The organism is Streptomyces sp. 3MP-14, from assembly GCF_006334905.2.
In the GTDB taxonomy this organism is placed as follows: Bacteria; Actinomycetota; Actinomycetes; order Streptomycetales; family Streptomycetaceae; genus Streptomyces; species Streptomyces triticirhizae.
Genome location: NZ_VDLZ02000005.1, coordinates 1 through 57,671 on the forward strand (window position 1 = coordinate 1; position 57,671 = coordinate 57,671).

Annotated in this window: 39 protein-coding genes, 1 tRNA gene and 1 rRNA gene (1 of these 41 running past the window's edge); 28 read left to right on the forward strand and 13 right to left on the reverse strand. The window is 73.0% G+C overall.

Going from position 1 to position 57,671, the window contains the following annotated elements; genetic code table 11:
* The first annotated feature begins 162 nt into the window (after positions 1 to 162).
* Together rrf and FH609_RS08950 are read left to right on the forward strand one after the other, a co-directional pair.
* Positions 163 to 279: ribosomal RNA gene (gene rrf, locus FH609_RS08945) — 5S ribosomal RNA — on the forward strand.
* Between the two features lie 5 nt (positions 280 to 284).
* A tRNA-Thr gene (locus tag FH609_RS08950) sits at positions 285 to 357 on the forward strand.
* A 74-nt stretch (positions 358 to 431) separates the two neighbouring features.
* On the opposite strand, the gene FH609_RS08955 is transcribed toward FH609_RS08950, so the two are convergent.
* On the reverse strand, positions 432 to 3,041 hold the full coding sequence (locus tag FH609_RS08955) for a SpoIIE family protein phosphatase (RefSeq protein WP_226961516.1): 2,610 nt from the start codon (positions 3,039 to 3,041) through the stop codon (positions 432 to 434).
* 359 nt (positions 3,042 to 3,400) lie between these two features.
* Here FH609_RS08955 and FH609_RS08960 point away from each other — a divergent pair, with 359 nt between their 5' ends.
* From FH609_RS08960 to FH609_RS08995, 8 genes are all read left to right on the forward strand, one after another.
* Entirely contained in the window at positions 3,401 to 8,872 is a 5,472-nt protein-coding gene (locus FH609_RS08960; protein ID WP_193317846.1) for a HAMP domain-containing protein, read from the forward strand.
* 382 nt (positions 8,873 to 9,254) lie between these two features.
* Complete coding sequence (locus tag FH609_RS08965) at positions 9,255 to 9,932, forward strand: two-component system response regulator (RefSeq protein ID WP_139667000.1); 678 nt, start codon at positions 9,255 to 9,257, stop codon at positions 9,930 to 9,932.
* Between the two features lie 90 nt (positions 9,933 to 10,022).
* Positions 10,023 to 12,815, forward strand: a complete 2,793-nt coding sequence (locus tag FH609_RS08970) for a DNA translocase FtsK (RefSeq protein ID WP_139666999.1) — start codon at positions 10,023 to 10,025, stop codon at positions 12,813 to 12,815.
* Between the two features lie 174 nt (positions 12,816 to 12,989).
* The gene (locus tag FH609_RS08975; RefSeq protein ID WP_226961517.1) at positions 12,990 to 13,805 is read left to right on the forward strand and encodes a helix-turn-helix domain-containing protein; all 816 of its coding nucleotides are present in this window, start codon (positions 12,990 to 12,992) and stop codon (positions 13,803 to 13,805) included.
* Between the two features lie 52 nt (positions 13,806 to 13,857).
* The gene (rimO, locus tag FH609_RS08980; RefSeq protein WP_139666997.1) at positions 13,858 to 15,369 is read left to right on the forward strand and encodes a 30S ribosomal protein S12 methylthiotransferase RimO; all 1,512 of its coding nucleotides are present in this window, start codon (positions 13,858 to 13,860) and stop codon (positions 15,367 to 15,369) included.
* Complete coding sequence (gene pgsA / locus FH609_RS08985; RefSeq protein ID WP_139666996.1) at positions 15,366 to 16,004, forward strand: CDP-diacylglycerol--glycerol-3-phosphate 3-phosphatidyltransferase; 639 nt, start codon at positions 15,366 to 15,368, stop codon at positions 16,002 to 16,004. Before rimO ends, pgsA begins: the two co-directional genes overlap by 4 nt.
* Positions 15,994 to 16,554, forward strand: coding sequence for a CinA family protein (locus FH609_RS08990; protein ID WP_139666995.1), 561 nt, complete (start codon positions 15,994 to 15,996; stop codon positions 16,552 to 16,554). The genes pgsA and FH609_RS08990 overlap by 11 nt, the downstream gene beginning before the upstream one ends.
* 95 nt (positions 16,555 to 16,649) lie before the next feature.
* Complete coding sequence (locus FH609_RS08995) at positions 16,650 to 17,027, forward strand: helix-turn-helix domain-containing protein (protein WP_122399792.1); 378 nt, start codon at positions 16,650 to 16,652, stop codon at positions 17,025 to 17,027.
* A 103-nt stretch (positions 17,028 to 17,130) separates the two neighbouring features.
* Here the strand turns inward: FH609_RS08995 and FH609_RS09000 are convergent, their stop codons facing one another.
* Positions 17,131 to 21,837, reverse strand: a complete 4,707-nt coding sequence (locus tag FH609_RS09000) for an ATP-dependent helicase (RefSeq protein ID WP_139666994.1) — start codon at positions 21,835 to 21,837, stop codon at positions 17,131 to 17,133.
* A 48-nt stretch (positions 21,838 to 21,885) separates the two neighbouring features.
* Here FH609_RS09000 and FH609_RS09005 point away from each other — a divergent pair, with 48 nt between their 5' ends.
* From FH609_RS09005 to FH609_RS09035, 7 genes are all read left to right on the forward strand, one after another.
* Positions 21,886 to 22,722, forward strand: coding sequence for a helix-turn-helix transcriptional regulator (locus tag FH609_RS09005; protein WP_139666993.1), 837 nt, complete (start codon positions 21,886 to 21,888; stop codon positions 22,720 to 22,722).
* A gap of 108 nt (positions 22,723 to 22,830) precedes the next feature.
* Complete coding sequence (locus FH609_RS09010; protein WP_139666992.1) at positions 22,831 to 23,619, forward strand: AzlC family ABC transporter permease; 789 nt, start codon at positions 22,831 to 22,833, stop codon at positions 23,617 to 23,619.
* Positions 23,616 to 23,927, forward strand: coding sequence for an AzlD domain-containing protein (locus tag FH609_RS09015; RefSeq protein WP_139666991.1), 312 nt, complete (start codon positions 23,616 to 23,618; stop codon positions 23,925 to 23,927). The genes FH609_RS09010 and FH609_RS09015 overlap by 4 nt, the downstream gene beginning before the upstream one ends.
* 56 nt (positions 23,928 to 23,983) lie before the next feature.
* The gene (locus FH609_RS09020; protein WP_139666990.1) at positions 23,984 to 24,178 is read left to right on the forward strand and encodes a DUF3046 domain-containing protein; all 195 of its coding nucleotides are present in this window, start codon (positions 23,984 to 23,986) and stop codon (positions 24,176 to 24,178) included.
* Between the two features lie 195 nt (positions 24,179 to 24,373).
* Entirely contained in the window at positions 24,374 to 25,552 is a 1,179-nt protein-coding gene (gene recA / locus FH609_RS09025; RefSeq protein WP_139666989.1) for a recombinase RecA, read from the forward strand.
* A 3-nt stretch (positions 25,553 to 25,555) separates the two neighbouring features.
* Positions 25,556 to 26,230: a recombination regulator RecX gene (gene recX / locus FH609_RS09030; RefSeq protein ID WP_139666988.1), complete on the forward strand. Its 675-nt coding sequence runs from the start codon at positions 25,556 to 25,558 to the stop codon at positions 26,228 to 26,230.
* 78 nt (positions 26,231 to 26,308) lie between these two features.
* Positions 26,309 to 27,265 (forward strand): aminoglycoside phosphotransferase family protein, encoded by a 957-nt coding sequence (locus FH609_RS09035; RefSeq protein ID WP_139666987.1) that lies wholly within the window; start codon positions 26,309 to 26,311, stop codon positions 27,263 to 27,265.
* 140 nt (positions 27,266 to 27,405) lie between these two features.
* Here the strand turns inward: FH609_RS09035 and FH609_RS09040 are convergent, their stop codons facing one another.
* From FH609_RS09040 to FH609_RS09065, 6 genes are all read right to left on the reverse strand, one after another.
* Positions 27,406 to 29,901 carry an Hsp70 family protein gene (locus FH609_RS09040; RefSeq protein WP_139666986.1) on the reverse strand — a complete coding sequence of 832 codons (2,496 nt, stop codon included), beginning with the start codon at positions 29,899 to 29,901 and terminating at the stop codon, positions 27,406 to 27,408.
* 361 nt (positions 29,902 to 30,262) lie between these two features.
* On the reverse strand, positions 30,263 to 31,834 hold the full coding sequence (locus FH609_RS09045; protein ID WP_139666985.1) for an FAD-dependent monooxygenase: 1,572 nt from the start codon (positions 31,832 to 31,834) through the stop codon (positions 30,263 to 30,265).
* Between the two features lie 69 nt (positions 31,835 to 31,903).
* The gene (locus tag FH609_RS09050) at positions 31,904 to 32,965 is read right to left on the reverse strand and encodes an amino acid ABC transporter permease (RefSeq protein WP_139666984.1); all 1,062 of its coding nucleotides are present in this window, start codon (positions 32,963 to 32,965) and stop codon (positions 31,904 to 31,906) included.
* Positions 32,962 to 33,633 (reverse strand): amino acid ABC transporter permease, encoded by a 672-nt coding sequence (locus FH609_RS09055; RefSeq protein ID WP_139666983.1) that lies wholly within the window; start codon positions 33,631 to 33,633, stop codon positions 32,962 to 32,964. The genes FH609_RS09050 and FH609_RS09055 overlap by 4 nt, the downstream gene beginning before the upstream one ends.
* A 93-nt stretch (positions 33,634 to 33,726) precedes the next feature.
* Positions 33,727 to 34,539, reverse strand: coding sequence for a glutamate ABC transporter substrate-binding protein (locus tag FH609_RS09060; RefSeq protein ID WP_139666982.1), 813 nt, complete (start codon positions 34,537 to 34,539; stop codon positions 33,727 to 33,729).
* Positions 34,540 to 34,637: 98 nt separating this feature from the next.
* Positions 34,638 to 35,423: an amino acid ABC transporter ATP-binding protein gene (locus FH609_RS09065; RefSeq protein WP_139666981.1), complete on the reverse strand. Its 786-nt coding sequence runs from the start codon at positions 35,421 to 35,423 to the stop codon at positions 34,638 to 34,640.
* A gap of 273 nt (positions 35,424 to 35,696) precedes the next feature.
* Here FH609_RS09065 and FH609_RS09070 point away from each other — a divergent pair, with 273 nt between their 5' ends.
* Positions 35,697 to 36,386, forward strand: a complete 690-nt coding sequence (locus tag FH609_RS09070; RefSeq protein WP_139666980.1) for a response regulator transcription factor — start codon at positions 35,697 to 35,699, stop codon at positions 36,384 to 36,386.
* Between the two features lie 64 nt (positions 36,387 to 36,450).
* Positions 36,451 to 37,914, forward strand: a complete 1,464-nt coding sequence (locus FH609_RS09075) for a sensor histidine kinase (protein WP_139666979.1) — start codon at positions 36,451 to 36,453, stop codon at positions 37,912 to 37,914.
* Here the strand turns inward: FH609_RS09075 and FH609_RS09080 are convergent.
* Together FH609_RS09080 and FH609_RS09085 are read right to left on the reverse strand one after the other, a co-directional pair.
* Complete coding sequence (locus FH609_RS09080) at positions 37,886 to 40,957, reverse strand: alpha-mannosidase (protein ID WP_139666978.1); 3,072 nt, start codon at positions 40,955 to 40,957, stop codon at positions 37,886 to 37,888. The genes FH609_RS09075 and FH609_RS09080 overlap by 29 nt on opposite strands.
* Before the next feature lie 143 nt (positions 40,958 to 41,100).
* Positions 41,101 to 42,123 carry a TAXI family TRAP transporter solute-binding subunit gene (locus FH609_RS09085; RefSeq protein WP_226961518.1) on the reverse strand — a complete coding sequence of 341 codons (1,023 nt, stop codon included), beginning with the start codon at positions 42,121 to 42,123 and terminating at the stop codon, positions 41,101 to 41,103.
* 77 nt (positions 42,124 to 42,200) lie between these two features.
* Between FH609_RS09085 and miaB the strand changes: the two genes are divergently transcribed.
* From miaB to hflX, 7 genes are all read left to right on the forward strand, one after another.
* The gene (gene miaB / locus FH609_RS09090; RefSeq protein WP_139666977.1) at positions 42,201 to 43,709 is read left to right on the forward strand and encodes a tRNA (N6-isopentenyl adenosine(37)-C2)-methylthiotransferase MiaB; all 1,509 of its coding nucleotides are present in this window, start codon (positions 42,201 to 42,203) and stop codon (positions 43,707 to 43,709) included.
* A 28-nt stretch (positions 43,710 to 43,737) separates the two neighbouring features.
* Positions 43,738 to 44,475, forward strand: coding sequence for a class III extradiol dioxygenase subunit B-like domain-containing protein (locus FH609_RS09095; RefSeq protein WP_139666976.1), 738 nt, complete (start codon positions 43,738 to 43,740; stop codon positions 44,473 to 44,475).
* A 49-nt stretch (positions 44,476 to 44,524) separates the two neighbouring features.
* Entirely contained in the window at positions 44,525 to 45,472 is a 948-nt protein-coding gene (gene miaA, locus FH609_RS09100) for a tRNA (adenosine(37)-N6)-dimethylallyltransferase MiaA (protein WP_139666975.1), read from the forward strand.
* Positions 45,473 to 45,540: 68 nt separating this feature from the next.
* Positions 45,541 to 46,155: a hypothetical protein gene (locus tag FH609_RS09105; RefSeq protein WP_226961519.1), complete on the forward strand. Its 615-nt coding sequence runs from the start codon at positions 45,541 to 45,543 to the stop codon at positions 46,153 to 46,155.
* 36 nt (positions 46,156 to 46,191) lie between these two features.
* On the forward strand, positions 46,192 to 47,088 hold the full coding sequence (dapF, locus tag FH609_RS09110) for a diaminopimelate epimerase (protein ID WP_139666974.1): 897 nt from the start codon (positions 46,192 to 46,194) through the stop codon (positions 47,086 to 47,088).
* A 286-nt stretch (positions 47,089 to 47,374) separates the two neighbouring features.
* Positions 47,375 to 49,489 carry a RelA/SpoT family protein gene (locus FH609_RS09115; protein WP_139666973.1) on the forward strand — a complete coding sequence of 705 codons (2,115 nt, stop codon included), beginning with the start codon at positions 47,375 to 47,377 and terminating at the stop codon, positions 49,487 to 49,489.
* Positions 49,490 to 49,713: 224 nt separating this feature from the next.
* Positions 49,714 to 51,201, forward strand: coding sequence for a GTPase HflX (gene hflX / locus FH609_RS09120; RefSeq protein WP_139666972.1), 1,488 nt, complete (start codon positions 49,714 to 49,716; stop codon positions 51,199 to 51,201).
* Between the two features lie 136 nt (positions 51,202 to 51,337).
* Here hflX and FH609_RS09125 read toward each other — a convergent pair whose 3' ends face one another.
* Positions 51,338 to 51,646: a hypothetical protein gene (locus FH609_RS09125; RefSeq protein ID WP_139666971.1), complete on the reverse strand. Its 309-nt coding sequence runs from the start codon at positions 51,644 to 51,646 to the stop codon at positions 51,338 to 51,340.
* A gap of 150 nt (positions 51,647 to 51,796) precedes the next feature.
* A complete protein-coding gene (locus FH609_RS09130; protein WP_139666970.1) occupies positions 51,797 to 53,260 on the reverse strand; it encodes an MFS transporter in 1,464 nt (487 codons plus the stop codon).
* Positions 53,261 to 53,774: 514 nt separating this feature from the next.
* Here FH609_RS09130 and FH609_RS09135 point away from each other — a divergent pair.
* A complete protein-coding gene (locus FH609_RS09135) occupies positions 53,775 to 55,037 on the forward strand; it encodes a cytochrome P450 (protein ID WP_139666969.1) in 1,263 nt (420 codons plus the stop codon).
* 11 nt (positions 55,038 to 55,048) lie between these two features.
* Complete coding sequence (locus FH609_RS09140; protein WP_139666968.1) at positions 55,049 to 55,285, forward strand: ferredoxin; 237 nt, start codon at positions 55,049 to 55,051, stop codon at positions 55,283 to 55,285.
* A gap of 103 nt (positions 55,286 to 55,388) precedes the next feature.
* On the opposite strand, the gene FH609_RS09145 is transcribed toward FH609_RS09140, so the two are convergent.
* Positions 55,389 to 57,671: the 3' portion of an AAA family ATPase gene (locus tag FH609_RS09145; protein ID WP_139666967.1), read on the reverse strand. It continues 234 nt past the right edge of the window; 2,283 of the gene's 2,517 nt are visible here — the last part of the coding sequence; the start codon falls outside the window, past its right edge — the gene reads right to left on this strand; it ends in the stop codon at positions 55,389 to 55,391.

Consider the following 57,671-nt stretch of genomic DNA (forward strand, 5'->3'; position numbering starts at 1 on the left):
TTGATGGGGTAAGGCTCCCTGTAGACGACAGGGTTGATAGGCCGGAGATGGAAGCCTAGTGATGGGTGGAGTTGACCGGTACTAATAGGCCGAGGGCTTGTCCATAGATGCTCGCGTCCACTGTGAAATTTCTTGATTGATACTCGGGTGCCCTGTTAGGGTTCCGGTGGTCATGGCGGGAAGGAAACGCCCGGTTACATTCCGAACCCGGAAGCTAAGCTTTCCAGCGCCGATGGTACTGCATGGGGGACCGTGTGGGAGAGTAGGACACCGCCGGACATAACGCCCCAATAGCTCAGTCGGCAGAGCGTCTCCATGGTAAGGAGAAGGTCAACGGTTCGATTCCGTTTTGGGGCTCATAAAACAACCCTCGTCGAAAGACGGGGGTTGTTTTTTTGGCCGGACCCTTTCGGGTCCGGCCGTCTTTCTGCCTACTCCGGGATGCGCAGGGTCAGGATGGCCATGTCGTCCGACGGGGCGTCAGAGGCGAAGCGCTCGACGGCGCGTAGCACCCGTGCGGCCACCGCGCCGGCGGTCAGGCCGGTGCAGTTGCTGAGGACGTCGGCCAGGCCGTCGTCCCCCAACATCCGGGTGCCCTCCCGGCGTTCGGTCACCCCGTCGGTGACGCACAGCAGCACGTCGCCCGGGTCCAGGGTGGCCGTCTGCTCGAACAGCTCCAGGTCGTCCATCACGCCCAGCAGGGGCTGGGGGCTGGCCGCCGACTCGACGGTGCCGTCGGGGAGGAGGCGCATCGGGAGGGGATGGCCGGCGCAGACCATCTTCAGCAGGGCACCGCCCGAGGGCTGGGGCCACAACTCCCCGTAGAGCAGGGTGAGAAAGCGGGCCCGTGGGCCCTCCTCCAGGATCGCCGCGTTCAGCCGCTCCAGCACCGCGGGGCCGCCGAGGCCCTCCCGGGCCAGCAGGCGGAGCGCGTGCCGGGCGAGACCCGTCACGGCGGCGGCCTCCGGGCCCGTGCCGCAGACATCGCCGATGGCGAAGCCGTACACGCCCTCGCGGATCGGGAAGACGTCGTAGAAGTCGCCGCCGACCTCGTTGCCCTCGCCGGCCGCGCGGTAGATGACCTCGACCTCCACGCCGTCGATGGCGGGCAACTCCGGGGGCAGCAGGCTGCGTTGCAAGGACTGGCTGATAGCCGTGCGCTCGCTGTAGAGCCGGGCGTTGTCCAGGGCGAGCGCGGCCCGGCGGGAGAGGTCCTCGGCGAGTTCGAGGATGTCCTGGCGGAACCGTTCGTCGGTGGGCTTCCCCAGGGCGAGGAGGCCGATCACTCGGTTCCTCGCGACCAGCGGCAGGACCACGGTCTCGCCGCCCACGGCGGACGCGGTGGCCAGGCTGGTGCCCGGCGTCTCCGATGGCGGGCGCCCGCCCAGCGCGAGGCTGCGCAGGGAGGTGCGCAGCGCGGTGTTGCGCGCCGCGTCGGAGGGCGCGTTCCAGGGGCGCACGCCCAGCGTGAGATCCGGCGCGGGCGGCTCGACGCGCTCCAACAGGGCCTTGATCCCGTCGATGCGTTCCTCGTCCTCGTGCAGCACGTAGGAGAGGGTGGGCTCGGAGCCCGGCTCGGGGATCGTGTAGACGGCGCACCAGGTGGCCAGCGTGGGCACGGTCATCTGGGCCATCAGCGCGAGCGTCTGGTTGCGGTCCAGGGTGCCGGCGAGCAGCTCGGACGCCTCGACGAGAAAGGCCAGCGAGCCCCTGCGGAGGCGTTCCAGCTCGGTGAGGCGGGCGGACTCCACGGCCAGCGCGATCCGGTCGGCGGCGAACTGGAGGCGAAGCGCCTCCTCGTTGCTGTACCGGCCGGCGGTCTCCGAGGCGACGCCGAGGGAGCCGGTGAGGCGGCCCTCGACCTTCAGCGGCACGGTGACCACCGCGTGCATCCCGGTGCCGGAGAGCAGCGGGACGGCTCCGGGGGTGGTGGCCAGGTCCTCGTGGACCGAGGGCATCCGGGCCGATCCGTAACGGCCGCTGCCGGTCTCGACGGGGACGCGGGCGAAGCGCTGGCGGGCGGAGGGCAGCCCGGTGGTGGCGCGGACCTCAAGCTCGGTCTCGTCGTCCGTGGCGAGCAGCAGGAACGCGGCGTCGCCGTCGAGCATGTCGCGGGCGCGTTCCACGGTGCGCTGGAGCAGCCCGTCGAGGTCGTCGGGCGGCGGGGAGCCGATGAGGGCGTCCAGGGAGTCGCCGGAGCGGTCGCGCGGGTCGTGGGCGCCGCCGCCGTGGGCCGGCAGCCGGGCGGGGCTCTGGAGGATGGCGCGCTCGGAGTCGCGGACGATCAGGCAGACCGTGGACGGTTCGCCGTTGGCGTCGCGGACGCGCAGGTGGCAGGCGTAGACGGGCACGGTGCGGCCCTGGGAGTCGCGGACGCCGTAACTGCCCTCCCAGCGGGAGAGGAGCAGGGCCTCGGCGATGCCGGTGCCGGTGCCGGGGGTCTGGGGCCAGGCGGCGAGGTCGGCGAGCGGCTTGCCCACGACCTGCTCGGCCGCGTAGCCGAAGAGCTGCTGGGCGTCATCGTTCCAGCTGGTGATGGCGTCGGTGCGGTCGACCTCGACGACGGCGACGCGGACCCGGGCGTCGGTGACCGGCAGGGACTCGGCCGGCAGGACGGGGCCTGCGGTGCGGGTGCCGACGGGCACGGTCTGCTGGTCGAGGCGGAACCAGACGCACTTGTCGGTGGTGGTGTAGTCGACGCCCCAGCGGCTGGCGAGCGCGGCGCAGAGCATCAGGCCCCGGCCGCCCTCGCTGTTGAGGTCGACGCGGCCCCGGGTGACCTCGGCGAGCGGGAGTTCGCGTTCCGGGTGGCGGTCGACGACCTCGACGCGGACGCCCCGTTCGTCGCGCAGACACCGCACCTCGGCCGAGGTGCCGGCGTGCACCACGGCGTTGGTGACCAGCTCGCTGGTGAGGACGACGGCGTCCTCGATCAGCTCGGCCAGGCCCCATCCCTGGAGGGTGTCGCGGACGAAACCCCGCGCGGTCGCGACCGAGCGTCCAACCGGCTCGAAGGTGGCCGCTGCGCGCGCGGTGATCACGTCACTCCCCCAATGGTCGTTCTCGGCACGATGCGGTGCCGTGGGCTGCTCGGGTGCCCAGGTTACTGACGTCCGGCGGCTTGGCGGACGGTGCATCCTCGAATTCCCCCTGACCGGGAAATCGGTCGTGTGCGATGCTGCCGAACTGTTATCGCCCGGTCCTTCCGGAGTGAAACACTGGGAGGGCTCGATGTGAGGTGCCGGGCGAATTGATCGACCCCCGTGGGAGGGACACAGTGGTGTCTGACGGAGCAGTGTCGCGAGGTCAGCGGCGAGGCCGGGCGGTGAAGCCCCGGCCGGGTGCCACCGTCGAGGTGGACGCCGCCGCGCTGAACCGGCTGCTCTCGGCCCTGGAGTCCATGCGGGACGGTCACCTGCGGAAACGGCTGACGGTCACCGGCGAGGGGCCGATGGCGGAGATCGCCGCCGTGTACAACGAGGTTGCCGAGCGTGGTCTCCAGCTCACCGGCCAGCTGGCGCGGGTGCGTCGGGTGGTGGGTCGGGAGGGGAAGCTCTCGGAGCGGATGGAGACCGGGCTCTGCGAGGGGGCGTGGGGCAAGGCGATCGACGACGCCAACGACCTGGTGGAGGACCTGGTGCGCCCGGTGTCCGAGGTGGGCCGGGTGTTGACGGCGGTGGCCGAGGGCGATCTGCGGCAGCGGATGGACCTGCGGGCGCAGTCGGACTCGGGGGTCGGCCGGCCGCTGCGGGGCGAGTTCCTGAAGGTGGGGCGGACGGTCAACGGGCTGGTGGACCAGCTGTCGGGGTTCACGGACGAGGTGACGCGGGTCGCCAGCGAGGTGGGCACCGAGGGCAAGCTGGGTGGTCAGGCACGGGTGCCGGGGGTCTCGGGGACCTGGAAGGACCTGACGGACTCCGTCAACACCATGGCGAGCCGGTTGACGGCGCAGGTGCGGGACATCTCGATGGTGACCAAGGCGGTGGCCGACGGTGACCTGGGGCGCAAGGTCACGGTGCATGTGGCCGGCGAGATGCAGGAGTTGAAGAACACCGTCAACACGATGGTGGACCAGCTGTCCTCGTTCCAGTCCGAGGTGACGCGGGTGGCCCGCGAGGTGGGCACCGAGGGGCAGTTGGGCGGTCAGGCGCGGGTGGACGGGGTCTCGGGGGTCTGGAAGGACCTGACGGACTCGGTGAACCTGATGGCGGGGAACCTCACGGACCAGGTGCGGGAGATCGCCCGGGTGACCACGGCGGTGGCGGAGGGGGACCTCTCGCAGCGGGTGATGGTGAACGCGCGGGGCGAGGTGGCCCAGCTGGCGGAGACCATCAACGGGATGACGGAGACGCTGCGCGGCTTCGCCGACGAGGTGACGACGGCGGCCGTGCAGATCGGCACGCAGGGGATGTTGGGGAGCCAGGCGAAGGTGCCGGGCGTCTCGGGGCGTTGGAAGGAGTTGACCGACTCGGTCAACATGGCGTTCCGGAATCTGACGGATCAGGTGCGGGACATCGCGCAGGTGACGACGGCGGTGGCCAACGGCGACCTGTCGCAGCAGGTGACGGTTGATGTCTCCGGCGAGATGCTGGAGTTGAAGAACACCGTGAACACGATGGTGGACCAGCTGTCGTCGTTCCAGTCGCAGGTCACCCGGGTGGCGCGGGAGATCGGCGACGAGGGCGCGCTGGGCGGGCAGGCATCGGTGTTGGGGGTGGCGGGTGCCTGGAAGGACCTGACGGACTCGGTCAACACGGCGTTCCGCAACCTCACCGGGCAGGTGCGGAACATCGCGCAGGTGACGACGGCGGTGGCCAACGGCGACCTGTCGCAGAAGGTGACGGTTGATGTCTCCGGCGAGATGCTGGAGTTGAAGAACACCGTGAACCGGATGGTGGACCAGCTGTCCTCGTTCGCGGAGCAGGTGACGCGGGTCTCGACCGAGGTGGGGATCGAGGGGCGGCTGGGGGGCCAGGCCCAGGTGGACGGGGTGTCGGGGACCTGGAAGGACCTGACCAACTCCGTTAACCAGATGGCCGACAACCTGACGGATCAGGTGCGGAACATCGCGCAGGTGACCACGGCGGTGGCCAGGGGTGATCTGTCGCAGAAGATCGAGGTGGACGCGCGCGGCGAGATCCTCGAACTCAAGAACACCGTGAACCGGATGGTGGACCAGCTCTCGCTCTTCGCCGACCAGGTGACCCGGGTGGCCAGGGACGTGGGCACCGAGGGGCGGCTCGGCGGGCAGGCGCAGGTTCCGGGTGTGGCCGGGGTCTGGCGGGATCTGACCGACTCGGTCAATGGCATGGCGTCGAACCTGACCGACCAGGTGCGGAACATCGCCGGCGTTGCCACGGCGGTGGCCAGGGGCGACCTGTCGCAGAAGATCACCGTGGACGCCCAGGGCGAGATCCTGGAGTTGAAGGACACGTTGAACACGATGGTGGACCAGCTGTCGTCCTTCGCGGAGCAGGTGACGCGGGTGGCCGTCGAGGTGGGCACCGAGGGGCGGTTGGGCGGCCAGGCGCGGGTGGACGGCGTCTCGGGCACGTGGAAGGACCTGACCCAGTCCGTCAACAGCATGGCGAACAACCTGACCTCGCAGGTGCGGAACATCGCCGAGGTGACCACGGCGGTCGCCAGGGGTGATCTGACCAAGAAGATCACGGTGGACGCGCGGGGCGAGATCCTGGAGCTGGTGACCACGGTGAACACCATGGTCGACCAGCTGTCGTCGTTCGCCGAGCAGGTCACCCGGGTGGCGCGCGAGGTGGGCACCGAGGGGCAGTTGGGCGGCCAGGCGCAGGTGCGCGGGGTGTCGGGGACGTGGAAGGACCTGACGAACAACGTGAACCTGATGGCCAGGAACCTGACCAGCCAGGTGCGCAACATCTCGGAGGTCGCCACGGCGGTGGCCAACGGCGACCTGTCGAAGAAGGTCACGGTGCAGGCCAGCGGCGAGGTGGCGCAGCTCGCCGACACGGTCAACCGGATGGTGACCACGCTGTCGTCGTTCGCCGCCGAGGTGACGCGGGTGGCGCGCGAGGTCGGGACCGAGGGGCGGCTGGGCGGTCAGGCGCAGGTGCCGGGCGTCTCGGGGACCTGGCGGGACCTGACGGAGTCGGTCAACTCGATGGCCTCCAACCTCACCGGGCAGGTGCGCAACATCACCCAGGTGACGACGGCCATCGCCAAGGGCGATCTGACGAAGAAGATCGACATCGACGCCCGGGGCGAGATCCTGGAGCTGAAGGACACCCTCAACACGATGGTGGACCAGCTGTCGCTCTTCGCGGAGCAGGTCACCAAGGTGGCCCGCGAGGTGGGCACGGAGGGGCAGCTGGGCGGCCAGGCGCGGGTGCCGGGGGTGGCGGGCACCTGGAAGGACCTGACCGACTCGGTGAACGAGATGGCGGGGAACCTGACCCGTCAGGTGCGCGGCATCGCGCGGGTCGCGACGTTCGTGACCAGGGGCGACCACAGCGTGCGGATCGACACCGACGCGGCCGGCGAGATCCTGGTGGTGCAGGAGAACGTCAACACCATGATCAGCAACCTGCGGGAGGCCACGCTGGCCAACAAGGAGCAGGACTGGTTGAAGAGCAACCTGGCGCGGATCTCGGCGCTGATGCAGGGGCGGCGGGATCTGAAGGACGTGGCGCGGCTGATCATGAGCGAGCTGGCGCCGGCGGTGACGGCGCAGCACGGCGCGTTCTTCCTGGCGGTGCCGGCCGACGGGGACCGGGACGTGGTCGCGGGTCCCGGCGAGGGCGGCGACTACGAGCTGCGGATGATCGGTTCCTACGGGTACGCGGCGGGCAGCCAGGCGATGTCGTTCGGGCCGGGGGAGTCGTTGATCGGCACGGCGGCCGAGGAACGGCGGCCCATCGAGGTGGGGCCGACGCCGCCCGGCTATCTGAAGATCTCCTCGGGGCTCGGCGAGGCGCCACCGGTGAACGCGATCGTGCTGCCGGTGCTCTTCGAGAGCCGGGTGCTGGGCGTGCTGGAGCTGGCGTCGTTCAAGCCGTTCACCCAGATCGAGCGCGACTTCCTGAGCCAGATGGCCGAGATGATCGCGACGAGCGTGAACACCATCAGCGTCAACACGCGCACCGAGATGCTGCTGGAGCAGTCGCAGGAGCTGGCGGAGCAGCTCCAGGAGCGGTCGGGCGAGCTGGAGCGGCAGCGGAAGGCGCTCCAGGAGTCCAACGCGGAGCTGAAGCACAAGGCCGACCTGCTGGCCGAGACCAACCGCAACATCGAGGTGAAGAACTTCCAGATCGAGGAGGCCAGGCGCGGACTCCAGGAGCGGGCCGAGCAGTTGGCGGTCTCGATGCGGTACAAGTCGGAGTTCCTGGCGAACATGTCGCACGAGCTGCGCACGCCGTTGAACTCGCTGTTGATCCTGGCCAAGCTGCTGGCGGACAACGCGGAGGGCAACCTGTCGCCGAAGCAGGTGGAGTTCGCCGAGACGATCCACGGCGCGGGCTCGGACCTGTTGCAGCTGATCAACGACATCCTGGACCTGTCGAAGGTCGAGGCGGGCAAGATGGACGTGAGCCCGACCAGGATCGCGCTGGTGCAGCTGGTGGACTACATCGAGGCGTCGTTCCGGCCGTTGACGGCGGAGAAGAGCCTGGAGTTCTCGGTGCGGGTCTCGCCGGAGCTGCCGGCCACGTTGAACACGGACGAGCAGCGGCTGTTGCAGGTGCTGCGGAACCTGCTGTCGAACGCGGTGAAGTTCACGGAGACCGGCTCCGTGGAGCTGGTGATCCGGCCGGCGGGCAGCGAGGTCCCGGACCTGATCAGGGAGCAGATGCTGGAGAACGGCTCGGTGCTCTCGGCGGACGCGCCGCTGATCGCGTTCGCGGTCTCGGACACCGGGATCGGGATCGCCGCCAGCAAGATGCGGGTGATCTTCGAGGCGTTCAAGCAGGCCGACGGCACCACCAGCCGCAAGTACGGCGGGACGGGTCTCGGGCTGTCCATCAGCCGGGAGATCGCGCGGCTGCTGGGTGGCGAGATCCACGCGGCGAGCGAGCCGGGGCGCGGGTCGACGTTCACGCTGTTCCTGCCGCTTCAGCCGGCGGAGCTTCCGCCGCCCGGGTACGGGCAGTTGGCGGCGGGGCAGGGGGCGTCCGAGGGGACGGTGCTGCCGCCCCGGCCCAAGAGCCGCATCAGGGCGCTGCTGGCGGCGCCCGAGGAGGAGCAGGACGGCGCGCCGCCCTCGGGTGCGCCGGAGGGCGCCGAGGGGCGGGCGAACGGGGCGCGGCCGGCCGCATCGCAGGACCGGGAGGACGGCGAGGCGCAGCGCCGGCGGGCGTCGGCCGCGGCGGAGCAGGCCGCCGCCTCGCTGACGAGGCGGCACCGGGACCGGGAGCGCTACCAGGAGCCCAGCAACGGCCTCGGCGGCGAGCGGGCGCCGGAGCCGGTGGTCGAGCCGGTCGCCGAGGCGGAGGAAGTGCCGCACTACCAGCGGGACTTCGAGGGGCGGAAGGTGCTGATCGTCGACGACGACGTGCGCAACGTCTTCGCGTTGACGAGCGTGCTGGAGCACAGCGGCATCCGGGTGCTCTACGCGGAGAACGGGCGTGAGGGCATCGAGGTGTTGGAGTCCAACGAGGACGTGATGCTGGTCCTGATGGACATCATGATGCCGGAGATGGACGGCTACGCGACGACGGAGGCGATCCGGCGGATGCCGCAGTTCGCGGACCTGCCGATCATCGCGCTGACGGCCAAGGCGATGAAGGGCGATCTGGAGAAGACCATCGAGGCGGGCGCCTCGGCGTATGTGACCAAGCCGGTGGACGTCGCCGAACTCTTCTCCGTGATGGGTCGTTGGGTGCACAAGCGCGACGCGGAATGATCTGTCACGCTCCTCCCGGATGTGGAACCATCCGGGGGGAGCAACCGTTTTCCCGTTGGATGTGGTTGGTTCGCCGGGGCTTCTGGGGGCGTGTTATCGTGACGCAGCGCGATGCGCTGATCACCCGGTGCCCTGTGGTGCTGGCCGCTGGACGGGCGAAGGGATATTGCCGGTACGGTCGAGTCGCAGCCGGAGCGTTGTCAGCCTCTCGTGTGAGTCGCGGGGGTTCCCGATGATGTCGCACGTTTGGGGCGACGTACCGGGCTTGCTGGCACCAGCGCCAGTGGTGATGTCAACATGTCCGGCACAGGACCGGACGGCGTGAGGGTGCCGTCCACGATGGCGGTGCCTCACGGTGCCGCAGGGGCGAGGAGGACGGGCCATGGTGCAGAAGGCCAAGATCCTCCTGGTCGATGACCGGCCCGAGAATCTGCTTGCGCTGGAGGCGATCCTTTCAGCGCTCGATCAGACACTGGTCCGGGCGTCGTCAGGGGAGGAAGCGCTCAAGGCGCTGCTCACAGAGGACTTCGCGGTCATCCTGTTGGATGTCCAGATGCCGGGGATGGACGGCTTCGAGACCGCGGCCCACATCAAGCGCCGTGAGCGGACGCGCGACATTCCCATCATCTTTCTCACGGCGATCAACCACGGCCCGCACCACACGTTCCGTGGCTACGCGGCGGGCGCGGTCGACTACATCTCCAAGCCGTTCGACCCCTGGGTGCTGCGCGCCAAGGTCTCGGTCTTCGTCGACCTGCACATGAAGAACGTGCAGTTGCACGAGCAGGCGATGCTGTTGCGCAGGGAGTTGGAGGCCGGGCACGCCCACGGCGAGGGCGAGCAGAGCGCGGGCGGGCTGCTGCCCGAGCTGTCCGCCCGGCTGGCGGCCGCCGAGGAGCAGGCCGAGGCGCTGTCCAAGGAGTTGGCGGAGTCGGGTGGCGGCGCCGCCGTCTCCACCGCGGCCCATCTGGAACGCAAGCTGTCCGGGCTGCGGCGCGCGCTGGACGCCCTCCAGCCGGGGGCCAGCGAGCCGAAGTCCGTGGAGTCCCGGCAGGGTTGACGCCGCGTCGCCGCGCGGCGGCCATACGCCCGGGGTGTTCGGGGCACGTGTTCCGTGCCCCGGCTCCCAGACCCCGGTAGCCTCACCCTCATGGCCCCATCCACGTCCGGCAAGGGCTCCGCCGGCGCGCGCGGCACGGGAGCCCGGAAGTCGGCGCCCGCCAAGAAGGCGCCGGCGAAGAAGTCCTCGGCGAAACCGGCGGCGAAGCCCGCCGCGAAACGCGCGCCCGCCAGGAAGCCGCCGGCCAAGAAGGCCCCCCCGAAGAATCTCGCGCTGCGCCTGGGGCGCGGCCTCTGGCTCGGCCTGGCCCGCCCGCTCGGCGCCCTGCTCCGCGGCATAGGGCGCGGCGCCAAGGGCCTGGACCCCGCGCACCGCAAGGACGGGGTGGCGCTGCTGCTGCTGGGCCTGGCGCTGGTGGCGGCCGCCGGCACCTGGTCCAACCTCCAGGGCCCGGTCGGCGACCTGGTCACCATGCTGATCACCGGGGCGCTGGGCCGGCTCGACCTGGTCTTCCCGGTGTTGCTCGGCTTTGTCGCGGTGCGGCTGTTCGTGCATCCCGAGCGGCAGGAGGCCAACGGGCGGATCGTCATCGGGCTGACGGCGCTGCTGGTCGGCGTGCTGGGCCTGGTCCACGTCTTCACCGGGGCGCCCGGGCGCAGCGAGGGCACGCAGGCGCTGCGCGACACCGGCGGGCACATCGGCTGGGCCGCCTCCCGGCCGCTGATCCTGGCGATGGGCGAGCCGCTGGCGATGGCGCTGTTGACGCTGCTGACGGTCTTCGGGCTGCTGGTGGTGACCGCGACGCCGGTGAACGCGATCCCGCGCCGGCTGCGGCAGGGCCTGACCCGGCTCGGGCTGTTGGAGGAGCCGGAGCGGCGGGCGCACGACGGCATCGCGGACGAGGCGCTGGAGCGCCGGCCGCGCGGCCGGCGGCGGCCCGACCCGGACGACGAGTGGGACGACGGTCCCGAGCCCGACGAGACGGACTGGGCGGTCGGCCAGGGCGCGCCGGCCACCGGGCTCAGCGGGGAGGCGGCGGAGCGGCGCGCGCTGGAGGCGCGCCGTGCGCGCCGGGGCGCGCGCCGGCAGCCGGCGGGCGCCGACCCGGTGGACGTGGCGGCCGCTGCCGCCGCCTCGCTGGACGGGGCGGTGCTGCACGGGGTGCAGCCCTCGCCGGTGGTGGCCGACATCAGCAGCCGGATCTCGGCCAACGAGCGCCGCCGGGCCACCCGGGCGACGCCGCCCGACGCGGAGGAGTCGACGGGCCACCCGGCAACGGGCGTCGCGGGCCCGGGCGTTGAGCGGGCCACACAGGACACCGCCGGGCCGGCCGGCACGGTCCCCGACCTGACGAAGCCGGCGCCCGATCCGAGCGAACCGCTGCCGCCCCGGGCCGAGCAGCTCCAGCTGGCCGGGGACATCAGCTACGCCCTGCCGTCCGTCGAGCTGCTGACCCGGGGCGGTCCCGGCCGGACCCGCAGCGCCGCCAACGACGCCGTGGTGGAGTCGTTGACCACCGTCTTCGGCGAGTTCAAGGTGGACGCCCGGGTCACCGGCTTCACCCGGGGCCCGACGGTCACCCGCTACGAGGTGTCGCTGGGTCCCGCCGTCAAGGTGGAGAAGATCACCGCGCTGACCAAGAACATCGCCTACGCGGTGGCCAGCCCGGACGTGCGGATCATCAGCCCGATCCCGGGGAAGTCGGCGGTCGGCATCGAGATCCCCAACAGCGACCGCGAGATGGTCAACCTGGGCGACGTGCTGCGCACCACCGACGCGATGAGCGACGGGCGCCCGCTGCTGGTGGGGCTCGGCAAGGACGTCGAGGGCGGCTATGTGACGGCGGACCTGGCGCGGATGCCGCACCTGCTGGTGGCCGGCGCCACCGGCTCCGGCAAGTCGTCCTGCGTCAACTGCCTGATCACCTCGATCATGATGCGGTCGACTCCGGAGGAGGTGCGGCTGGTTCTGGTCGACCCGAAGCGGGTGGAGCTGACCGCCTACGAGGGCATCCCGCACCTGATCACGCCCATCATCACCAACCCCAAGCGGGCCGCCGAGGCGCTCCAGTGGGTGGTGCGCGAGATGGACCTGCGCTACGACGACCTGGCCGCGTTCGGCTACCGCCACATCGACGACTTCAACGCGGCCGTGCGCGCGGGGAAGTTGACGGTGCCGGAGGGCAGCGAACGTGAACTGACGCCCTACCCCTACCTGTTGGTGATCGTCGACGAGCTGGCCGACCTGATGATGGTGGCGCCGCGCGACGTGGAGGACGCCATCGTCCGCATCACCCAGCTCGCCAGGGCCGCCGGCATCCACCTGGTGCTGGCCACCCAGCGGCCGAGCGTGGACGTGGTGACCGGGCTGATCAAGGCCAACGTCCCGTCCCGACTCGCCTTCGCCACCTCGTCGTTGGCGGACAGCCGGGTCATCCTCGACCAGCAGGGCGCGGAGAAGCTGATCGGCAAGGGCGACGCCCTGTTCCTGCCGATGGGCGCCAACAAGCCGACGCGGATGCAGGGCGCCTTCGTCACGGAGGAGGAGGTCGCCCAGATCGTCGAGCACTGCAAGGCGCAGATGGCGCCCCGGTTCCGGGACGACGTGACGGTCGGCAGCCGGCAGAAGAAGGAGATCGACGAGGAGATCGGCGACGACCTCGATCTGCTGTGCCAGGCCGCCGAACTGGTGGTCTCCACGCAGTTCGGCTCCACATCCATGTTGCAGCGCAAGCTGCGGGTCGGCTTCGCCAAGGCGGGGCGGCTGATGGACCTCATGGAGTCCCGGGGCGTGGTGGGCCCCAGCGAGGGTTCCAAGGCCAGGGACGTGCTGATCAAACCCGACGAGCTGGATGGTGTGCTCGCGCTGATTCGTGGGGAGTAGCAGCGTAGGGCCCGACGGGTCCGACCGCGACGGGAGGGCGTCTTCCGGGCGGTCGGACGCGGGGAACGCCATCCCGTTGGCGGACAGAAGTCGCCCGCCCGGTTGCCCGTTCCTTTTCCGGCACCCCTAGACTGATAAGCACAGCAGGTGGCTTCACGCTCGAAAGGCGCCCCCGTGTCCAACGGCAACGAGAAAGCCAAGGACCGGCCTTCTGTCGGTCGTACCCTCCAGCAGGCGCGCATCGATGCGAAACTGACCGTGGATGAGGTCAGTTCGGCCACACGCGTGCGCGTTCCGATCGTTCAGGCCATCGAGGCGGACGACTTCTCCCGCTGCGGTGGCGACGTCTACGCGCGCGGTCATGTCAGGACCCTGGCCAGGGCGGTCGGCCTCGAACCGGCCGAGCTGATCGAGCTGTACAACGCCCAGCAGGGCCACCACGACGAGTCGTTGCCCAGCGGCCCGCTCTTCGAGGCGGAGCGCATCCGCCCCGAGCCGCGCCGCCCCAACTGGACCGCCGCCATGGTCGCCGCGATCGTCGTGGTGATCGGCTTCGTCGGCTTCACGTTCTTCAGCGCGGGCGACGAGGAGGGCGGCGGCTCGGTGGCCGAGCGCACCGAGACGCCCGGCGCGGACTCCCCGGGCGGCGACGGGCCGGAGCGGCGGGGCCCCGAGACGCCCACCACCGAGCCCGATGCGCCCACCGAGAGCGCCGTGGCGGGGGTGCCGGCCGACAAGGTCACCGTGCGCCTCACCATGGAGGGCACCAGCTGGATCTCGGTCAAGGACAGCAACGGCCGGCTGCTCTTCGAGGGGAACCTGGAGGACGGCGACTCGGAGACGTACACCGACGACGAGCGGATCGACCTGGTGCTGGGCAACGCCGGTGCCGTCAAGCTGCACGTCAACGGGCGCGAGATCGAGGACGTTTTCGAGCCGGGCCAGGTGCAGCGCCTCAGCTACACCGTGGGGGACCCCGAGGAGGGCTGAGCGGGGCGGCCCGCGACGGGCGGGCCGCCGGGAACGAAGTAGGCTTGTTGGCATGTCCGAACGCCGTACCGTTGCCCTGGTCACCCTTGGATGCGCCCGTAACGAGGTGGATTCCGAAGAGCTGGCGGGCCGGCTGGCCGCCGACGGCTGGGACCTGGTGGACGACGCCGCCGACGCCGAGGTCGCCGTCGTCAACACCTGCGGCTTCGTGGACGCCGCCAAGAAGGACTCCGTCGACGCCCTGCTGGAGGCCAACGAGCTGAAGGGCACCGGGGGGCGGACCCAGGCCGTGGTCGCGGTCGGCTGCATGGCCGAGCGGTACGGCAAGGAGCTGGCCGAGGCGCTGCCCGAGGCGGACGCGGTGCTCGGCTTCGACGACTACGCGGACATCTCCGAACGGCTCAACACGATCCTCTCGGGCGGCTCGCACGCCCCGCACGTGCCGCGCGACCGGCGGAAGCTGCTGCCGATCAGCCCGGCCGAGCGCCAGGGTACCGAGGTCGCCCTGCCCGGGCACGGCGCGATCGCCGACCTGCCCGAGGGCCTGGCGCCCGCCTCCGGGCCGCGCGCCCCCCTGCGGCGCCGGCTGGACTCCAGCCCCGTCGCCTCCGTCAAGCTGGCCTCGGGCTGCGACCGCCGCTGCACGTTCTGCGCGATTCCGTCGTTCCGCGGCTCGTTCATCTCCCGCCGCCCCTCGGACGTGCTGAACGAGGCGCGCTGGCTCGCCGAGCAGGGCGTGAAGGAGATCATGCTGGTCTCCGAGAACAACACCTCCTACGGCAAGGACCTGGGCGACATCCGGCTGCTGGAGTCGCTGCTGCCCGAGCTGGCCGCCGTGGACGGGCTGGAGCGGATCAGGGTCAGCTACCTCCAGCCGGCCGAGATGCGGCCCGGGCTGATCGACGTGCTGACCGGCACGGAGAAGGTCGCGCCCTACTTCGACCTCTCCTTCCAGCACTCCGCGCCCGAGGTGCTGCGCGCCATGCGGCGCTTCGGGGACACCGACCGCTTCCTGGAGCTGCTGGCCACCATCAGGGGCAAGGCCCCGCAGGCCGGCGTGCGGTCCAACTTCATCGTCGGCTTCCCCGGCGAGTCCGAGGCCGACCTCGCCGAGCTGGAACGCTTCCTCACCGGCGCCAGGCTGGACGCCATAGGCGTCTTCGGGTACTCGGACGAGGAGGGCACGGAGGCGGCCGGGTTCGCCGAGAAGCTGCCGCCCGAGGTGGTCGCCGAGCGGCTGGCCCGCGTCTCGGAGCTGGCCGACGAGCTGATCGCGCAGCGAGCCGAGGAGCGGCTCGGCGAGGACGCCTCGGTGTTGGTCGAGTCGCTGGGCGTCGACGAGGAGACGGACGTGTCCGGCGCCACCGGCGAGGTCGTCGCGGTGGGGCGCGGGGCGCACCAGGCCCCGGAGACCGACGGCCAGATCCTGCTCGTCGGCAAGGGCGAAGAGCGGCCGGCCGTCGGCCAGTTGGTGCCGGCCCGGATCGTGGGCTCCCAGGGGGTCGACCTGATCGCCGAGATCACGCCGGTCGCCGACGGCGGCGGCCCGGGGGCGGGAAGGTGACATCCACGCCGGCCTCGGCCGCCGGCAGAGGCCGGACGGCGGATCGGGAACGCTCCGCCGCACCCGCGCTGTGGAACATCGCCAACATCCTGACCATGGTGCGGCTGCTGCTGGTGCCGGGCTTCGTGCTGTTGATGTTCGCCGACGGCGGGCACGACCCGGGCTGGCGCTCGTTGGCGTGGGCGGCGTTCACCGTCGCCATGATCACCGACCTGTTCGACGGGGAGTTGGCCCGACGGCACAACCTGGTCACGGACTTCGGCAAGATCGCCGACCCGATCGCCGACAAGGCGATCATGGGCGCCGCGTTGATCTGCCTCTCGCTGCTGGGCGACCTCCCCTGGTGGGTCACGGCCACCATCCTGGCGCGGGAGTTGGGGATCACGCTGATGCGGTTCTGGGTGATCCGGCACGGGGTGATCCCCGCCAGTCGCGGCGGGAAGCTCAAGACGCTGGCCCAGGGCATCGCCGTCGGGATGTACATACTGGCGCTGACCGGCCCGCTGGCCACGCTCCGCTGGTGGGCGATGGCGCTGGCCGTGGTGCTGACGGTGGCGACGGGCCTCGACTACGTGCGGCAGGCGGTCGTCCTGCGGCGCCGGGGGCTGGCCAGGGAGCGGTCCGATGGGCGGTAGCGCGCGGGCCGACGAGCCCCCCGTGGAGTCCCAGGTGCTGGGCATCCTGGTGGGGCGCGGCCAGACCCTTGCCGTCGCCGAGTCGCTGACCGGCGGCCTGGTGGCCGCCGCGATCACGGATGTGCCGGGCGCCTCCCGGGCGTTCCGGGGTGCGATCACCGCCTATGCCACCGAGGTCAAGCGGGAGGTGCTCGGCGTCAGCGGCGCGCTGCTGGCCGAACGGGGCGCGGTGGACGCGGAGGTGGCGCGGCAGCTCGCGGTGGGCGCGCGGCGGCTGTTGGGCGCAGACTGGGGCATCGCGACCACCGGGGTCGCAGGCCCAGAGCCGCAGGACGGGATGCCGGTGGGCACGGTCCATGTCGCGGTTTCGGCGCCCGGTGAGGGGGGAGTCGTGGCTCAGCGGTTGAGTCTGCGGGGTGACCGGGCCGCGATTCGCGCCGGCAGCGTACGCGCTGTGCTCGCCCTGTTGCGCAACGAGCTGCTGCACGCGGACTTCCGAGCGGGTCAGGATACGGAACAGAACGGAGAGGATGGATGTTTGCAGCCCTGAGTGAACAAGACATCGCTCCCCGCGCGGGGGGAGTCCGAGGCGGTACGGTGGGGCATGAAGCTAGCGAGGCCAACGGTCCGAGGAGGGAGCCACCGATGATCCTGCTCCGTCGCCTGTTGGGTGACGTGCTGCGTCGGCAGCGCCAACGTCAGGGCCGCACCCTGCGCGAAGTGTCCTCTTCCGCCCGCGTCTCCCTCGGATATCTCTCCGAGGTGGAGCGGGGACAGAAGGAGGCTTCCTCCGAGCTGCTGGCCGCCATCTGCGATGCTCTCGAACTGCGGATGTCGGAGCTGATGCGCGAGGTCAGCGATGAGCTGTCCCTCGCCGAGCTGGCCCAGTCCGCCGCGAGTGACACGGTGCCCCCGATGCGTCCGATGCTGAACCCCGTGCGTGTTTCCACCGTCACCCACCGTCCCGAAGAGCGCGTCACGATCAAGGCTCCGGCCGAGGCCGTGGACGTGGTCGCCGCCTGAACCATCGCGGCGGCACGCCCTCGGCCGGAGCGCGCCCGGCCGCCCGCTGTGCGGGCCGGCGCGGCCGCGCGCGTGCGCGCCCGTTCGCGGGCGCCAACGCCCCTCAGGGGCGCAGCCGCAGGCCACGCGGCGTCGCGTGGAAGCCAGCGCCCTCCAACAGGCCCGTCCAGGCCAGATCCGTCAGCGCCTGCTGCCCGTTGATCCTCTCCACCGTGAGCGTGCCCAACGCCCCCGAGCGCACCGCCTGGGCCAGGGCCTCCGTGGCCGGGCGCAGCGCCTGGTGAAGCCACTCCTCCTCGCTGGCCGTGCCCTCGTCGGCCGGCCAGGCCAGCAACGTCCGCCCGCCGCGCTCCACATAGAGCGTGAGCGCGCCGTCCACCAGCACCACCAGGGCGCCGGCCTTGCGGCCCGGCTTGTGGCGGGCGCCCTGCGGCGGCTCGGGCCAGGGCAGGGCCGCGCCATAGGCGTTGGCCGGGTCGGCCGCCGCCAACAGCGCCACCCGGGGCGCCGCCGGGCCGCCGGAGGGCCGCTCGGTGGCCGAGCCGACCGCCCGTAGCCGGTCCACCGCGCCGTCCATCGCGAACTGGGCCGCGCCCAGCCCCTCCACCACATAGCCGCGCCTGGCCTGCCCGTTCTCCTCGAAGACCGACAACACCCGGTACACGGCGGAGAATCCGCCGGCCACGCCCTCCGCGCCGACCGCGCCCCTGGTGACGACGCCGTGCCGGTCCAGCAGGGTGCGGGCCAGGGCGTGGGCGCGCAGCGTCGGGTCCTCGACCCGCTCGGGGAGCAGCGACCAGCGGCCGGCGACCGTCGGGGGGCCGTTGCGCGAGGCGGGGCGGGTGGCGCCGCCGGTGGCGACGGCGAGCGCGCCATAGCGGCCGCGCGGGGTGGCGCGGCGGGCGCGGTGCGCCGTGGCGCCGGCCGTGCGGCCCGAGCCCAGCAGGGCGCGCAGCGGGCCGAGGGTGTCGTTGGTGAGCCGGCCCGACCAGGCCAACTCCCAGACGGCGTCGGCAAGGGCGGCCTCGCCGACCTCGACGCCGGCCGCCGCGACCTGGTCGGCGATCTGGCGGAAGAACAGCCCGTACCCGCCTGCCAGGGCGGCCAGCACCGCGCGGTGCGTCTCGCCCAACTCCAGCGGCAGCGGCGGCGGGAGCAGCAGCGGAGCGGAGTCGGCGGGGAAGAGCGAGATCCAGCCATCCTTGCCGGGCAGCGCGCCGGCGCCCGCCCACACCACCTCGCCCGAGGCCGTCAACTCGTCGAGCAACTGGGGCGTGTAGCCCGTCACCCGGGCCGGCAGCACCAGCCGCTCCAGCGCCGAGGCGGGCACGGCCGAGCCCTGCAACTGCTCGACGGCGCGCACCAGTCCGTCCAGGCCGCGCAGCTCGCCCCGGCCGACGGCCGGCCCGACATGCTGCCAGCGGGGGAGGAACGCGGCCAGCGCGCGGGGCGCCACCGGCTCCACCTCCTGGCGCAGCGCGGCCAGCGAGCGGCGCCGCAGCCGCCGCAGCACCGTCGGGTCGCACCACTCCTGCCCGCTGGCGCCGGGCCGGAACTCGCCCTGCACCAGACGCCCTTCGGCCGCCATCCGGTGCAGCGCCCCGTCCGCGACGGCCGTGCCGAGGCCGAAGCGGGCGGCGGCCTGCGCCGAGGTGAAGGGGCCGTGGGTGCGGGCGTAGCGGGACAGCAGGTCGCCGAGCGGGTCGGCCACCGGCTCGGTGAACGCCTCGGGCACCCCGACCGGCAGCGCGGTGCCCAGGGCGTCCCGCAGCCGGCCCGCGTCCTCCACGGCGGCCCAGTGGTCGGCGCCCGCGATCCGCACCGACAGCGCCCGGCGGGCGGCGCCGAGATCGGCGGCCCACTCGGGCGCCGCGCCGCGCTCGGCCAACTCGGCCTCCGTCAGCGGGCCCAGCACCCGCAGCAGGTCGGCGACGCCCTCGGCGTCCCGCACCCGCCGCTCCTCGGTGAGCCAGCCCAGCTCCCGCTCCAGCTCGGTCAGCACCTCGGGGTCGAGCAGCTCGCGCAGCTCGGCGCGGCCCAGCAGTTCGGCGAGCAGCCGGGAGTCCAACGACAGGGCGGCGGCGCGGCGTTCGGCCAGCGGGGAGTCGCCCTCGTAGAGGTACTGGGCGACATAGCCGAAGAGCAGGGAGCGGGCGAACGGCGACGGGTCGCGCGTGGTGACCTCGACGAGCCGGACGCGGCGTGCCTCGATGTCCCGCATCAGCTCGGTGAGCCCCGGCACGTCGAAGACGTCCTGGAGGCACTCCCTGACCGCCTCCAACACGATCGGGAACGAGCCGAACTCGCTGGCCACCGAGAGCAGTTGGGCGGCGCGTTGGCGCTGCTGCCAGAGCGGGGTGCGGCGGCGCGGGTCGCGGCGGGGCAGCAGCAGGGCGCGGGCGGCGCACTCCCGGAAGCGGGCGGCGAACAGCGCCGAGCCGCCGACCTGCTCGGTGACCAGCTCGTCCACCTCGCCCGGCGGGAAGAGCACGTCGCCGGCGCCGACCGGCGCCTGCCCGTCGTCGAAGGCGGCGTCGAGCGGCCCGGGACCCGCGTCGTCCGCGTCCCACCCGGCCTCGGCGCCGAGCAGGTCGGCGTCCGGCAGCCGCAGCACGATCCCGTCGTCCGCGTGCAGCACCTGCGCGTCCATGCCGAACCGCTCGGTGAGCCGGGCGCCCAGCGCCAGCGCCCAGGGGGCGTGCACCTGGGCGCCGAACGGGGAGTGCACCACGATCCGCCAGTCGCCCAGCTCGTCGCGGAACCGCTCCACCACGATCGTGCGGTCGTCGGGGATGTGGCCGCACGCCTCGCGCTGCTCCGACAGATAGGCCAGCACGTTGTCCACCGCCCAGTCGTCCAGGCCGGCCTCGGCGAGCCGGGCCCGGGCGGCCGGCTCCTCCAGGGCGCCGACCTCCCGCAGGAAGGCGCCCAGCGCGCGGCCCAACTCCAGCGGCCGGCCCAGCTGGTCGCCCTTCCAGAACGGCAGCCGGCCTGGGACCCCGGGCGCGGGGGAGACCAGCACCCGGTCCCTGGTGATGTCCTCGATCCGCCAGGAGGTGGTGCCGAGGGTGAACACGTCGCCCACCCGGGACTCGTAGACCATCTCCTCGTCCAGCTCGCCGACCCGGCCGCCGCCCCGTCTGGGGTCGGAGCCGACGAGGAAGACGCCGAAGAGGCCACGGTCGGGGATGGTGCCGCCCGAGGTGACCGCGAGCCGCTGGGCGCCGGGCCGGCCGCTGATGGTGCCGGCGACCCGGTCCCACACCAGCCGGGGCCGCAACTCGGCGAAGGCGTCCGAGGGATAGCGCCCGGCGAGCATGTCCAGCACCGACTGGTACGCCGACTCCGGCAGCGCGGCGAACGGGGCGGCCCTCCGCACCAGGGCCAGCAGTTCGTCCACGTCCCAGCTGTCCATGGCGGTGATGGCCACGATCTGCTGGGCGAGCACGTCCAGCGGGTTGGCCGGGACCCGCAGCGCCTCGATGGCGCCCTGCCGCATCCGCTCGGTGACCACCGCCGACTGCACCAGGTCGCCCCGGTACTTGGGGAAGACCACCCCGGCGGAGACGGCGCCCACCTGGTGCCCGGCGCGGCCCACCCGTTGCAGCCCGGAGGCGACGGAGGGCGGGGACTCGACCTGCACCACCAGGTCGACCGAGCCCATGTCGATGCCCAACTCCAGGCTGGAGGTGGCGACCACGGCCGGCAGTCGGCCGGCCTTGAGGTCCTCCTCGATCCCGGCCCGCTGCTCCTTGGCCACCGAGCCGTGGTGCGCCCGCGCGAGCACCGGGGGCGCGCCGGCGCCGGCGCCGGAGCCGCCCATCAGCTCGGCCGGGCCGTGGTCGACGGGAAAACTCTCCCCGGTGGCCCGCTCATAGGCGATCTCGTTCATCCGGTTGCACAAACGCTCGGCCAACCGACGGGAGTTGACAAAGACGATCGTGGAGCGGTGGGCCTGCACCAGGTCGACGATCCGCTCCTCCACCGAGGGCCAGATCGAGGGCCGGTCGTCCCCGGCCGCGACCTCCGGCACCGGGGAGCCGCCCAACTCCCCGAGATCCGGCACCGGAACGACCACCGACAGCTGGAACTCCTTGCCCGAGGGCGGCTGCACGACGGTGGCCTTGCGCTGCGGCGACAGGAAGCGGGCCACCTCGTCCACCGGGCGGACCGTCGCCGAGAGGCCGATCCGCCGGGCCGGCCGGGGCAGCAGGGCGTCCAACCGCTCCAGGGAGAGCGCCAGATGGGCGCCGCGCTTGGTGCCGGCGACGGCGTGCACCTCGTCCAGGATCACCGTCTCCACGCCGGCAAGCGCCTCCCTGGCCGTGGAGGTCAGGATCAGGAAGAGCGACTCGGGGGTGGTGATCAGGATGTCCGGCGGGCGCCTGGCCAGGGCCCTGCGGTCGGCGGCCGGGGTGTCCCCGGTGCGGATGCCGACGCGGATGTCGGGCTCGGGCTGGCCGAGGCGGATCGACTCCTGGCGGATGCCGGTGAGCGGCGAGCGGAGGTTGCGCTCCACGTCCACGGCCAGGGCCTTCAGCGGGGAGACATAGAGCACCCGGCACCGCTTGAGCGGCTCGGCCGGCGGGGGCTCGGCGGCGAGCCGGTCGAGCGAGGCGAGGAACGCGGCCAGGGTCTTGCCCGAGCCGGTCGGCGCGACCACCAGGGCGTCGGACTCCTCGGCGATGGCCCGCCAGGCGCCCTCCTGCGCGGCCGTCGGCGCGTGGAAGGCGTGGCTGAACCAGGCCCTGGTGGCCGGGGAGAACCCGTCGAGCACCGCGCTGCCCGTTCGTTCGTCACTGCCGCTCATGGGCCCCATCGTGCACCCCACCACTGACAACGACGCACAATGGCCGGCATGACCGCTTCGGAGTCCTCCGGGGAGAGCGCGCGGCACTGGGTGGCGCCCGAGCTGCCGGGCGTGGACCTGCTGCGGGCCCGCTATGTGCGGCGGGTCTTCATCCCGCACACCCACCCGACCTTCGTGATCGCCGGGATCACCGAGGGCGTCGAGGTCTTCCGGCACCGGGGCAGCCTGGAGCGGGCGGGCGCGGGCGGCCTGGCGTTGATCAACCCGGACGTTCCGCACACCGGCCGGGCCGGGGTGCCCGAGGGCTGGGCGTACGGGGCGCTCTATCCGGCGGCCGACGTGGTGGACGCGGTCGCGGCCGAGGTGATCGGGCTGCGCGGCGGCGCCTGGTTCGCCGATCCCGTGGTGCACGACCCGGTGGCGGTGCGGCTGGTCGGGCAGGTGCTGGCCGCCGTGGAGGAACGGCAGGCGCTGGCCGCCGACAGCCTGTTGCGGATCGCGGTGGCGCGGTTGCTTCGCACGGCGGGTGGAGCGCGTCCGCAGCGCGTGGTCCGCGATGCGGGCGCGCGGTTGGCGGCGCGCGCCCGCGAGGAGCTGCTGGCGCGGATGACCGACCCGCCGACCCTGGACGAGCTGGCCCGGGAGCTGGACACCGGCCCGTTCGCGCTGCTGCGTGCCTTCCGGGCGCGGTACGGGATGCCGCCGCACGCCTGGCTGACCGACGCCCGGGTGCGGCGGGCGCGGGAACTGCTGGACGTCGGGGTGCGCCCGGCCGAGGCGGCGGTCGCCGTCGGCTTCACCGACCAGTCCCATCTGCACCGGCACTTCCACCGCTCCGTCGGGGTGGCCCCGGGCGCCTACCAGCGGGCCCGCCGCGCGGGGTAGCCGCCCGGGACAGCCGCGCGCCGGTCGGGCAGGTCGGGCAGGTCGGGCAAGGGGCGTGCAAGAACGTACAAGAACGATCTCGGGCGGACCGCTTAACGTTCCGCCGTGATGGAAAAGGCAAGAGACCTCAGGGACCAGCAGGACGCACCGGACCAGCCGGACGGACCGGACCAGTCGGTTCAGCCGGCCGGTGGCGATCGGCGGGCGACCGTGCGGGACTCCCTGGGCGTGGGGTTCGCGGTGGGCCTCTCCGGCTTCGCCTTCGGCGTCACCGCCGCGTCCGGCGGGCTGAGCGTGGCGCAGGCCTGCGCGCTGAGCCTGCTGGTCTTCACCGGCGCCTCGCAGTTCGCGCTCGTCGGGGCGCTGGCCGGCGGCGGCAACCCGGTCACCGCGGCGGCCGGCGCGTTCTTCCTCGGGGTGCGCAACTGCTTCTACGGCCTGCGGCTCTCCACGGTGCTGCGGCCGTCGGCGCGGATGCGCCCGCTGGTGGCGCACTGGGTGATCGACGAGACCTCGGTGGTCGCCCTGGCCCAACCCACCCGCGCGCAGGCCAGGTTGGGCTTCGCGGTCAGCGGCACCACGCTCTTCCTCTGCTGGAACCTGACCACCCTGCTGGGCGCCCTGGGCGCGGGCTCGATCGGCGACCCGAAGGCGTGGGGTCTGGACGCCGCCTCGCCCGCCGTCTTCCTCGCGCTGCTCGCCCCGATGCTCCACTCCACCGCCGAACGGGCCACCGCCGTGCTCGCTGTGCTGCTCGCCCTGGGCTGCCTGCCGCTGCTGCCGGCCGGGGTGCCGGTGCTGGTGGCGGCGTTGGCCGCGCCCGTGGTGCTGCTGTGCGCCGGGCGGCGCGGCCGGGGGAACGGCGGGCCGGTCGAGGAGACGGAGGTGGCGCCGTGACCACCTGGATCGCCATCGGGCTGACCGCTGCCGGCTGTTATCTGGCCAAGTTGCTCGGACTCTCCGTGCCGCCCGGCGCGTTGGAGCGCCCGCTGGTGCGTCGGCTGGCCGCGCTGCTGCCGGTGGCGCTGCTGGCGGCGTTGACCGCGCTCCAGACGGTGGACGACGGGAACGGCGCCGTGGTGGTCGACGCCAGGCTGGCGGGGCTGGCGGCCGCCGGGGTGGCGCTGCTGCTGCGCGCCCCGTTCCTGCTGGTGGTCGCGGCCGGCGTGCTGGTCACCGCCGGGTGCCGGGCCATCGGCGGCTGAGCCGGGCCCTCCCCGCCGGCCGGGTGCCGTCGACCCGGCGGGGGATACTGGGGCCCATGCGGTTGACGGAGTTCTGGGAACGGATGGCGGAACACTTTGGCGCGACCTACGCCGACTCCTTCGCCAGGGATCATGTGATGTCGGAGCTGGGCGGCCGCACCGTGTACGAGGCGCTGGACGCCGGCTGGGACGCGAAGGACGTCTGGCGGGCGGTCTGTGCCGCCAACGACGTGCCGCGCCACCTGCGTTGATGGCGCTGACCTGCGGTTTTTTCAACGACCCGGTGAGCGGCGCGGCTTGACACAAAATTCGAACAGGCATTCTTATGGGGGCTACGGAAACGGCGTCCAGGTCGCTGCGGGCCCAGTGCGCGTGTCGATTGTCAGTGGCGGGCGCTAGCGTCCGTGGTTGTGAAGCGATCGAATCAGACGGACCGGGTGGCACCCATGGCAGGTACGGACCGCGAGAAGGCGCTCGACGCCGCACTCGCGCAGATTGAGCGGCAGTTCGGCAAGGGCGCGGTGATGCGCCTGGGCGAGCGGCCGGACGAGCCGATCGAGGTCATTCCCACCGGCTCCACGGCACTCGACGTGGCCCTGGGCGTGGGCGGTCTGCCCCGTGGCCGGGTGGTCGAGGTCTATGGCCCGGAGTCCTCCGGCAAGACCACGCTCACTCTCCACGCGGTGGCCAACGCGCAGAAGGCCGGCGGCACCGTCGCCTTCGTGGACGCCGAGCACGCCCTCGATCCCGAGTACGCCAAGCGCCTGGGCGTGGACGTGGACCAGCTGATCCTCTCCCAGCCGGACAACGGCGAACAGGCCCTGGAGATCACGGACATGCTGATCCGCTCCGGCGCGCTCGACCTCATCGTCATCGACTCGGTGGCGGCCCTGGTGCCCAGGGCGGAGATCGAGGGCGAGATGGGCGACTCCCATGTCGGCCTCCAGGCGCGGCTGATGAGCCAGGCCCTGCGGAAGATCACGGGGGCGCTCAACCAGGCCAAGACCACCGCGATCTTCATCAACCAGCTCAGGGAGAAGGTCGGCGTGATGTTCGGCTCCCCCGAGACGACCTCGGGTGGCCGGGCGCTGAAGTTCTACGCCTCGGTGCGGCTGGACATCCGGCGCATCGAGACCCTCAAGGACGGCACCGACGCGGTGGGCAACCGCACCCGCGTCAAGGTCGTCAAGAACAAGGTCGCCCCGCCGTTCAAGCAGGCCGAGTTCGACATCCTCTACGGCACGGGCATCAGCCGGGAGGGCGGCCTGATCGACATGGGGGTGGAGCACGGCTTCATCCGCAAGTCCGGCGCCTGGTACACCTACGGCGGCGACCAGCTCGGCCAGGGCAAGGAGAACGCGCGGAACTTCCTGCGTGACAACCCCGACCTGGCCAACGAGATCGAGAGGAAGATCAAGGAGAAGCTGGGCATCGGGCCGAAGAGCGCGGCGTCGGAGGGCGGGTCTGACACGTCGGACGACGCGGCCTCGGGCAAGGACGCCTCGGGCAAGGACGCGGGCAAGGACGCCGTCGAGGCGGGCGCCGCCCCGCCGGCGCAGGCGGCCAGGTCGGCGGCCACGGCCAAGGCTCCCCGCGCCGCGAAGGCCGTCGCGGCCAAGGCCTGACGGATGACCCGGCGCAGCGAGTGGCCGGAGCCCCCGCCCGAGGGGGCGGGTGGCCCGGCCCTCGACGCCAGGACCCGCTCCGGCGGGAGACGGGCGGCGGGCGGGCCGCCCACCGACGGGCCGCTGGCCGACGGACCGCCGGCCGGTGGGCCGCCGGCCGACCCGGTGGAGCGCGCCCGGAGCGTCTGCCTGACGCTGCTCACCGGGACGCCGCGCACCAGGCGGCAGTTGGCGGACGCGCTGCGGCGCAGGGAGATCCCCGAGGAGGCCATCGCCGAGGTGCTCGACCGCTTCGAGGAGGTCGGGCTGATCGACGACGCGGTGTTCGCCGAGGCATGGGTCGAGTCCCGCCACCACGGGCGGGGGTTGGCGCGGCGGGCTCTGGCCCGCGAGCTGCGGACCAGGGGAGTGGCCTCCTCGGTGATCGAGGAGGCCGTCTCCCGGCTGGAGCCGGAGGACGAGGAGGAGACGGCCAGGGCCCTGGTGGCCCGCCGCCTCCCGGCGACGCGTGGCCTGCCCACGCCCAAGCGGATGCGCAGGCTGGTCGGGATGCTGGCCCGCAAGGGCTATCCGGAGGGGCTGGCGCTGCGCGTGGTCCGCGAGGCCCTGGAGCGGGAGGGGCAGGCGTTGGACGAGGACGAGGAGTGGGGGGCGTCCCATGGACCGGATATCCCCTGAGCCACGGAGCCCGCGCGGCCCGGGGCGGCCCGCCGGGCCGGAATGGGTCGGCGGACCGGCGGGGTAGCGTGGCGTCGCATGACCGACGCCGAGATCGAGATCACCGCCGACCTGGTCCGCGAGCTGCTGCGCGAGCAGCATCCGGACCTCGCGGGGCTGGCCATCAGCGAGGTGCCCGGCGGATGGGGCAACCAGATGTGGCGCCTCGGGGACGAGTTGGCGGTGCGGATGCCACGCACCGAACAGGCCCCGGCCCTCCAGCTCAAGGAGCGCCGGTGGCTGCCCGTCCTGGCCCCGCGCCTGCCGCTCCCGGTCCCGGAACCGGTCCGGACCGGCGAACCGTCCGCGCGCTTCCCCAAGCTCTGGACCGTCATGACATGGGTCCCCGGCGAACCGCTGGACCACACCGCGATCCGTCGCGGCGACCACGCGGCCGACGTCCTGGCGGGGTTCCTCGGAGCGCTCCACGAGGAGGCGCCCGCCGAAGCGCCGGCCAGCGAGGACCGTGGCGGCCACCCTGGGGAGTGCACGAACGGCTTCGACCAGTTCTTCCACTCCGTGGTCCCCGACAGCCTCGCCGACGACGTGCGGGCCGTCTGGGACGATGCCGTCGCGGCCCCCGGGTGGGCGGGGCCGCCGGTGTGGGTGCACGGCGACCTGCATCCCGCCAACGTCGTGGTCGCGGACGGAACGCTCGCGGGCGTGGTCGACTTCGACAGCCTGTTTGCCGGCGATCCCGCGTGGGACCTCGCGGCCGCCTGGGTGATCCTGCCCGCGGGCGCCGCCGCACGGTTCTTCGACGGCTATGCGCGGGCGGACGAGGCGACGATCCGGCGGGCGCGGGGGCTGGCCGCCCTGAAGAGCCTGTTCCTGATGCAGATGGGCCAGAACGGGGACCGGGGCCTTCCCGGCGGCAAGCCGGCCTGGGGACCCGCCGGCCGCGCGGCGCTGGATCGTGTCCTCCGCGACGGTGTGCCGCGCGCGGGCACGCGCGGCGTGCCGCCCGCTCCCGAGCCGGAGACTTCGGCCTTCTGACCGCCAACGGCCCCTCGGGCGCGGCCTGTTGACCGTTCCGCTGCGCCGGCTTCCCGCCGGCGCCGACCGGCACCCGGCAGCGGCCGGCCCGTCGATCGCATTCGACGTCGGGGTGGAGTGCGACGGGGGAGCGGGAGCCCTCAGGAGGCCGGGTGAGTCACGGGGGCGAGACCGCGCAGGCCGGCCCAGCGGGAGGAGCGGCGGAGCGCGGCCGCCCGTTCCCTCGTCGCCCGGTCGATGGCGGCGGCCGTCTCGTGGCCCGTGCCCAGGTCCCTGACCGTGATGTGGAGGAAGCCGTCGGCGTGGCAGTCGGCCGTCACCTCGATCCGTGGCACGCCTCGGGGAGCGGGTGGCAGGGCGAGTTCGAGGACCGCGAGGGTCCAGTTACGCGCGGCGTCCTCGCGTTCGCCCTCCACGACGTGGACCACCGCCGTGGGTTGGTCGTCCGTGTGCGTGGTGAAGATCTCGGAGCGCTTCGTGGGGATGATCTCGTTCCGTGGGAGCAGCTTCGTCGTGGTCCCGTCGTGCGTTTCGATGCCGATCGAGTGGGGGGCGACGTCGAGGAGCAGCACGCCCATCACCTCACCGGCCAGGACGCCCGCCTGGAGCGTCGCGCCATGGGCGACGGGCTCCGGGCTCAGGCCCCGGTGGGGCCCACGGCCGTCCGTGAGCCGGCGGATCAGGTCGCCCACCGCCGGCATCCGGGCGGCGCCGCCCGTCAGGACGACCCGGTCGATGTCGGCGTGCGTGTGCTCGGCGTCGGCGAGGACGTGTTCGATGGCGGTGCGGCAGCGTTCCAGCAGATCCCGGGTGAGCGTCTCGAACTCCTCGCGGGTCAGCTCCTCTTCGAGGTGGACGGGGCCGTCAGGACCGGTGGCGAGGTAGGGCAGCCGGAGGCTCGTGGTGCGCGCGGCCGACAGTTCGATCTTCGCCGCCTCGGCCGCCTCGCGCAGCCGCGCGAGCGCGGCGATGTCGCCGGTGAGATCCACCCCGTGCCGCCGCCGTACGCGCTCGGTCAGGTGCTCGACGATCCGCCGGTCCCACTCGTCGCCGCCGAGCCGGCTGTCGCCGGCGGTGGCCTTGATCTCCACGACGCCGTCGTCGAGTTCGACGAGGGAGACGTCGAGGGTGCCGGCGCCGAGGTCGAAGACCAGGAGGGCGAGAAAGTCGTCCGGGTGCGTGCGCTCGTCGTAGGCCATCGCCACGGCCGAGGGCGCGTTGATCAGCCGCAGGACGTTCAGCCCGGCCCGTTCACCGGCCCGGACCAGCGCGGCCCGCTGGTCGCGACGGAAGCCGGTGGGCACCGCCAGCACCGCGTCGGTGACGGGCTCGCCGAGGTAGGACTCGGCGTCCTGGCGCAGGCGGGCGAGGATCAGGCCGGCGACGTCCTCGGCGGTCAGCCGGACGTCGCCCCGCGTGACACACCAGCTGGTGCCCAGCCGCGACGTGACGGCGCGCGCGGTGAAGTCGGGGTTGGTGAGGGCCTGCCGCTCGGCGGCCGTGCCGACGAGGACATCCCCCTGGGCCGTGAGGGCCACCAGGCTGGGAGTGGTGTGCGCGCCCTGGGCGTTGGGGACCAGCGAGGGCTCGCCGCCTTCCATGACGGCGACGGCCGAGTGCGCCGTGCCGAAGTCGATGCCGACGGGCCGACCCCGCCGACGCGACCGACGCGCCGCGTCCGGCCCGCCGTCCGGCCCGCCATCCGGCGGCTCCGTGGCCTCGGTGGCCTCGGTGGCTTCGGTGTAGGGGGCGGTCGGAGGTGGGGCGTGCCGCTGGATGAGGGTGGTGACGGCATCCGGCCAGGGCGCGGAGCCGGGGACATCGTCCGGCGGCTCCCAGTGCGCGCCGATCCGCTCCAGCAACGCGGTGAGCGCGGGCCGTTCGCCGGGCTCCTTCGCCAGGCATCCGGCGACCAGTTCGCGCAGCGGCCCCGTGAGCCCGTCCAGCCGGGGCGGCCCGTTGACCACCCGGTGGAGCACCGCGAGCGGCGGGCCCTCCCCGAAGGGCCCGGCCCCCGTGGCGGCGAAGGCGAGGACCGCCCCCAGCGCGAACACGTCGCCGGCCGGGCCGACTTCGCCGCCCTCGGCCTGCTCGGGCGCCATGAAGCCCGCCGATCCCACCACCAGGCCGGTCGCCGTCAGCGCGGTGTCCTCCAGCGTCCGCGCGATCCCGAAGTCGATCACCCGCGGCCCGTCCGCGGCCACCAGCACGTTCGACGGCTTCAGATCCCGGTGCAGCACCCCCACCGCGTGAATGGCCTGCAACGCCTCCACCAAACCCGCCGCCAGCCGCCACACCGCGCCTTCCGGCAACGGCCCAGCCGCACCGACCGCTGCCGCCAGGTCGGGCCCGGGAACGTAGACGGTCGCGACCCACGGCGGCTCGTCCTCCGGCCCGGCGGCCATCACCGGGGCCGTGAACGCCCCGCCCACCGCCCGCGCCGCCGCCACCTCCCGCGCGAACCGCCGCCGGAACTCCTCCTGCCGCGCCAGATGCGGATGCACCACCTTCACCGCCGCCGCCCGCCCGCCCGGCGACCAGCCCAGGAACACCTCGCCCATCCCGCCGGCCCCCAGCCGGCCACGCAACCGGAACCCGCCCACCCTCTCCGGGTCCCCGGCCCGCAACGGCTCCACCCCGGCCCCCTTCCCCACCCAGCACCCGTGGCCCGGCCCCAACACCCGGCGCCCCCACGCAGGTTACGTTCCCCCGGCCGCCGCCGTGGCCCGCACGGCTCCTCACGACGCGACCGCCGCCAGCACGGTATCCCCAGCCGCCCGGCGCCGGTCGGGCAGCACCGCCGAAAGGGATCGTTCAAGCCGGGAGCCCATGGTCAGGCGAAACGTGCCAGGCGTTGCTGTTCGACCAGAACAGCGCGGTCGGCCCGCGCGGCGGCCAACGTCCCCCCGCCCTCCGCCTCCCGCCAACGGCGCCCGCCGCCCCCGGGCGGCGGGCGCCTCGCCCGTTCCCGCTGCTCGCGCCCCGCGCGAGCAGCGGTCAGCGGCCGCCGGTCGGCTCGGCCGGCGCGGGGGTCGTTCCGCGCAGGCGCCGCACGGCCTCGCGCAGCGCGTCCGGGTGGGCGCCCGGGAGCCAGGCCGCCAGGTGGCCGTCGGGCCGCACCAGCAGGACCGTGTGCGCGCCGGCGCCCGGGTACTCCTCCGTGACCAGCAGTTCCGCCGGCAGGTCCAAGGTCTCGGCGACGGCGGCCAGTTCGGGCATCAGCCCCGCCGACAGCCAGTGCCGCGCGTCCCAGACCCGGGCCCCCGGCGCGGTGAGGACGAGCAGCAGCGGCCCGCCCAGCCGGTCGCGCAGCCGCGCCCGTGCCCCGTCCAGCGCCGTCACCGGCACGTCGGTGACCGGCGCGCCGACCCGGGGCGTCGTCGCGACGTCCCCGGTGCCCCGCCGCGCGGCGCCGCCGTAGTCGGGCGGCCCGCCCAGCGTTCCGCGCCCCAGGTGCCCGTCGCTCAGCAGCGCCAGCCGCCCACGGCCCCGCCCCGGGAGCCGGCCGCCCAGCCCGCCCCGGCCGCGCACCAGCGGCAGGGCCTGGTCGACGGCGCGCAGCCGTCGGCCGACGGCGCCCCGGCGTTCCTGCTGGTAGCCGTCCAACAGCCCGTCGCCGTACCCGAGTCGGCTGGCGACGGCCAGCCGCCAGGCCAGGTTCTCCGCGTCCCGCAGCCCCTCCGCCACCTGCTGGGTCCCCAGGGCACCCAGCAGATGCGCCGCGTCGCCCGCCAGAAAGACCCGGTCCACGCGCCAGTTGCGGGCCAGGCGCTGGTGGCAGACCTGCACGCCCGTGTCGAGCAGCTGGTACGGCGGCGGTGTGCCCCCGCCCAGGTCGGCCAGCGTGCTCTCGACGCGCGCCAGCAGGGCCTCGGGGGTCACCAGCCCCTCGTCCGGGGGCAACGGCCAGTCCAGCCGCCAGCGTTCCCCGCTCAGCGGCCGCACCGTCACCTCGCCCGCCGTCAGACCCCGGTGCAGCGCGGCCTCCTCGGGCCAGGGCAGCTCGGCCCGGAGCGCGGCGACCGCGTAGCGTTCCACCGCCGTGCGCCCGGGGAACGGCACCCCCAGCAGCTTGCGCACCGTGGAGCGGGCCCCGTCGCAGCCCACCAGATAGCCGCCGCGCCACTGCCGGTTCTCCTCGCGCCGCCCGTCGGTGGGGCGCAGCACGCTGTGCGCCAGCACGTCGCCTTCGCGCCGTTCGAAGTCGGTCAGCCGGTGGCCCCTGGCCAGTCGCACCAGTTCCTGTCGGGCGACCGCGTCCCGCAGCGTCGCCTCCAGCACATGCTGCGGCAGGTGCCGGGGCGCGTCCGTCGGGCCGAAGGCGTGCGTGTCGACCGTGCGCCCCCGGCGCACCGTGCGCCACCCGGCCCAGGCCGCGCTCTCCCGGTGTGCTCCCGGCAGCTCCGCCCACCGCGCCACGTCGGGCGCCAGCACCACGCTCCTGGCCGGCCGCGCGGCCGGCGGGCCGTCCGATCCGTCCAGCACGACGGACGGGATACCGTGCCCGGCCAGGGCAAGCGCCAGCGCGAGCCCCGTAGGGCCCGCGCCAACGATGATCACGGGCAGCACAGCACGTATGGAACCCAGCGCCGCCGCTACCGTCAAGTCGGCCCCGAACCGGGCCGGTTGTGCGCCCGGCTAGATACCGCCGTCGCGGCCACCGCCCAGACCACCGCCCAGACCGCTGCCGCCACCCGGACCGCCGCCGCCACCCGGACCGCCACCGCCGCCCGGGCCCTCCGAGGGACCGCCGCCGGCGGGACCGCCGTCGCCGCCCGGCAGGCCCGCGCCCCGGTCGAGCGTCGGGGCCGCGATGCCGGCGCCGCCCGCCTGCGTCTCCTCCGCCAGGTCGTGCGACAGCACGGCACCCGTGCCGCGCCGCCCCTGACGGATACGGGCCTCCAGCCACCCGGCGAAGTAGGTGAGCAGGAAGTTCACCGTGATGAAGATCGCGGCGGCCACGGTGTAGGCGGCGATGGTGTTGCTGTAGTTGCCGGCCACCAGGCGGGTGTTGCTGATGAGTTCGCCGTAGCCGAGCAGGGCGCCGCCCAGCGCGGTGTCCTTGACGATGACCACCAGCTGGCTGACGATCGCCGGCAGCATCGCCGTGACCGCCTGCGGCAGCAGCACATGGACCATGGTCTGGCCCTTGCGCATCCCGATGGCGTGCGCCGCGTCGGTCTGGCCGCGCGGCAGCGAGAGGACGCCGGCCCGCACGATCTCGGCCAGCACGGACGCGTTGTAGAGCACCAGGCCGGTGATCACCGCGTACATCGGCCGGATCTCGCGGTCGATGTTCGACCACTCCGCATAGGCCTGGTTGGCGAAGATCATCAGGATCAGCACGGGGATCGCGCGGAAGAACTCCACGATCACATCCGCCGGGCGCCTGATCCACCAGTGGTCGGACATCCGCCCGATGCCCAGGATCGCGCCCAGCGGCAGCGCGATCACCAGGGAGAGCCCGGCGGCCGTCAGGGTCTCCTGGAGCCCGGGCAGCAGATAGGTGGTCCACACCCGGGAGTCCGTGACGAACGGGTCCCACTTCGCCGCGTCCAGCTGGTTCTTGTCGTTGAGCGCCGACAGAATCCAGTAGGCGATGCCGGCCAGCACGAGCACGAAGACGACGGAGATCAGAACGTTGCGCCGCTTGGCGCGCGGCCCCGGCGCGTCGTAGAGAACGGAGACTGCCTTGCTCATCGCTTCACCGCCACTCGCTTGCTCACCCAGCCGAGGAGGAGCCCGGTCGGCAGGGTGAGGACAATGAATCCAAAGGCGAACACGGCGGCGATCGGAATGAGTTGGGCCTCCCGCTCGATCATGTCGCGCATCAACAGGGCCGCCTCGGCCACGCCGATGGTCGCGGCCACGGTGGTGTTCTTGGTCAGGGCGATCAACACGTTCGCCAGCGGTGGCACCACCGAGCGGAACGCCTGTGGCAGCACCACCAGCCCCAGCACCTGCGAGAAGTTGAGCCCCAGCGCCCGGGCCGCCTCGGCCTGGCCCACCGGCACGGTGTTGATGCCGGAGCGCAGCGCCTCACAGACGAAGGTGGAGGTGTAGACGATGAAGCCGAGCACGGCCAGCCGGAACGCGATGCCCTTCGTGCCCTCACCGCCCAGCGTCTGGCCCATCGTGAAGTAGAGGCCCTGGGAGCAGGCGACGATGACCAGGGTGAGGGGGGTGTTCCGCAGCAGGTTCACATAGGCCGTGCCGAAGGCCCGCATGATCGGCACGGGGCTGACCCGCATCGCGGCCAGCACGGTGCCCCAGATCAGCGAGCCGATCGCGGAGTAGAAGGTGAGCTGCACCGTGGTCCAGAACGCCCCGAAGAGGTCGTACCGGTCGAGATCGAGGAAATCGAACACGAATCTTCCAGTCTCGCCTAGGGGATGGGAAAGGGCGTGGCGTGCCGCCGCAGCGACGGCACGCCACCGGGGAAACTCGGCGATTCAGACGACTCAGTCGGTCTCGGTGATCTCCGGGGCCGGCTCGGCGTCGTAGTTGGCCGGGCCGAAGTGCTCGTTCACGGCGTCCTGCCAGGCGCCCTCGTCGACCATCTTGGTGATGGCCGCGTTGATGTCGTCCCGCAGCTCGGTCTCGCCCTTGGGCACGCCCACGCCGTAGTACTCGTCGCTCAACTCCAGGCCGGCCAGGGCGAACTTGCCCTGGTTCTGCTCCTGCGCGGCGTAGCCGGCCAGGATGGAGTCGTCGGTGGTCAGCGCGTCAACGGTGCCGTTCTCCAGGCCGGTGAGGCACTCGGAGTAGGTGCCCAGCTCCTCAAGCTCGGCGTCCGGGGCGAACTCCTCCTGGACGTTGGCCGCCGAGGTGGAGCCGCCGACGGAGCAGAGCGTGAGGTCGTTGATGGCCTCCTCGTTCGGCACCGTCTCGCCGTCGCGGATCAGCAGGTCCTGGTGGGCGACGAAGTAGGGGCCGGCGAAGTCCACCTGCTCCTTGCGCTCGTCGGTGATCGAGTAGCTGGCCACGATGAAGTCGACATCGCCCCGGTCCAGCATCGTCTCGCGGTCGCCGCTGGGCGACTCGACGAAGTCGATCTGGTCGGGCTCGTACCCCAGCTCGCCGGCGATGAAGGTGGCCACGTCCACGTCGAAGCCGACGTACTCGCCGTCGGGCGTCTTCAGGCCCAGGCCAGGCTGGTCGTACTTGATGCCGATGCTGATGGTGTCGTCGTCACCGCCGCCGCCACAGGCGGTCGCGGCGAGGGAGAGGGCGAGCACGCTGGCGGCGAGGGCGCTGGCCTTGCGGAGTCTCATGGTGCGTGTGTCCTTAGCTTCGGGAAAGGTGCCTGAGGTATCGGGAGTGCCGGGGAGTCGGGAAGGGCCGGATAATGGAACGCCGCTGGGGCGCCGGGTCAGTGCTGGAGGATCTTCGACAGGAAGTCCTTGGCGCGGTCGCTGCGCGGGTTGTCGAAGAACTGGTGCGGCTCGGCCTCCTCGACGATCCGGCCGTCGGCCATGAAGACCACCCGGTTCGCCGCCGAGCGGGCGAAGCCCATCTCGTGGGTGACGACGACCATGGTCATCCCCTCCCGCGCCAGCTGCTGCATGACCTCGAGGACCTCGTTGATCATCTCGGGGTCCAGGGCCGAGGTGGGCTCGTCGAAGAGCATCACCTTGGGCTCCATCGCCAGCGCGCGGGCGATCGCCACCCGCTGCTGCTGGCCGCCGGAGAGCTGCGCCGGGTACTTGTCGGCCTGGTTGCCGACGCCCACCCGGTCCAGCAGGGCCCTGGCCTTGGTCTCGGCGTCGGCCTTGGAGACCCCGCGGACCTTGATCGGCCCCAGGGTCACGTTCTGGAGCACGGTCTTGTGCGCGAAGAGGTTGAAGGACTGGAACACCATGCCGACGTCGGCGCGGAGCCGGGCCAGCTCCCTGCCCTCCTCGGGCAGCGGCTTCTCGTCGATGGTGATGGTGCCGCCGTCGATGGTCTCCAGCCGGTTGATCGCCCGGCAGAGCGTGGACTTGCCGGACCCCGAGGGGCCGATCACGACGACGACCTCACCGCGCTTGATGGTCAGGTTGATGTCCTGGAGCACGTGCAGCGCACCGAAGTGCTTGTTCACGCCGTCCAGGACGACCAGGTCCTCCGCAAGGGGCGCGGCCTCAGCGGGGTCCTTGGTCAGCGGCGCATCGCTCATCGTGGAGTTGCTCCATCCTCGTCGGTTGCAGGGACCCTAGCCAGCTGTACAACGTAGCGTCAGCAGATCTGAGCGGAAATTGAGCATAACGATCCGGTTGCTTCCTCCTACGGGCAGTAACCGGCTGTGGCTCATGGTTGGCGAGCGGTGACGGAATCCTTCCGTGACGTCCGCTCGGCCCGCACTCCTGCTTCAATCGTTCTCGTAGCGCTGCTTCAGGGTGCCAGAACGGGCGGCGCCGCGGCGGCGGAACGAGAGCAGGGGAGGTGCGGGGTGCGTCTGCTGTTGGTGGAGGACGACGAGCACGTCGCCGCCGCCCTGGTGGCTGTGTTGGGCCGGCACGGCTTCACGCCCGTGCGGGTGCGCACCGGCGAGGAGGCGCTGGCCGCGCTGCGGGGCGGCGGCTTCGGAGTGGTGCTGCTGGACCTTGGCCTGCCCGACGTGGACGGCTTCGAGGTCTGCGGCCGCATCCGGCGCCTCACCTCGACGCCGGTGATCATGGTGACCGCGCGGGCCGACGTCCGCTCCCGCATCCACGGCCTCAACCTCGGGGCCGACGACTATGTGGTCAAGCCGTATGACACGGGGGAGCTGCTGGCCCGCATCCACGCGGTGAGCCGGCGGACCGCCGGCGAGGAGCCGGCCGGGTCCGAGGAGGAGGCGCCCGAGGTGCTGGTCGTGGGTCCCGTGACGGTGGAGCTGGCGACCCGCCGGGTCGAGGTGGACGGGGAACGGGTGGTGCTGACCCGCAAGGAGTTCGACCTGCTGGCGCTGCTGGCCCAGCGTCCCGGGGTGGTCTTCCGGCGCGAACAGATCATCAGCGACGTGTGGCGGACGAGCTGGGAGGGGACCGGGCGCACCCTGGAGGTGCACATCGCCTCCCTGCGGGCCAAGCTCCGCCGGCCCGAGCTGGTGGAGACGGTCAGGGGCGTCGGCTACCGGCTGGCGCTGCCCGGCCTGTGACGCGCTCGGTGAGCGGTGGGGCCTGAGCGACGGCGCGACCTAGGTTCGGAACGGGATAACTTCTGTGCGTGCTCGACTCCTTCCGCTGTTGATCGTTCTGTTGACGGGAGTGCTGCTGGCCCTGGGCATTCCGCTGGCCACCAGCCAGGCCAGGAGTGAGCAGCAGCGGGTGGTGGTGGACCGGATCGACGACACCGCGCGGTTCGCCTCGCTCGCCCAGTTCGCCGCCGGCTCGCCCGACGACGACCCCCGCGAGCCGCTGGCCACGCTCACCGAGGAGCTGAGCCGCTACCACGGGGTGTACGGGATCAGGGCGGGCGTCTTCCACCGGGACGGCCGCGCGATGGCGGCGGCCCCGGCCGACTGGGAGGTGCCCGGCGGCGTCGCGGGGCGGGAGTTCGCCGAGGCGCTGGCCGGCCGCCGCAGCCAGGGCCCGGCGCAGGTGTGGCCCTGGGACTCCGACCGGACGCTGGTGGTGGCCTCGCCGGTGATCAGGGATGGCGACGTGATCGCCGTGGTGGTCACCGAGTCACCGACCGGGCCGCTGCGCTCCAGCATCCTCGCCAGCTGGCTGCCGATCCTCCTCGGCGAGGCGGCGGCGCTGCTGCTCGCGGTGGTGGCCGCGTTCCAGCTCACCCGCTGGGTGCTGCGCCCGGTGCGGGTCCTGGACCGGGCGACCCACCACATCGCGACCGGCCGGCTGACGGCCCGGGTGGCGCCGGCCGGGGGGCCGCCGGAGCTGCGGCGGCTGGCGGTGTCGTTCAACGAGATGGCCGACCATGTGGAGGAGGTGCTGGAGCAGCAGCGCGCCTTCGTCGCCGACGCCTCCCACCAGCTGCGCAACCCGCTGGCCGCGCTGCTGCTGCGCATCGACCTGCTGGGTCTGGAACTGCCCGAGGGGAACGAGGAGTTCGCCTCGGTGCGGGCCGAGGGCAAGCGGCTGGCGCAGGTGCTGGACGGGCTGCTCGACCTGGCGCTGGCCGAGCACAGCGCCGCCGACCCCCGGGTGGTGGACGTCGCCGCGCTGGTCGCCGAGCGGGTCGGCGCCTGGCGGCCGGTGGCCGACCGGGGCGGCGTCGAGCTGCGGCTGGCCGGCCAGGCCGCGGTGACGGGCTGGGCGGACCCGGTGGCGCTCTCCAGCGCGCTGGACGCGGTGATCGACAACGCGCTGAAGTTCACCCCGGGCGGCGGCCTGGTGGAGGTCGGCGTCACGCCCGGCGGGGACACCGTCGCCGTGGATGTCGTCGACAACGGGCCCGGGGTGGCCGATGAGGAGCTGGAGCGGGTCGGCTCCCGCTTCTGGCGCAGCCACCGGCACCAGAACGTCTCCGGCTCCGGGCTCGGCCTGTCCATCGTGGGCGCGCTGCTGGCGGCCGGCGGGGCCGGGATCTCCTACGCCCACAACGAGCCGACGGGGCTGCGGGTGACCGTGACGGTGCCCCGGCACGCGCCGGAGCCCGCCACGTTCCCCGCGCCCTACGAAGCCCCCTTCGGCGCGCTCAATTCCGGTGCGCCAGACGGAGCGTGAGGATCTGGAAGGGGCGCAGCGCGAAGGCCACGCGCCCCTCGTTCACCTCGGGTGCCGGCTCGTCCGCCAGCGGGCGCTCCAGCAGGTCGGTCACCGCGACCGACGTCACGGGGAGGTCGAAGGACAGCTCGCCGGAGGCGCGCCGGCCGCCGGACTCGTAGAGCCGCACCACCAGGTCGCCGCTCTCGTCGTCGGCCAGCTTCACCGCCGAGACCACGACGCTGGCCGCGCCGCCCGGGGCCGGCCCCGCGCCGTCGACGACCCGGACCAGCGGCGCCACCTCGGCGTTCCCCGGCACCGCGCGCTCCGGCAGGTTGATCCGGTGCCCCTCGCGCACCGCGTCGTCGAGGTCGGCGCCCGGCACCAGGCCGAAGCGCAGCCGGTGCTCGCCCTGGTCGGTCTCGGGGTCCGGGTAGCGCGGGGCGCGCAGCAGCGACAGCCGCACCGTGGTGGTCTGCCCGCCGTCCTCGCGCACGTCCCTGGTCACGTCGTGGCCGTAGGTCGAGTCGTTGACCACCGCGACCCCGTAGCCCGGCTCGCCCACGTGCACCCAGCGGTGCGCGCAGATCTCGAACTTGGCCGCCTCCCACGAGGTGTTGGTGTGGGTGGGGCGGAAGACGTGGCCGAACTGGGTCTCGGAGGCCGACTGGTCGGCCTTCACATCCAGCGGGAAGGCCGCCTTGAGTACCTTCTCCGACTCCCGCCAGTCGATCGCGGTGTCGAACTCCACCGCCCGCGCGCCGGGGCGCAACACGATCAGCTGCACCACCCGGGACGCGCCGAACGCGCGGGTGACGCGCACCGTCGCCGCCCCCTCGTCGCCCCCGTTCGCGCCCCCGGGCGCCAGCAGCTCAAGCGACGCGACGTCCACCAGGTCCGTGACCCGGTTGCGGTAGAACTCGTCCAGGTCCCAGGCGTCCCACGCGTTGGGGAAGTCCGGGTGCAGCTGGAGCAGGTTGCCCGCGCCGCCGGGGGCGATCGCCTCCCGGCCGCTGGCCCGGTCAACCGCCGAGACCACCAGGCCCCGGCCGTCCACCTCGACCCGCAGCAGCCCGTTGTCCAGCACGAAGCCGCCGCCGGCCCGCTCCTCGGCGCCGACCCGCGCCGCCTCGCCCGCCCGGCGCGGCCGCGCGCCGCCGCCCGGCACCCCGCCGCGCTCGTGCGGCGCCGCGTTGAACACCACCGTGCCCTCGCCGTCCCCGGCGAGCGCCCGCTGGGCCGCGCCGATCAGCGCCAGCAGCTCCGCGCGCAGCGCGGCATAGGTCTCCCGCGCCTCCCGGTGCACCCACGCGATCGAGGAGCCGGGCAGGATGTCGTGGAACTGGTGCAGCAGCACCGTCTTCCAGATCCGGTCCAACTCCGCGTAGGGATAGGCGTATCCGGGCACCCGCAGCGCCGCCGTGGTCGCCCACAGCTCGGCCTCCCGCAGCAGCGACTCGCTGTGCCGGTTGCCCTGCTTGGTCTTGGCCTGCGAGGTGTAGGTGCCCCGGTGCAGCTCCAGATACAGCTCGCCGACCCAGACCGGCGCGTTCGGGTACTCCTCGTGCGCCTTGGCGAAGAACGCGGCCGGCGGCTCGATCTCGACCCGGGGCGAACCCTCCAGGTCCCGGGTCCGCCGCGCCCGGCCCAGCATCTCCCGGGTGGGGCCGCCACCGCCGTCGCCGAAGCCGAACGGCACCAGCGAACGGCTGCCCCGCCCCTTCTCCCGGTAGTTGCGCGCGGCGTGCGCCAGCTCGCGCCCGGAGAGGTCGGAGTTGTAGGTGTCGACGGGCGGGAAGTGCGTGAAGACCCGGGTGCCGTCGATGCCCTCCCACCAGAACGTGTGGTGCGGGAAGGTGTTGGTCCGGCTCCAGGAGATCTTCTGGGTGAGGAACCATTTCGAGCCCGACAGCTTCACCAGCTGCGGCAGCGCGGCCGTGTAGCCGAACGAGTCGGGCAGCCACACCTCCTCGGTCTCGATGCCGAACTCGTCCAGGAAGAACCGCTTTCCGTGGACGAACTGCCGCGCCATCGCCTCGCCGCCGACCATGTTGGTGTCGGACTCCACCCACATGCCGCCGACCGGCACGAAGCCGCCCTCCTCGATCCGGCGCCGCACCCGCTCGAACAGCTCGGGCCGGTGCTCCTTGACCCAGGCCAGCTGCTGCGCCTGCGACATCGCGAAGACCAGCTCGTCGGACTCCTCCAGCAGCGCCACCACGTTGGCGGTGGTGCGGGACACCTTGCGCACCGTCTCGCGCAGCGGCCACAGCCAGGCCGAGTCGATGTGCGCGTGGCCCACGGCGCTCAGCCGGTGCGCCGAGGCGTGCGCCGGCGCGGAGAGCACGTTCGCGAGCTGGGCGCGCGCCGCCGGCGCGCTGCCCGCGACATCCGCCAGGTCAACGGCGTCGAGCGCTGCCTCGACCGCCCGCACCAGCTCGAAGCGGCGCGCGTCGTCCGGTGACAGCTCCACCATCAGCGAGCCGACGACCTCCAGGTCGCGCACCAGCTCCCAGACCTCGGCCTCGAAGACCGCCAACTCCGCCCTGAGCAGCCGGTAGAGCGGCTCGTCCCCGACGGTCAGCCGGTCGCCGAGCGCGGTCGGGCGCGGCTCCACCAGGATCGGGTTGGCCGCCGCTTCCACCAGGAGTTCGACCTCCTCGCCGCCGTTCGCCGAACGGGCCACCGGCACCCAGTCGTTGTGCGGGTGCACGCCCTTGACGGCGGTGCCGTCCGGCCGATGGACCAGCCCCTCGCACTGGAAGCCCGGCAGCTGCCGGTCGAAGCCCAGGTCGATCCTGGCCTCGACGCGCCGCCCGGCCCACTCGGCCGGCACCCGCCCCGTCAGCCGGAACCAGCTGGTGCCCCACGCCGGCCCCCACCGTTCCCCGACCTCGGCCGGCCGGTACGCGGCGGCCAGCGCCTCGGCCACCGGAACGGGCTCGCCCGGCGCGTCCCACCGCTCCAGTCCCAACGGCACCGCCGCGCCGTACACCGCCGGCCTGATCCGCTCGTCGAGCACTCGACGCAACCGCTGCTCGACAAGGTCCCGGTCGTCGTGCATGAAGGTGACTCCTCAACGTTCTGTTCCCGGTGTTCCCGGGTGTTCCCGGTAAGTGGTGAACCAGTAGGAACAGAATCAAACGAGATTCCCCGGAAATACCTGTGGAAAAGTACGACCGGGGACGAGGCCCCCGGCTCGTCGGCTCAGGACTTGACCGAGCGGTAGTAGTCCCGCGCGCCCGGGTGGAGGTCCAGCGGCTGGGTGTAGATGGCCGTCCGCAGGTCGACGCGCTGCGCCGCGTGCACCTCGCCGCCGATCCGGTCCCGCCCGTTGATCACCGAGCGGGTGATCTCCTCGGTCAGCCTGTCGTCCGCCTCCACCGTCGTGACCAGCAGGTTCGCCACCGCCAGGGTGTCGATGCCCTGGGTGCCCGGGATCTGCGGATAGGCGTCGGGCGGCATCACCGCCGCCCGGTAGAACGCCGTGTGCCCGCCGTCGTCCCCGGTCAGCTCCGGCAGCAGGTCGTCCAGCGGCACCAGCCGGATCTCGGTGAACTCCGCCAGCCGCTCGATCGCCGAGGTCGGCAGCCCGCCCGACCAGAAGAACGCGTCCAGCCGCCCGGCCTCCAGCATCCTCGGCATACTGTCGATGCCCAGCCGGACCGCCGTCAGATCGCGTTCCATGTCGAGCCCGGCCGCCGCCAGCAGTTCCCTGGTCACCAGCTGCACGCCCGACTGGTCCTGCCCGACTCCGACCCGCAGCCCCGCCAGGTCGCGGGTCCGCTCCACCGGCGAGTGCGCCGGCACCACCAGGTGCATGTAGTCGTCGTAGAGCCGGGCGCAGGCCCGCAGCCGTTCCGCGCCCTGCCCGCCGGCCTGCTGGTAGGCGGCGATCGAGTCGGCGGTGGCGATGGTGAAGTCGGCCTCCCCGCTGAGCACCCGCTCGATGTTCTGCACCGAGCCCGCGCTCTTCGTCAGCCGCATGTCCAGCTCGGGTGCGTCCTCAGCCAACTGGGCGCGCAGCAGCTGCCCGTAGCGCGCGTACACCCCGCTGCTGACGCCGGTGCTCATCGTCACCGTGCCGGCGGGCCGCCCGTCGTCCCGCACCAGCGGGCGGGCCAGCACCACGACCAGCACCGCGAACACCACCGCAGCCGCGACCAACAGCCGCCGCCCCCGGGTGGAGCGGGGCACGATCCGCCACCGTCCCGGCGCTCCCGAAGCCACCCGAGCAAACTATCAGCGGACCGTAGACTTGGCTCCGGCCAGCTTGCTTCCTGATCGATGCGGATTGAGTCCTTCCCATGCCACCTTCTGCCAGGCCCGAGGCGCGTACCTACCAAGTCCGGACGTTCGGCTGCCAGATGAACGTCCACGACTCGGAACGCATGGCCGGGCTGTTGGAGGAGGCCGGCTATGTCCCGGCGGGCGAACGCGACGAGGTCGCCGACATCGTCGTCTTCAACACCTGCGCCGTCCGGGAGAACGCCGACAACCGCCTCTACGGCAACCTCGGCCAGCTCGCCCCCAGGAAGGCCGCCCGCCCCGGGATGCAGATCGCGGTCGGCGGCTGCCTCGCCCAGAAGGACCGCGACGCGATCACCCGCCGCGCGCCCTGGGTGGACGTGGTCTTCGGCACCCACAACGTCGGCAGCCTGCCCGTCCTGCTGGAGCGCGCCCGCATCGAGCGCGAGGCCCAGGTCGAGATCGCCGAGTCGCTGGAGGCGTTCCCCTCCACGCTGCCCACCCGCAGGGACAGCGCCTACGCCGCGTGGGTCGCGATCTCCGTCGGCTGCAACAACACCTGCACCTTCTGCATCGTGCCCGCGCTGCGCGGCAAGGAGAAGGACCGCCGCCCCGGCGACATCCTCGCCGAGGTCGAGGCGCTGGTCGCCGAGGGCGTCATCGAGATCACCCTGCTCGGGCAGAACGTCAACGCCTACGGCTCGGACATCGGCGACCGGCAGGCGTTCTCCCAACTGCTGCGCGCCTGCGGCTCCGTCGAGGGTCTGGAGCGGGTGCGGTTCACCTCCCCGCACCCCAGGGACTTCACCGACGACGTGATCGAGGCCATGGCGGCCACCCCCAACGTGATGCCGCAGCTGCACATGCCGCTCCAGTCGGGCTCCTCCCGGGTCCTGAAGGCCATGCGCCGCTCCTACCGGCAGGACCGCTACCTGGGCATCATCGAGAACGTCCGGCGGGCCATCCCCGAGGCGGCCATCACCACCGACATCATCGTGGGCTTCCCCGGCGAGACCGAGGAGGACTTCCAGGAGACCCTGCACGTGGTCCGCGAGGCGCGCTTCGCGCAGGCGTTCACCTTCCAGTACTCCAAGCGCCCCGGCACCCCGGCCGCCGAGATGCCGGGGCAGATCCCCAAGGAGGTCGTCCAGGAGCGCTACGAGCGGCTGGTCGCCCTCCAGGAGGAGATCTCCTGGGCGGAGAACAAGCGCCAGGTCGGCCGCACCGTCGAGGTCCTGGTCGCCGAGGGCGAGGGCCGCAAGGACGACGCCACCCGCCGCCTGTCCGGCCGCGCGCCCGACAACCGGCTGGTCCACTTCGCCCGGCCCGAGCAGCCCGTGCGGCCGGGCGACCTCGTCACCGTCGAGATCAGCTACGCCGCGCCCCACCACCTGCTGGCCGAGGGCGCGCCGAAGGCCGTCCGCCGCAGCCGCGCCGGCGACGCCTGGGAGCGGCGCAACGCCCAGCCGGAGCCGGCCGGTTCGGGCGGCGTGCTGCTCGGCCTGCCCACGGTGGGCGTCCCGGCCCAGCCCACCGAGCCGGTCGGCGGCTGCGGCGTCAGCCACTGAGGGAGCACGCCGGGCTACGCTTTCGATCATGCTCGTCGCCGCCGCAGTCTGCCCCTGCCCGCCCCTGCTCGTTCCCGAGGTGGCCGCCGGCGCCGCCGCCGAGATGGACCGGGCGCGGGCCGCCTGCTACGACGCCGTCGCCGTGCTGGCCGCCGCGCGGCCCGACCGGCTGCTGCTGGTCGGCCCCGCCGAGCCGGCCGAGCGCGGCGGCTACCCGGCCGGCAGCCGGGGCTCGCTGCACGGCTTCGGCGTCGCGCTCGACGTGACCCTGGGCGCGGGCGCGCCGGACCCGGGGGAGCCGGGCTCCGGGGAGCCGGGGGCGCGCCCGCTGCCGCCCTCGCTCACCGTCGGCGCCTGGCTGCTGGAACGCACCGGCTGGCGCGCCGCCCCGGTCGCCGCGCTCGCCCTCTCCGACCAGGACGGGCCGGCCGACTGCCTGGCCACCGGCCGCGAACTGGCCGCCGAGGACGGCCGGTTGGCGCTGCTGGTGCTGGGCGACGGCAGCGCCTGCCGCACCGAGAAGGCGCCCGGCGCCTTCGACGACCGGGCCGCCCCGTTCGACCGCGCCGCCGCCGAGGCCCTCGCCGGCGCCGACGTCCGGGCCCTCGCCGACCTCGACCCCGTGCTGGCCCGCCAGCTGCACGTCGCGGGCCGCCCCGGCTGGCAGCTGCTCGCCGGCGCCGCCGAGGGCGCCGACCTCGCCGGCCGGCTGCTGCACGACGAGGCCCCCTACGGCGTCGGCTACCTGGTCGCCACCTGGTCCTGACCGATCGGCCCGCCGCCGCCCACCCCGCCGGCTCTGGGAGACTGTTGGGGTGCACGTTCCCCACCGCACCCCCCGCGTCATCGCCGTCGTCGGCCCGACGGCGGCGGGCAAGTCAGACCTGGCCGTCACGCTCGCCCAGCGGCTCGGCGGCGAGGTGATCAACGCCGACTCCATGCAGCTCTACCGGGGCATGGACATCGGCACCGCCAAGCTCAGCCCAGCCGAGCGTGGCGGGGTGCCCCACCACCTGCTCGACATCTGGGACGTCTCGGTCACGGCGAGCGTCGCCGAGTACCAGCGGCTGGCCCGCACCGCCATCGACGAACTGCTGGTCAGCGGCCGCGCCCCCGTCGTCGTCGGCGGCTCGGGCCTCTATGTGCGCGGCGCCCTGGACACCCTGACCTTCCCCGGCACCGACCCCAAGGTGCGCGCCGAGCTGGAGGAGGAGCTGGAACGCGTCGGCAGCGGCGCCCTGCACGCCCGGCTCGCCGAGCTGGACCCGCAGGCCGCCGAGGCCATCCTGCCCAGCAACGGGCGGCGCGTGGTCCGCGCGCTCGAGGTCATCGAGATCACTGGGCGCCCGTTCACCGCCCAGCTCCCCGACCCGGACGAGGACCGCGCCTTCTACCCCGCGCTGCACATCGGCGTCGGCGTCCCGAGGCCCGAACTCGACGCCAGGATCGCCGCCAGGGTCGAGCGGATGTGGGCCGCCGGACTCGTCGACGAGGTGCGCCGGCTCGACGCCCGGGGCCTGCGCGAGGGCCGCACCGCCTCCCGCGCGCTGGGCTACCAGCAGGTGCTCGCCGCGCTCGACGGTCAGTACGACGAACGGGCCGCCCGCGAGGAGACGATCAGGGCCACCCGGCGCTTCGCCCGCAGGCAGGAGAGCTGGTTCCGCAGGGACCCCAGAGTCCGCTGGCTCGACGGCGGCGCCGAGGGCGCCGAGACCCTCGCGGACCGGGCCTGGGAGTTGGTCGAACGGGCGGTCACATCCTGATCACGTGATGGCATCGGGACGCTCCCGGCGGCCGGGAGGGAGGGCTGGGCGTGCCATCATCGAGCCCGATGCTACGACCGGGAACCGTGGAGTTGGGAGGGCACGTGGCGATGGAGGCCAGCCCTCGCGAGACCAGCGGAACGACCGAACGAACCACCGATTCCACGCCACCTGTGCCGCCCGCGCCACCCGTGCCGCGCCCCGCCGAGGGGCTCGCGCCCGACCACGGCGACCCGGCGCGGGACGCGCACCTGACCGACCGTCCGCCGCTCGCCGGCGAGCCGCTGCCCCACGACGACGACCCGCTGGACCCGGCGGACGAGGTGGATGACGCGGACCGGACGGCCGAGTCCTACGCCGACCTCCGGCCCCCGCGCCGGCTGCGCCTGACGCTGTTCGCGCCCATCGTGGTGCTCAGCCTGCTGGGCTCGCTGATGTTCGCCTTCCCGCTCGCCTTCGCCTTCGACGAGGCGGGCGCCGTGGTCGCGATGCTGGGCCTGCTGATCGGCTCGTCGGCCGCCGGCTGGGGCATGATGGCCGCCCGCCGGGTCGGCTACACCTGGCCCGGCGTCCCCCCGCGCGGCTCGGGCCGCCGCCCCGACTGGCGGATGCTGCTGCTCTACGCGGTGGCCCTGTCGGCGGCCCTCGCGCTGGCCGTCTGGCGGGTGGCCGGACTGCGCTGACGGACCCGGCGACCGACGAGTGACTAGGATCGTCGGGTGGGCACCGCAGCGCAGAGCGTGCCGTTCCTCAAGGGGCACGGCACCGAGAACGACTTCGTGATCATCCCTGACCCCGACGGGCGGCTGGCGCTGTCCGCCGCCGAGGTGGCGCGCCTGTGCGACCGCCGCGCCGGCGTCGGCGCCGACGGCGTGCTCCGCGTGGTCCGCTCCGCCGCCCACCCCGAGGCGGTCGAACTGGCCGACCGCGCCGAGTGGTTCATGGACTACCGCAACGCCGACGGCAGCGTCGCCGAGATGTGCGGCAACGGCCTGCGGGTCTTCGCCCGCTACCTGCGCCACGCCGGCCTCGCCAAGGAGCCCGAGGTGGCCGTCGCCACCCGGGCCGGGCTGCGCCGGGCGCGGTTCGACGAACGGAACGCGGACTCCGGCCCGATCACCGTGACCATGGGCCGCGCCCGGCTGCCCGAGGGCGCGGCGGCATCCGCCACCGTCACGGTCGGCGAGCGGAGCTGGCCGGCCCACCACGTGGACATGGGCAACCCGCACGCCGTCGCGTTCGTCGATGACCTGGCGCACGCCGGGCGCCTGTTCGACGCCCCCGAGGTGTCCCCGGCCGCCGCCTACCCGCACGGCGCCAACGTCGAGTTCGTGGTGGACCGGGGCGAACGCCATGTGGCGCTGCGGGTGCACGAGCGCGGCTCGGGCGAGACCCGTTCCTGCGGCACCGGCGCCTGCGCCGTGATGGTGGCCGCCGCCCGCAGGGACGGCCGGGACCCGGCGGTGGACGGCCGGCCCGTCGGCTACACGGTGGATGTGCCGGGCGGGCGCCTGGAGATCACCGAGGCGGTCGACGGCACGGTGACCATGACCGGCCCGGCCGTGATCGTCGCCGAGGGCACCCTCGCGCCCGCGCTGTTCGGGGCGGCCGGCTGAGTCCGCCCGCCCGCGCGGACCACCGGACGGGACGTCAGCCGACGAAACGTCATTCCTCGGCCGGGGACCAGCCTCTTTCGGCCACCTTCGTCAGAACATACGTCACCTGAATGGGTGATCCCCGGCGATCGGGACGGCCGGTGGCACGTGGCACGTGGTGGGCTCGGTAGCATCAAGCACCGGCGCCGCTGCGGGACCATCCCTGATCACGGGACCACCGGACGATCACGGGGACCACCGGTCGACAGACGCGGTCCGGTCCACCCGACCGCGGAGGTGCCCCCAGATGACGGCAGAGGCGTCCACGCCGAGCGGCGCCGCCCCCACGCGCCGGGGCCACCGCGGGGTGAGGCTGCGTCAGCTCGGCCGCGCCGCGCTCTTCGGCTCCGACCGGCACCGGCTGCCCGACGCCATCGAGCACCTCGCGAAGGCCCACCGCTCCCATCACCCGGGCGCCGACCTCGGCGACCTGCACCGCGCCTACCGGCTGGCGGAGGCCGCCCACCGGGGCCAGACCCGCAAGAGCGGCGAGCCGTACATCACCCACCCGTTGGCCGTCACCCTGATCCTGGCCGAACTCGGCGCCGAGACCACCACGTTGACCGCCTCCCTGCTCCACGACACCGTGGAGGACACGGACGTCACCCTCGACCAGGTGCGGGCCGACTTCGGGGACGAGGTCGGGCATCTGGTGGACGGCGTCACCAAGTTGCAGAAGGTCGAGTACGGCGCCGCCGCCGAGTCCGAGACGTTCCGCAAGATGCTGGTGGCCACCGGCAGCGACGTGCGGGTGATGTCGATCAAGCTCGCGGACCGGCTCCACAACATGCGCACCCTCGGCGTCATGCGCCCCGAGAAGCAGGCCAGGATCGCGCGGGTCACCCGGGACGTGCTGATCCCGCTGGCCGAACGGCTCGGCGTGCACACGGTCAAGACCGAGCTGGAGGACCTGGTCTTCGCCGTTCTCCACCCCGAGGAGCACCGCGCGGCCCACGCGCTGGTGCGGGCGCACCGCGAGCGCCCCGACCCGCTGGCGGACGCGGCCTCGCTGGTGCGCGCCGTGCTCCGCGAGGCCGGCATCGCGGCCGAGGTGCAGATCCGGCCACGCCACCTGTTCTCCGTCCACCGGGCCCGCCTGAAACGCGGCGAGCTGGGCGCCTGGGACTACGGCCGGCTGCTGATCCTGGTCGCGGAGAACGCGGACTGCTACGCCGTCCTGGGCGAGCTGCACACCTGTCTGAACCCGGTGGTCTCGGAGTTCAAGGACTTCGTCGCCGCCCCCAAGTTCAACCTCTACCAGTCGCTGCACACCGCGTTCTCCACCCCGGACGGCGATGTCGCCGAGGTGCTGGTGCGCACCCACGCGATGCACCGGGTCGCGGAGAACGGCGTGATCGCGCTCGGCGACCCGCACCGCTCAGGCGAGGGCGAGCCGGGCGCCGAGGAGGCCGAGCGCGCCGTCGACCCGACCCGCCCCGGCTGGCTGTCCCGGCTGCTGAAGTGGCAGGAGCAGGCGACCGACTCCGACACCTTCTGGACCGAGCTGCGGGACGAGCTGGCCAGGGACCGCGAGATCACCGTCTTCGCCGGCTCACCCGAGGACGGGCCCCTCCAACTGCCGGTCGGCGCCACCTGCGTGGACGCCGCCTACGCCCGGCACGGCGCCGCCGCCCACTCCTGTATGGGCGCCCGGGTCAACGGCCGGCTGGCGACGCTGCGCACCGTGCTGCGCGACGGGGACACCGTTCAGCTGCTGCTCGCCGGCGACGGGGGCTCCGGCCCCTCGCCCGAGTGGCTGGAACACGCCACCACGCCGGCGGCCCGGGTCGCGATCCGCTCCTGGCTCACCGCCGGGGGCGCGCAGCCGCAGGACGAGCGCGGCGAGGAGGCCAGGCGCCCGGCGCCCGAGCCCGAGCGGCCGGCCGCCCCGGCCGGGGGGTTGGCCGGCGAGGCCGCCGCCGTGGTGCCGGGCGCCCCCGAGGCCCCGGTGCGGCTGGCGCGCTGCTGCACCCCCGTCCCGCCCGACGCCGCCTGCGGCTTCGCCGTGCGGGGCGGCGCGGTCACCGTGCACCGCGAGGAGTGCCCCAGGGCCGTGGAGATGGTCGAGGACGGGCGTCCCGCGCTGGCGGTCCGCTGGCGTTCCGACTCGGTGGGCTGCCGGGTCACGCTCCAGGCCGAGGCGCTGGGCCGGCCCGAGCTGCTGGCCGACCTCACGGAGGCCCTGGCCCAGCACGGCGCCGCCGTGGTGCACGCGGAGGTCGAGCCGCCGCGCCAGCAGCGGGTCCGCCACACCTACACGCTGCGGTTGCCCGACGCCTCCGGGTTGCCGAGGTTGATGCGGGCCATGCGCCGGGTACCCGGCGTGTATGACGTCTCGCGCGCCGTTCGCGTGCATCCGTAGGCCCCCCGGAGAGCGGGCGGGAGGGCCGGCGGCGGCCGGCTTCGTGCCGCTTAATCCCGTGCCAGGCCCGGAGGGGCGTGCCACTATGGCGGGGGAGATCCGGGGCGCCGGCGGCGCCGACCGGGAATCTTCCGGGCCGCTCGGGCGTTGTCGGGGCAGCCACGTTCCTCAGCTCGCGCAGCGTTCCCGCTGGCTGGCTGATCCAGTCGAACCTAAGGATCGCATTGACCTTCTCTTCCCTTCCTCAGGACACCCAGCGCCACATCACGGCGAACCGCCGGGCCGACGCCCTGATGGATGAGGACGTTGCCTGGGACGAGTTCTCCGAGGACCGGGACGGCGAGCAGTTCGAGCGGGAGGAGCGCGCCGCGCTGCGGCGGGTCGCCGGCCTCTCCACCGAGCTGGAGGACGTCACCGAGGTCGAGTACCGCCAACTGCGCCTGGAGCGCGTGGTGTTGGTGGGCGTCTGGACCTCGGGCACCGCCCAGGACGCGGAGAACTCCCTGGCCGAGTTGGCCGCCCTCGCCGAGACGGCCGGCGCCCAGGTGTTGGACGGCGTGATCCAGCGCCGCGACCGGCCGGACCCGGCCACCTACATCGGCTCGGGCAAGGCCAAGGAGCTGCGGGATCTCGTCGTCGAGACGGCGGCCGACACGGTGGTCTGCGACGGGGAGTTGAGCCCCGGGCAGCTGATCCACCTGGAGGACGTCGTCAAGGTCAAGGTGGTGGATCGCACCGCCCTGATCCTGGACATCTTCGCCCAGCACGCCAAGTCCCGCGAGGGCAAGGCGCAGGTCTCCCTGGCCCAGATGCAGTACATGCTGCCCCGGCTGCGCGGCTGGGGTCAGTCGCTCTCCCGGCAGATGGGCGGCGGCGGTTCCAGCGGCGGCGGCGGGATGGCGACCCGTGGTCCCGGTGAGACCAAGATCGAGACGGACCGGCGGCGGATTCGCGAGAAGATGGCGAAGATGCGCCGGGAGATCGCCCAGATGAAGGTCGGGCGGGACGTCAAGCGCCAGGAGCGGCACCGCAACGAGGTGCCCTCGGTGGCCATCGCCGGCTACACCAACGCGGGGAAGTCCTCCCTGCTCAACCGGCTCACCGGCGCCGGCGTGCTGGTGGAGAACGCGCTGTTCGCCACCCTCGACCCGACCGTCCGCAGGGCCGAGACGCCCGGCGGCCGGGCCTACACCCTCGCCGACACGGTGGGCTTCGTGCGCCATCTGCCGCACCACCTCGTCGAGGCGTTCCGCTCCACGATGGAGGAGGTCGGCGACGCCGACCTGATCCTGCACGTGGTGGACGGCTCGCACCCGACGCCGGAGGAGCAGCTGGCCGCCGTCCGCGAGGTGATCAACGACGTGGGCGCGCGGGACGTGCCGGAGATCGTCGTGATCAACAAGGCGGACGTGGCCGACGAGGTCACCCTCCAGCGGCTGATGCGCGCCGAGCGGCGCGCCATCCCGGTCTCCGCGCACACCGGCCTGGGGATCGACGAGCTGTTGGCCCTCATCGAGGACGAACTGCCGCATCCGTCGGTCGAGTTGGAGGCGCTTGTCCCGTACACGGAGGGGGCGTTGGTCTCCCGGGTGCACGAGGAGGGCGAGGTGCTCGCCGAGGAGCACACCGGCGAGGGCACGCTCCTCAAGGCCAGGGTCCACCCGGAGTTGGGCGCGCTGTTGGAGCCGTTCGTCCCGGCGACCAGGGCCTGACCCGGGGCTCACTCGCCCAGGACCGGACCGAGGGCTCCCTTCCCCGCGTGGGGGAGGGAGCCCTCGGGCGTGGGGCGGAGGCGCGCCCGGCGTGGGGTGGCCGGGGCAGCCGTGCCGTGTGATCAGGGGTGACGGGTCACACGTCCATCTCCGCCCAGGTCAGCGCCAGGGTTCGGGCGGCCTCCAGGGAGGGGGTCTCGGGGTCGGTCCCGTCGTGGACCTCCGCGAGGAACATGAAGGCCGCCGTGAAGGCGCCGATGAGGTGGGTGATGCGCTCCTCGGCGAGGGCGGTCACGGGGTGGTCGGGGGTGGCGGCGATGGCGGTCAGGTCGTCCAGGAGGACCGAGATGAAGTCGGCGTCGACCGTGCAGGGCTCGTCGACGTCGAGCGCGCACACCAGGAGGCCGGCCACTCGTCTCCAAATGTCGCTCTTGGTCAGGAACATGAGGCCGGAACCCCCTTCGCGCTCGGTGCGGCGGGCGTGCGGGCGGGGCGGCGGGGAGAAGGCTTCGTCGGCCTTCTTCCCGCCGCCCGCGCGGTGGTTGACGGTGCGTGGTGCCGGGCCGGGAGGCGCATGGGCGCTTGGCCCTCGTTCCTAGGCAGCCTCCGCGTTGGGCGCTGGCGCCTCCTTCGGCGTGCGGATCACCCCGATCACCAGGAGGAGGCCGACCAGGGCGAAGCCGGCGCCGCCGATGCAGGCGGCTCCGATGCCGTCCGCGAGGATGTCCTTGGCCCCAAGTCCCGGGTCCGGGCTGTCGGTTGCGCTGCTGAAGATGGTGACCAGCACGGCCGTTCCGATGGAGCCGCCGACCATGCCCATGGTCTGGAGCACGCCGGAGGCGGCGCCGGACTCCGTCGGTTTGACGCTGGACAGGATCGTCCCGATGAGCGGCGGGTTGAGCATTCCGACGCCGATGCCGGCGAGCGCCATCGGGCCGAGGATGCCCGACCAGTACTCGGTGGCCGCGGAGACCTGGGTCAGCCAGACCATGCTGACGAAGACCAGCACGAGGCCGGTGACCATCGCGGTCTTGGCGTCGAAGCGCTCGATCACCGGCGGGGCGATCCAGCGCGGGGCGATCATCATCGTGATGGCCATCGGCAGGAAGGCGAAGCCGGCCATCAGCGGGCGCATGTCAAGCACTTCCTGAACGAACTGGGTCAGGAAGAAGAACATCCCGAACAGGGCCGCGCCGGAGCAGACGAACGTGAGGTAGCCGCCGCCGCGGTTGCGGTTGACGAGCAGCTTCAGGTTGAGCACCGGCTCGGAGTGGCGGGTGGAGATCACGACCAGGGTGCTCAGCAGGATCACGCCGACGCCGAAGGCCGCGAGCGTCGAGGGCTCGCTCCATCCCTCCTCGGAGGCATGGACGAATCCGTAGACGATGGAGCCCATGCCGACGGTGGCGCTGAGGGCGCCGCCGAAGTCGAACTTGCCGCGTCGCCCGGCCGATTCGGGGATGAACTTGGGGGTGGCGATCAGCAGCACGATGCCGATCGGGACGTTGATGAACAGCACCGAACGCCACGAGATCAGGTCGGTGAGCATTCCGCCGATGATCAGGCCGCCGGCGAAGCCGAGCCCCTGGGCCATGACGGAGATGCCGAACGCCTTGGTGCGTTCCTTCTCGGTGCGGAAGGACGTGACGATCAGGGCCAGCGCGCAGGGCGCGGTCATGGCCGCTCCGGCGCCCTGAATGGCGCGGGCGGCGAGCAGCATCCAGGAGTCCTGGGCGACCGCGCCGACCAGGGAGGCGAGGGTGAAGACCGTGACGCCGATCATCAGGCCCTTGCGGTGGCCGATGATGTCGCCGACGCGACCGCCGAGGAGGAGCAGACCTCCGTACGCCAGCGTGTAGCCGTTGAGCACCCAGGAGAGGGTGGTCACGGACATGTCGAAGTCCTGCTGGATGTTCGGCACGGCCATGTTCATGACCGTGATATCGATCGCATCCAGTAACTGGACGCACAGGATGATGGTGAGGATGGCCGTCGCGTGCGGCGTGATGGTGGAGGCCGTGTCCTTGGCCGGACTGGTGGCTCCCTGACTGTCAGGCATGACGCCTGGCCCCCTTCAGTGAGGCGACTTCGGTGGTACGTGGGTCTCGTCGGTGCGTTCGCTTGGTCGCGCCGGCGTCGGTGCGGAGGGTCGTGCGCACGGAATCGGAGAGTGCTCCCCGGTTCCCGGTCGACACGATACGGGGAGGACTCTCCGGATCGCAACCGGGATGCCCGGGCCTGTCGGAGAAGAGCCTTTCTGCGGGCGGACGTTCGACCCCCGACGCGGCCCGGGTGGGCGTTCGTGGACCGGCGAGAGGCCGGAGCCTATAGCCCGCCCATGGCTGAGGCGAGACGCTTTGCGAGCCACGGAAAAACCGGCCCCGGCGACGCCGGAATCTCCCCGAAAACGCCCGAAGTTGGCGCCGCTCCGAAAGGGGTTTTGTAGGGGTTGCGCGACTGCGGAAGGCCGGTAGTTTTCACCCGAGCCGTGTTCGCCGTGATCTCCCTGTTCCGTCGGGCGGGAATCCGGTCGCAAGAAGCCGGACTTCGGCAGCAATTCACTGGAGCACACCATGGAACCCATCGACTATCCGCTCGATGAGGCGGGACCGCCCCGGCTCAACCCGGCCTATGCGGAACTCAGGGAACAACAGCCGGTGGCCCGGGCGAAAATGCCTTACGGCGAGGAGGCATGGTTCGCCACCCGGTACGCGGACGTCAAAACCGTGATGTCCGACCCGCGTTTCAGCCGGGCCCTGGCCAAGGAACACGACGAGCCCCGCGTGTTCCCCGTGATGCCCGACGTCAACATCATGGGCATGGACCCGCCGCAGCACACCCGGCTCCGCAAGGTCGCCGCGCGCGCCTTCACCGAACGCCAGGTGCGCCGCCTCCGCCCCCGGATGCAGCGCATCGCCCACGACCTCATCGACGCCATGGCCGCCGCTGGCCCTCCGTTGGACCTGGTGAGCCACTTCGGGACGCCGTTCCCCGTCGCCGTCATCGCGGAGCTGTTCGGCGTGCCGGCCGAGGACCAGCCGCTGTTCACCGGCTGGTCCAAGGCGCTCACCGCCACCACGTCCATGACGGGTGAGCAGATCGCCGCGTCGTACGCCAACCTGGAGCGGTACGTCGCCGACCTCATGGACCAGCGCGCCGCCCGCCCGGCCGACGACCTGCCGAGCGACCTCGTCGCCGCGTACCGCGCCGACGGCGGCACCTCCAGGGACGAACTGGCCCGGCTGGGCATGATGTTGCTCGCCACCGGCCACGGCAGCACCGCCAACCAGATCTCCTACGGCGCCTATCTGCTGCTCTCCACGCCCGACCAGGCCGAGAAGCTCACCAAGGACCCCGACCTCGTCAACGCCGCCGTCGAGGAGCTGTTGCGGTTCGGCAAGAACGACGAGGCCGCCATCTTCGCCCGCTACGCCCGCGAGGACGTCGAACTCGGCGGTGTCGTGGTGCGCGCCGGGGAACCCGTTTTGGGCTCCCGGGTGGCGGCCAACCACGACCCCCGCGTCTTCACCGACCCCGAACACCTCGACATCACCCGCTCCCCGAACCCGCACATCGCCTTCGGCCACGGACCCCACCACTGCCCGGGCGCCCAACTCGCCCGCGCGGAACTCCAGATCGGCCTCGGCACCCTGCTGCGCCGCTTCCCCGAGCTGCGGCTGGCCGTCGCGCCGGAGGAGCTGGTCTGGCAGGGCGGCAGCCAGGCGCGCATCTTCGCCGAGCTGCCCGTGACCTGGTGGCCGCCGGGCCACCCGCCCGCCCCCGAATCCGGCGCCGCGGCCCCGGGCGATCGCGCACCACGCCAGCCATCGCAGTGAGAAGGACCGTCATGGACGAGAAGACCGCGACCCGCTACCGGGTCACCGTCGCCGAGGACGTCTGCATCGGCAGCGGCTCCTGCATCGCCGCCGCGCCCACGTTCTTCGACTGGGGCGACGACCACGCCGCCCGCGCCCGCGCCGAACTCGTCGCGCCCGACGAGGCGATCCTCGACTGCGCCGAGTGCTGCCCGGTGGGCGCCATCACCGTGACGGACGAGGCGACGGGGCGCACGCTCGCACCCTGACCCGGCGGCGCGCGGGGTCGCACGGCCCCGGTCCCCGCGCGCCGCACGTCCGCCACTCCGGCCTGCCCCGTCACCGCTGAACCGTGACGGGGCAGGCCGCCTGTCAGCCGAGCTTGGCGCGGAGTTCGCGACGGCCGGTGACGCCCAGCTTCTTGTAGGTCCTGGTGAGGTGTTGCTCGACGGTGCTGATCGTCACCGACAGGGAACGGGCGATCTTCCGGTTGCTGCTGCCCGTCGCGGCCAGCATCGCCACCCTGCGCTCCGAGTGCGTCAACTTGTTCAGGTAGTGCGAGAAGCGGTCCTCGATCCGGTACCTGGCCGCGCTCGCCTCCAGCGGCGGCAGCGGACCCGGCACGGCCAGCTTGCGCACCGCCTCGAACATCTGCCCCTCCTGCGCGGCCTCGGTCAGCACGGCGAAGACGTGCTCACGGGCCGAGTTGTGCTGTTCCACGCTGTCGATGACGTTCGAGGTGCCCTCGCCGTCCGCCTCCTGGTCGCTGCCCAGCAGCCGGTCCAGCCGCTGGTCGATGAGCTGCACCGCGTCCTCCTGCCGGCCCCTGGTGAGCAGCGCGCCGGCCGCCGCGAGCCGCCACGGCAGGACCGACTCGTGGTCGATGCCCCACGCCGACATCAGTCGGCCGGCGGCCAGGAAGTCGGTGAGGGCCGCGTCCGATCTGCCGTCCACCAGGCTCAGGTGTCCCCGGGCGTAGAGGTAGGGCAGCCCGTGGCGCGACTCGAATAACTCCGGCGGAACGGGCTGGTCCAGACACTTCCTGGCCCGGTCCAGGTCCCCTGTGGCGATGGTGCTGAGCATCAGCGCGGCCAGCGGGCCGCCGATCCTGGTCCCGAACGCCTGCGGGGAGCCGAGCGCCAGCGCGGCCTCGGCGGCCTGCCGGGCGGCGTAGTGGCTGCCCTCGGTCAGCGCCAGCGCCGCCCGGATGGACAGCAGCCGCGCCTGCCACATCGGGGCCCGCTGCCACTCCGCCTCGGTGAGGAGCCGGTCGAGGAACCCGCGCAGCAGCGGGCGTTCCCCGCAGTACAGCAGGGCCGCCAGCGCGGCACACAGCGACGGCGCGGTGTCGTCGTTGAACGGCGTGCTGTACAGCGCGTCGGACGCGGCCGCCACGGCTTCGGGATCGGCCTGCCCCGAGGTGAGGACCCGGAGCAACGCGGCGGTCGGATCGGGCAGTTGCCCGCCCGGCGCCTCGGGCTCCGGCGGCTCGCCCGGGGCGCTCGCCGCGCCGAGCAGCCCGGGGTACTCGCCGAGGACCAGCAGCCGGGCCGCCGTGAACTCCGGATGGTCGGCACGCTCACCCCGCGCCGCCCTGCGCCGGGCGGCCGCGAGCATCTCCAGCGCCTCGTCGGCGCGGCCCCGGCGGATCATCTGGTCGGCGAGGGCCGTCGGATGGTGCACCCACAGGTCCACCATGGGCACCAGGGCACCGGCCTCGTGGAAGTACTGGCAGCTCAGCTCGGGGTCGTAGGCGGTGAGCACCAGCGCCGTCTTGGTGAGGATCGCCGCGCGCCGGCCGGGTTCCGAGGTGCTGCGCAGCGCCAACCGGAGGGCGCTGACGGCGAGATGGCGGTCGTTGCCGGCCATCGCCTGGATGACGGTCTCGTGCAGCAGGGAGTCCGACCAGGGGACGTGTTCGTCGTCCGCCGCGATGAGCCGCTTGGCGACCTCCAGCGCGGGCGCGCCCATGCCGCGCAGCGCGCTCGCGGCGCGGATGCGCAGCGCCGACGCCTGGGCGCTGGGGATCGTGGAGATGACGGCCTCCTCGATCACCCGGTGCCGGAAGCGGTTGTTCTCCATCAGCCCGGCCGAGGTGAGCACCTGGAGCGTCTGGTCGATGACCTCGACGGTGGTCCCGGCGACCTGGGCCGCGCTGCGCGGGGTGCTGAACTCCCCGAGGATCGCGATGCCCTGGGCGGCCCGGCGCAGCTCGGTGTCCAGCCGGAAGTAGTGGTCGAGGACGGTGCTGCGATAGGTGGGGCCGACGGGCAGGCCGGCGCTTCCCGGTGTCCCGGTGAGCCGCTCCAGCGACTGCTGGTAGTCCATCAGGATCGCCTTGAGCAACCCGGTGTTGCCGCCGGACAGTGTCCCGGCCTCCGCCAGCGCCGCGTCGCTCAGGCTCAACCCGAAGGACTCCTCGGCGAGTTGCCGTATCGCGTAGGGGGTCAGCGGGCGCAGCCGCAGATGCCGGGAGTGGGCCAGGCCGTTCAGCTCGGCCAGCACCTCCTCGTGGGTCGGCCGGGTCGGGCGCATGGTGAGCAGCATCAGCAGCGGCCGGCTGCCCGCCTCCACGGCCAGCCGCGTGATCAGCGACAGGGCCTCAGGATCGGCGTGGTGGATGTCGTCGACGCACAGCACGCGTGGTTCGCCGCC

Bases quoted from the DNA above. Each gene is read 5' to 3' on its own strand.
- recA (WP_139666989.1), top strand. From the start codon at position 24,374: ATGGCAGGTACGGACCGCGAGAAGGCGCTCGACGCCGCACTCGCGCAG.
- FH609_RS08960 (WP_193317846.1), top strand. From the start codon at position 3,401: ATGCGGGACGGTCACCTGCGGAAACGGCTGACGGTCACCGGCGAGGGG.
- FH609_RS08970 (WP_139666999.1), top strand. From the start codon at position 10,023: ATGGCCCCATCCACGTCCGGCAAGGGCTCCGCCGGCGCGCGCGGCACG.
- FH609_RS09125 (WP_139666971.1), bottom strand. From the start codon at position 51,646: ATGTTCCTGACCAAGAGCGACATTTGGAGACGAGTGGCCGGCCTCCTG.
- FH609_RS09105 (WP_226961519.1), top strand. From the start codon at position 45,541: ATGCTACGACCGGGAACCGTGGAGTTGGGAGGGCACGTGGCGATGGAG.
- FH609_RS09010 (WP_139666992.1), top strand. From the start codon at position 22,831: ATGGAAAAGGCAAGAGACCTCAGGGACCAGCAGGACGCACCGGACCAG.
- FH609_RS09060 (WP_139666982.1), bottom strand. From the start codon at position 34,539: ATGAGACTCCGCAAGGCCAGCGCCCTCGCCGCCAGCGTGCTCGCCCTC.
- FH609_RS09065 (WP_139666981.1), bottom strand. From the start codon at position 35,423: ATGAGCGATGCGCCGCTGACCAAGGACCCCGCTGAGGCCGCGCCCCTT.
- FH609_RS09005 (WP_139666993.1), top strand. From the start codon at position 21,886: ATGACCGCTTCGGAGTCCTCCGGGGAGAGCGCGCGGCACTGGGTGGCG.
- FH609_RS08995 (WP_122399792.1), top strand. From the start codon at position 16,650: ATGATCCTGCTCCGTCGCCTGTTGGGTGACGTGCTGCGTCGGCAGCGC.
- FH609_RS08965 (WP_139667000.1), top strand. From the start codon at position 9,255: ATGGTGCAGAAGGCCAAGATCCTCCTGGTCGATGACCGGCCCGAGAAT.
- recX (WP_139666988.1), top strand. From the start codon at position 25,556: ATGACCCGGCGCAGCGAGTGGCCGGAGCCCCCGCCCGAGGGGGCGGGT.
- FH609_RS09050 (WP_139666984.1), bottom strand. From the start codon at position 32,965: ATGAGCAAGGCAGTCTCCGTTCTCTACGACGCGCCGGGGCCGCGCGCC.
- miaB (WP_139666977.1), top strand. From the start codon at position 42,201: ATGCCACCTTCTGCCAGGCCCGAGGCGCGTACCTACCAAGTCCGGACG.
- FH609_RS09080 (WP_139666978.1), bottom strand. From the start codon at position 40,957: ATGCACGACGACCGGGACCTTGTCGAGCAGCGGTTGCGTCGAGTGCTC.
- rimO (WP_139666997.1), top strand. From the start codon at position 13,858: ATGTCCGAACGCCGTACCGTTGCCCTGGTCACCCTTGGATGCGCCCGT.
- FH609_RS09095 (WP_139666976.1), top strand. From the start codon at position 43,738: ATGCTCGTCGCCGCCGCAGTCTGCCCCTGCCCGCCCCTGCTCGTTCCC.
- FH609_RS09020 (WP_139666990.1), top strand. From the start codon at position 23,984: ATGCGGTTGACGGAGTTCTGGGAACGGATGGCGGAACACTTTGGCGCG.
- FH609_RS09115 (WP_139666973.1), top strand. From the start codon at position 47,375: ATGACGGCAGAGGCGTCCACGCCGAGCGGCGCCGCCCCCACGCGCCGG.
- FH609_RS09035 (WP_139666987.1), top strand. From the start codon at position 26,309: ATGACCGACGCCGAGATCGAGATCACCGCCGACCTGGTCCGCGAGCTG.
- FH609_RS09140 (WP_139666968.1), top strand. From the start codon at position 55,049: ATGGACGAGAAGACCGCGACCCGCTACCGGGTCACCGTCGCCGAGGAC.
- FH609_RS09135 (WP_139666969.1), top strand. From the start codon at position 53,775: ATGGAACCCATCGACTATCCGCTCGATGAGGCGGGACCGCCCCGGCTC.
- FH609_RS09000 (WP_139666994.1), bottom strand. From the start codon at position 21,837: ATGAGCGGCAGTGACGAACGAACGGGCAGCGCGGTGCTCGACGGGTTC.
- FH609_RS09130 (WP_139666970.1), bottom strand. From the start codon at position 53,260: ATGCCTGACAGTCAGGGAGCCACCAGTCCGGCCAAGGACACGGCCTCC.
- FH609_RS08990 (WP_139666995.1), top strand. From the start codon at position 15,994: ATGGGCGGTAGCGCGCGGGCCGACGAGCCCCCCGTGGAGTCCCAGGTG.